Below are 55,705 nucleotides of genomic sequence, written 5' to 3' on the forward strand. Positions count from 1 at the left end.
GCCCAGCCCGGAGAAGGTGGAGCGGTCGATGACGATGCGGTGCGGCTCGTCGCTCATCCCCAATATGCCCTCCTGGCTGTCGAGGAACATCGCGTTGCGCACGGTGAGGTCGCCGATCTCCAGCCGGATGCCCGCGCCGTTGCCGTCGGCCACGCGCATGTTGCGGAAGATGATGCCGTCCACCGTCGCCCCGCCCGCGCGCACCACCAGCGCCGCCTTGCCCTCGCAGGTGACGCCGTCGAAGATCACGCTGCCCGGCGTCGCCGCTTTGTAGGTGATCCGCGCCGCCTGCTGGATCGCGCATTGCTGGTAGGTGCCCGGCGCGATGGTGATGGTCGCATCGCGCCCGCGCACCGAATTGAGCGCATCCTGGAGCGAGCCGAACCCCTGACCCGTCTCGGCGACGGTGAAGGGCGCAGCCTCCTGCTGGGCGGCGACGGGTGCGGTGAGCAGCACGGCGAGCAATGGGAGAAGCTGGCGCATGCCGCCTCTTCGGCGCGCCTGGGTGAAGGCGGAAGCGACAAACGCGGTTAACGCGGCAACCTGTCGCAGCAACGGGTTAGCGGGTTGCCGGGCCGTATCTAAGCGGGACAGCTTAGTTTCGGGTTGCAACCCGTGCCCCGCCCCCGCATGACTCATACCCGAGTCTCGAAAAGACGAGCGGAGAGGGAACGATGCAGAGCTACCTGAAGCACTATATCGACGGCGCCTGGGTGGAGAGCGAGGGCGGCAAGACCTATCAGGTCATCGACCCCTCGACGGAACAGCCCTGTACCGAGATCACGCTCGGCACCCCCGCAGACGTCGACAAGGCAGTGGATGCGGCGCGCCGCGCGTTCGAGACCTGGTCGCAGACCTCGCTGGACGAGCGCAAGGCGCTGCTCGGCCGTATCATCGCGGAATATAAGGCGCGCATCCCCGATCTCGCCAAGGCGATCAGCCAGGAGATGGGCGCACCGATGGCGCTCGCCTCCGCCGCGCAGGCGCCGACTGGACTCGCCCATTTCATGACCACGCTGAAGGCGCTGGACGAGTTCACCTTCGAGGAGACGATCGGCAAGGCCAAGGTGGTGCACGAGCCGCTGGGCGTCGTCGCGATGATCACCCCGTGGAACTGGCCGCTTAATCAGATCTGCGCCAAGGTTGCCCCCGCGCTCGCCGCCGGCGACACGATGATCCTCAAGCCCAGCGAGGAAGCGCCCGGCTGCGCGGTGATCCTTGCCGAGATCCTTGACAAGGCAGGCGTGCCCGCGGGCGTGTTCAACCTGGTCAACGGCGACGGACCGGGCGTCGGCGCGGCGCTGTCGAGCCATCGCGGCGTCGACATGGTCAGCTTCACCGGATCGACCCGCGCCGGCATCGCCATCGCCCAGGCGGCGGCGGCGACGGTGAAGCGCGTCCACCAGGAGCTGGGCGGCAAGGCACCCAATCTGGTGCTGGAGGGCGCCGACCTCGGCACGGTGCTGCCGCCGACCGTGGCTGGCGTGCTCGCCAACTCGGGCCAGAGCTGCATCGCGCCCACCCGCCTGCTCGTCCACAAGAGCCAGGTCGCTGACGCGATCCAGGTGGTGAAGTCGATGATGGAGGCGACCCCGGTCGGCGATCCGGCGGAGGTCGGCGCGCATATCGGTCCGGTGGTTAACAAGGCACAGTTCGAGAAGATCCAGGGCCTGATCCAGTCGGCGATCGACGAGGGCGCGACTTTGGTGACAGGCGGCGTCGGCCGGCCGGACGGGCGCAACGCCGGCTTCTACATCAAGCCCACTCTGTTCGCCGACGTGACCCCGGACATGCGCATCGCGCGCGAGGAGACGTTCGGGCCGGTCGCCACGATCACCGCCTATGACACCGAGGAAGAGGCGGTGCGGATCGCCAACGACACCGAATACGGCCTGTCCGCTACGGTTTCGGGCGATCCCGAGAAGGCGGCGAAGGTCGCGCCCAGGCTGCGCGCCGGGCTGGTGACGATCAACAACTGGTCGCCCGACATCGCCGCACCGTTTGGCGGCTACAAGCAGTCGGGCAACGGCCGCGAGAACGGCAAGTTCGGCCTCACCGACTTCATGGAAGTGAAGACCGTGGTGGGTCTGCCGGGCTGATACAAACCATCGCTTCTCTTCGTTCGTGCTGAGTAGAGACTGAGCGAATGCGAAGGCTCGTGTCGAAGCAGCGTCGCGCTGCTATGCCGATCCTTCGATACACCACTTCGCTGCGCTCAGTGGTTACTCAGGACGAACGGGGTAGGATAGCAAGATACAATGGGGAGGAAATCATGATCGTCACCGTTCTATATCCGAACCACGAGGGTGCCCGTTTCGACGCGCGCTATTATGCCGATCACCATGCCAAGCTGGCGTCCGAGATCTGGTCGCCTGAAAAGGTGGAACTGATCGAAGGCGTCGGCGGGGCGGCAGGCGGTGCGTCCCCCTATGCGATGGTGGCGCATTTCCACTTCGCCTCGGCAGAGGCACTAGGTGCCGCGATGGCCAATCCGCGCATGGGAGAACTGGCGGCGGACGTGCCGAACTGCACGGACATCACCCCGCAGATCATGATCGGTCGCACCCTCACTTGAGCGGCCACACCGCGATGATCAGCGGGGTGCCGAGCACCAGCACCAGCAGCGACAAGGGCGCACCGAGGCGGGTATAGTCACCGAACTTGTACCCGCCCGGACCCATCACCAAAGTGTTGCACTGGTGGCCGATGGGGGTGAGGAAGTCGCACCCCGCCCCCACCGCGGTCGCCATCAGGAACGCCTCCGGGCGATAGCCCAGGTCGTGCGCGAAGGTGGCGGCGATCGGCGCCATCACCAACACCGTGGCGGCATTGTTCAGGAACGGCGTCACCGCCATCGCCGCAGCCAGGATCAGGCCGACGGCGCCCCAGGCGGGCAGCGACTGCGCGACACCGGCCAGCCACTCCGCGATTACGGTCGACGCGCCGGTGGTGCGCAGCGAATCGCTGACCGGGATCAGCGCGGCGAGCATGATCAGGATCGGCCATTCGACATGGTCATAGGCCTCGCGCAGCGGCAGCACGCCTGAAGCGAGGATCAGCCCGGCCGCGGCAAAGAACGCCACCGCGACCGGGATCACGCCCGCCGCTGTCGCCGCCATCGCGACGCCCAGGATCAGCACAGGCAGCCACGTCCGCTGCGAACGGCCAAGCCGCAACTCGCGCTCGGCAAGCGGCAGGCAGCCCAGTTCGCGCAATTTCTCGGGCAGCACGCTCAGCCCGCCCTGAAGCACGATCACGTCGCCGGCGCGCAGCGAGGTATTGCCCAATCGGCGCGACAGCCGCTCGCCCTGGCGCGAGATCGCGATCAGGTTGACGCCGAAGCGGTTCTGGAGGTCGAGCCGCCCGGCGGTACGGCCGATCAACTGGCTGTCGCGATTCACCACCGCCTCGATCACGCCGATCTCGTCGTCGGGGCTATTCGCGTCGGTCTTGTGCTCGCGGTCCTCCCCCTCAAGCTTCAATTTGTCGCCGGCGATGGTGCGCTCGAGCGCATCGGGCTCGCCACCTAGGATCAGCAAATCGCCCTCGTGCAGAACGGTATCGGGATGCGGCGGGCTGCGCATCTCGGCGCGCAGGATCTGCGTGATCGCGACCTCGTGATCGTGTCGGTCGAGAAAGGCGTCCACCGTCTCGCCGATCGCGGGCGAGCCGTCCGGGATCTGCACCTCGGTGACATAGCCCTTGATGTCCAGCGCCTCGCCCATCGTTGGCGCCGCGCGGCGGTCGGCGGGGATCAGCCGCCACGCGAACGCAAGATAGACCAGCCCCATCGCCAGCAGCGCCGCGCCGACTGGCGTATAGTCGAACATGCCGAACGGCTCACCCGTCATCTGCTCGCGCACCCGGCTGACGATGATGTTCGGCGAGGTGCCGACCAGGGTCATCAGCCCGCCGAGCAGCGACGCGGCCGCCATCGGCATCAGGAACACCGACGGGCTCGCCTCGCTCTTCTTGGCCATCTGGAAGGCGGCGGGCATCAGCATCGCCAGCGCGCCGATGTTCTTGACGAGCGCCGAGGCGACGCCGACCGAGCCGGTGAGCACCAGCAGCTGGCTGCTGATCGACTTGGTCCGCTTGGAGACCAGCCTCAGCGCCTGTTCGATCACCCCAGACCGCTGCACCGCCGCCGAGATCACCAGCGCCGAGCCGACGATGATGACGATATCGTCCGAGAAGCCGGTGAACGCCTGCTTGGGCGTGACGATGCCCAGCGCCAGCGACGCGAGCAGCGCCAGGATCGCGGTGACGTCGTAGCGAAACTTGCCCCAGATGAAGAGCGCCATCATCCCCGTAAGGGTGGCGATGGAGAGATATTGCGGTAGCGTCATGGAGCCCCCTCGAAGGAAGCGAGAACGGGCGGCAGGTCAATCGGTTGCTGGGGCGTGAATGCAGGCGTATATACCGGATATACGGAGGTGCGGCATGGGTGTGATCGAACCCGTCGGCGGCGTCGAAACCAAGGTCTTTAAAGCCGGCAACAGCGCGGCGGTGCGTCTGCCTGCCAACCTGGCGTTCCCGGTGGGCACCGCAGTAAGGATCGAGAGGGTGGGCGATTCCCTCACGATCAAGCCGGTCATCGACAAGGAAGAGGAGAAGCGCAAGATCCGCGAATTCCTCGACCGATTGGACGAGATTTGGGACGGAAAGCCCGATCATCCAGATCGCGGCAAGCGCGATCCGATCGAGTTCCCGGACAGACCGGGCTTGTACTAGATGCACCTGCTCGACACGAACGTGGCAATCCACGTTCGCGATAGAACCTCCGGGATCAAGGGACGGATTGCGTCCTTAGGGGTCAGACCTAAGCTATCGTTACTGACGTGGGTCGAACTTGAAGGCGGCGTCCCGAAGTTCGGCGAACTCTCGCTTGATCGCAGGCGGTCCATCGACGCGCTGCTGCAATCGTTCGACTTCCTCCCCTGCGACGCGCCGGTGGTCCGCGCCTATGCCCGGATCATCGCCGCCGCCGGCTTTTCCCGCCGGCGCATCATTGATCGCCTGATCGCCGCCACCGCGATCGTCCACGACCTGGCCCTCATCACCATGAACGAGACCGATTTCGCCGATATTCCCGACCTGCGTCTGGAAGCCTGGCCTGCTCAATAATCCCGCGACACGCGCACGTTGGCGCTGGTGCGTCCCAGCGTCGAGATGCTCGACAGCACCGAGAGCCAGCGGGTGACGAGATACTCCACCCGCGTCGCGGAATAGCCCTGCCCGTCGGTGACGATCTCGGCATACAGCCGCCGCGTCACATATTTGCCCGCCGCCACCGAGGTGCCCTGCCCGGTCTGCTGGTCGGCGGGGAGGATGCGCAGACGGTCGAGCCCTGCCGCGCGGCGCACCGCGTTGATCGGGTTGAGGCCATTGCCGCCGTCCTGCAACGCCGCCACCGCCGCGGCGAGTTGGAGTGCCTCTGGCGCGGACAGGTTGGTGATCGAGGTGCCGAACAGCAGGCGAGACAGCAGCTCGTCCTGCGGCAGCGCGGGGATGCTGGAGAAGGTGATCTCCGGCTTCTGCGCCACGCCGGTCACCCGGATTGAGGCGTTGAGGCCCGGCGTGTCGGCATCCGCCTCGATGTCCAGCGACGGATTGGCGGGCACCTCGCCGTCGAAGCGGATCACGCCACGCGAGAGCTGGAACTCGCGGCCCGCGAACTCATAGTCGCCGCGGATCAGCCGGGCGACGCCGGTGATCGCCGGGTTGGTCGGCTCGCCACCGATCTGGACATTGGCGGACCATTCGCTGGTCAGGCCCAGTCCGGAGACGGCGAGCTGTCCCGGTGCGCGTGCCTTGATCGCCAGCGTCCAGGGCGCGCCGGGCGCGTCGTCCTCCTCATCGGCGCCGCGCGCGTTGACCTCCTTGATGTTCAGCCGCGGAACACCGGCCACCGTCCCGGAACGTCCGAGGCGATAGCGGCTCCGATCCAGCCGCACCTCCCCGCCGATCACTCCGCCCCGGCCGTCCGAGCGGATCGTCAGCGGCCCGGTGACGGTGGCGGCGATGTCGTCGCGATCGATCATCACGGCGTCCTCGGCATCGAGGCGCAAGTCCATGCCGACGCCGTGCGCCCCGGCGAAGTCGAAGGTGCCGGTGCCGCGGATCGTCCCGCCGCCCGCCTTGCCCGCAAAGCTGTCGATGGCGAGCCGCGAGCCGGCGAAGCGGCCGGCGGCGCGAATGCCGGTGAGGACCGTGCCGGTGGTCGCGCTCTCGATCCGGGCATTGTCGGCGCGAACGACGCCGCGGATGGCCGGCTGGGCAAGCGTACCGCCAACGTCGGCGCCGATCGCGACCGGGCCGGACAGATCGAACAGTTCCACCCCGGTCAGCCGCCACAACGTGTCCGCCGGCCCTTGGTAGCGCAACTGTGCGAGCAGCCGCGCCGCACCCGGATCGCGCAGCACATCGCCGGTGAGCTGTGCCTGCGCCCGGCCGACGGTGCGCCCGCCCGAGGCCGCAACCGCGCGCATCGCGGCGCGAGTAGGCGAGAGCAGCCCCGCAAAGCCCATGTCGATCGGCTGCGAGGTGCGCACCAGCCCCGAGCGGGTCAGCCCGCGCACGGTGAGGTTGGCACGTCCGCTCGGCCCATCCGCGCCGCTGGCATAGGCCAGAATGCCCGAGGCGCTGCCGCCGAGACCGAGGCCGGGAAAGCCGATATCGAGCACCGCCAGCGGCATCTGCGCGAGCCGCACGTCGAGTGCGCTGGTCTCGCCGAACCGGCCGGACAGCTCCGCGCTGCCGCCGGCGAAGGCAACGCGCGCCGGCGCCAGGCGCCAGCCGCTGTCATCGCGGGTGAAGACGGCAGGCGTATCGAGTGCGATCGGTCGGCGGTCGATCCGGCCTTCACCCGTCACCCGGATCGCGTCCGCGCCGATCACCGCCACCGTGTCGATGTCGAAGGCGCGCCCGCGCGATCCGGCGATCGACGCGCGCACCTCGCCCACACCGTCGCGAAGCTTGGCGGTGGCGGTCAAGCGCGCCAGCCTCAGCCCGCCCCGCCGCAATCCGAAACCGCGCACGCTGCCTTCGACGACAGTGCCGGCGGGGTCGAGCAGGATGCTGCCGTCAAGCCGCCCACGCCGCACCGACACGCCGGCGAGTTGCGCCGCGCTCGCCTGAAGGTGCGCCTCGATCCGCTGGGCGGCTCCGTCCGGCCGGAACAGCAATTCGCCCCCCAGGCCGCCCCCATCCACCGCCAACCTGCCATCGAACCCGCCGGGCACGATCGCGACCGTGCCGCTGGCGCGCGTACCCGCCACGTCCAGCCGGTCGACCGCGATCGCCGCCTGCTGCCCGCGCGGCAGCAGGATGCGCCCCTGGCCGGTGAACGCCCCCAGCCGCGATCCGCCGGCGGCGGTGAAGGCGAACCCTTCCGCGATCGGATCGAGGTGCGCGCGCACCGCGCTCAGCGCCAGCGCCGCATTGGGGCGGCCGAGCACCAGGTCGATCGTCGGCCGCTCGATCCGGCCGTCGAGGCGCAGCGTCACCGGGCCGTAGCGCGCCTGCGTCCCCGTTCCCTCGAAATGGAAGGTGCCATCGCGCCGGCGATAGCCGTTGCCGGTGAGCCGGATCGCCGGCGCGGTGAGCACCAGCCCGCGGAAGTGGAGGATGCCGTCCGGCGCGCGCTCCAGCCCCGTCTCGATCCGCGGCAGGCCGCCGGCGAGCGAAAGGAAGAAGGCGTTGTCCAGCCGCCGCATCACCGCGGTGCCGCGGCCCGCAACGCGCGTGCCACGTCCGTTCGGTCCGGGCACGACGCTGAGCGTCGAGGAAACGTCGACAATGCCGAGACCGGGGATCAGATACCGCCCCAGCGCGCCCGACAGGCCGACCTGATAGCGCCCGGTCGGCAGATTGAGCGTCAGGTCGATATCGCCCGAAAGCTTGTCCGAGCGCAGCTTGAGCCGCCGCCCCGCGATCGTCTTCGCATCCACCAGCAGGATGCCGTCGACCGACAGGTTGCGCAGGATGCCCCCCGCCACGTCGCCCACGCCGGTGACGCGCTGCGCGGTGAAGCGGACCGGCAGCCTGACCGCCGCGCGCGACAATCGCCCGCGCCCGGCGGCGCGCGCGCCCTCGAACCCGGTGTTGTCGAAGGCGAAGCGCTCCGCCGCGAGGCGATAGTCGAACCGGGCGGTGGCGAACGGCCCGTCCAGGATCGCGCGCAGCCCGATCGCACGCCCGCTCATGTTGCGGAACAGCGCCTCCGGCCGAAGCAGCCGCGCGGTGATGCGCAGGTTGCGGTACGCGCTCGCCCCGAGGTCCAGCGTCCCCGTCCCCTCCGCGGACAAAGCGGCAGACCGCAGCGACAGCGCGCCGGCCAGCCGCCGCCGCTCCAGCGTGCCCGATCCGTTAACCAGCACCCGCGGGCCGGTCAGCCGCTGCACCTTGCCCCGCGTGATCGCCGAGGGGACGAGCGTGCCGGCGAGCGTGTAGCGCCCCGAGGTCGCCGCCAGCCGCAGGTCCGCGATCCGCGTCACGCCCGCCTGCATGGTCGCATTGCCCGTCCAGCGCGCCCAGCGGCCGTCGCCGCGCACCGCCAGCGCGAACGGCCGGCGCAGGCCGCTGAGCCGGGCGAGCACCCCTTGCGCCTCGCCCCGCGCCGCGACGGCGATGTCGAACCGGTCCCGGTCGGGCTCGGCATCGATCCGCAGCCGCAGCCGGTCGCTCCCCGCCACCTCGCCCGCCAGCTCGACCAGCGCCCGCCCGGCGCGGATGTCGGCGCGGCCGCGCAGGCTGCCCTGCCGCACCACGCCGGTCACGGCGGGCGCGACGGTCAGCCGCTCGACCGCAAGGCGGCCGATGCGGATGTCGAAGTCGGGCAGGATCGGCCCCTGCCGTCCGGTCGGCAGCGTCCGCGGCACCTTGGCGAAGGTCGCGGTGGGGATATCGAGCGCGGTGATGTCGAGCCGGTTGGCGAACCAGGCCAGCGGGCTCCAGTGCAGCCGCGCCGCCGGGGCATGGAAGACCAGCCCGTCGGGATCATAGACGCGCACGTCGCGCAGCGTCGCGCGGCCGTAGAGCGATCCGTCGATCCCGCCCAGGCCGAAGCGCAGGCCATTGTCCAGCTTCACCTCGCGGATGCGCGCCGTGACGAAGCGGTGCCCCACCGGCGTGTCGACCAGGATCAGCGCCGCCGCGACGATCGCGACCAACACCGCCGCCGCGCTGCCCGCCCAGCGCAGCCAGCGCCTCAAAACGCCTGTCCCAGCGACACATAGACCGCGACGCGCGCGTCGCCCGGCTGGGGATTGATCGGGGTGCCGACGTCGACGCGGATCGGCCCGAAGTTGCTGTAGTAGCGCACGCCGACGCCGGTGCCGTAGCGGAAGCCGGAGAACTTCGGCAAAGCGCTGGTGTAGATGTTGCCGCCATCCAGGAAGGGCACGACGCCGAAGTTGCCGAACGCACGGATGCGGGCCTCCAGCGCGAACTCGGTCAGGCTGCGCCCGCCGATCGGATCATTGTCGGGATCGCGCGGACCGATCGACTGATAGCCATAGCCGCGCACTGAGGCGCCGCCGCCCGCATAGAAGCGCCGCGACGGCGCGATCGCGTCGCGCGGCGCGCCCAGGATCGTGCCCAGCCGCAGCCGTCCCGCCAGCGTCACCCGGTCCGACAGCGGCTGATAGGCACTGGCGTCCACCTGCGTGCGCGCATAGCCGAAGGCCGCGCCCTGGAGCGACAGCTCGGGGCTCAGCCGCCCGCCGAGGCGGAAACCGCGCGTCGGATTGAGCAGGTCGTCCGATCCGTCATAGGTCAGGCTCGTCGGCGCGGCGGCGATATAATAGATGCGCTGGCGCGGCTCTCCGGTGGCGGCGACCACATCGCGTTCGTCCGAGGTGACCAGCTCGGTGCCGAGCGACCAGGTCCAGGTTTTCTGGAAGAAGATGTTGGTCTGCCTCTCCAGGCTGGCGCCCAAAGTGAAGGTGTTCGCCTCATAGGCATCGCGCTGCGTGTGCGCGACCGCGACCTGCGCGGTCAGCACCCGGTCGCGCGCGCGGAAATTGTTGCGGCGGAAGACGATGCTGGCGAGCTGCTCCTGCGTGCCCAGCACGCCGCGCAGCGTCAGGCCACCTTCGGGCGGAAACAGGTTGCGGTGGGTCCAGCTCGCCTCCACGCGCGCGCCCTCGCCGGTGCCATAGCCCAGCTCCCCCGCGATCGTCCGCGGCGGCGCCGGCGCGAGCCGCACCTCGACATCGACCACGCCGGGCCCGCCGTCGACCGGCTTGACCTCCGCGACCGAGACGAGGCCAGTCTGGATCAGCGCGCGGCGCAGGTCGTCCAGCGCCGCGGCGGTGTAGGGGTCGCCAGGCTGGAAGCGCGCGATCTCCGCGACGTGATCGGCATCGAAGACGCGGTTGCGGTTGGCAGTGATCCGGCCGAAGCGCCGTTCGCCGCCGGGCGCGACCGCCAGGTCCAAAGTCGCGGTGCCGGTGGCGCGATCGACAATGATCTGCGGCTCGGCCACCTCGGCGAAGGGAAAGCCCTCCTGCCCCAGCCGGGTGCGCAGCGCGCTCTCCCCCGCCACCACCGCATCGGCGTCCACAGCGGCGCCCTGCTTCACTCCGAAGGCGTCGCGCAGGTCGTCCGCCTTGGCACCCGCCTGCTCGACACCGGCGACGGTGACCCGGTCGAAGGTGTAGCGCGCGCCGGCATCCACCGTGAGCACCACCGTCGGCCGCTCCCCGGCCTCCACCGAGGGCATCACCTCCGCATCGTAATAGCCCTGCGCGCGCAACAAGGTGACCAGCAATTCGCCATCCTCGCGCGCGCGTCGGTCCAACTGCGCGGCATTGGCCGGCTCGTCCTGCCCCTGCGCGAGCGTCGAGGACTCGGCGAAGCGCTGGCGCAGCAGATCCCCGGCGATCGCATCGATACCGTCGATCCGCCAGCGATAGCGCGTCTCGGCGGCCGCGCTCTCGATCGCCGGGTCGGTCGCGGTGGGCGGCGGCAGGTCGGGCCAGTCGAGGCCGATGTCGGGCATGTCGCTCATCGGCGAGGCGGGATCGAGCGCCGGCTCGGCCTGCGCACGCGCCTGCCCTGCGGCCAGCAGCGCAGCCGTCGCGGCGGCAAGACCCCCGATACTCCGAAACATCGCCTCCGGCTTAGCCCGCCGAACCGGGCAGCGCCATGCCTGCGGGGGGGCTACTCATTCGCTACTCAGGACGAAACGGGGGGCAAGGCATCACGAATCCTCCCCTGGAAGGGGAGGTGGCAGCGCGCAGCGCTGACGGAGGGGTAGCTCTCCACGCAAGACGCCTTCTCCTGCGGCCCGCTACCCCTCCACCAGCTCCGCTGGTCCCCCTCCCCTTCCAGGGGAGGAATAGACGGGTCTCTGCGAGCGGAAGAGCCGCCCTTCACCCAAACCGTCATCCCGGCCCCGTGCCGGGATCCACCGCGCCGGGGTGAGCTGTCAGTTCGATGCTAACCAGAAGGCATACTCGACACCCCAGATCGCCACATCAGCTGCGAAGCCGAGAAACGTTCCGACGACGATGACGGCGAGCACCCACCAGTAGAGACTTAAGGTGCCATACCTTGCCTTGAGGGAACTCCAGCGGAAAAACGTTGCGTAGAGGCAGTAGCTAATCGCCAGGATTCCGCCAACCAGCGATAGCATCAGCGCTCCTTTGACGTGCACCGTTTCATTAGCGCGCAGAGTGACAGTAAGGTTCTGTATCGACAAGTGGACGTTCGCTCTGAATCTCGGACAATTAGCCGTTCTTCGTCGAACCGGTTCATCCGATTGGCCCGTCGTAGAAACGCACCGTAGGCCTGCCGCCCCGCTTTCCTACACGGCCGGAATCAGCTATAGACCTGATCTGCTCTTTGCACCGTCAAATCACGTCGCCGCGCCTGTTCCGGTCAGGCAAGGTGCGCCCTGCGTCTGCCCCTCATCGAAGCGTCAACACCGCCAGCCAAAACGAGACGCAGAGGGTGTCAACTTAGTGTCAACTTCCGCGGGCTTGACCGCAAGCCGACACGCTCCCTCCATGCCCCTCACGCATCGATCGCCTCCTCCTCCAGCCGCGCCGCATTCTCCTGAATGAACGCGAACCGGTGCGCCGGATTGGTCCCCATCAGCCGGTCGACCAGGTCCTTCACGCCCGACCGCTCCTCATATTCCTGCGGCAGGGTGATGCGGATCAGCCCCCGCGTCTTGGGGTCCATGGTCGTCTCGCGCAGCTGGCCCGGGTTCATCTCGCCCAGCCCCTTGAACCGCGCCACCTCCACCTTCTTGCCCTTGAACGCCGTCCGCTCGATCTGCGCGCGGTGCGCATCATCGCGCGCATACAAGGACTTCGCGCCCGAGGTCAGCCGGTACAAAGGCGGCTGCGCCAGGTACAGATGCCCGCGCCGCACCAGCTCGGGCATCTCCTGGAAGAAGAAGGTCATCAGCAGGGTCGCGATATGCGCGCCATCGACGTCCGCGTCGGTCATGATCACCACGCGCTCGTAGCGCAGCGCATCCGGCCGGCAGTCCTTGCGCGTGCCGCAGCCCAGCGCCAGCACCAGATCCGCGATCTCCTGGTTCGCCAGGATCTTGGCGCTGGTCGCCGACGCCACGTTCAATATCTTGCCGCGGATCGGCAGGATCGCCTGGGTCTTCCGGTCGCGCGCCTGCTTGGCCGATCCGCCCGCCGAATCACCCTCGACGATGAACAGCTCGGTGCCTTCGTTCCCGTCGTTGGAACAGTCGGTCAGCTTGCCGGGCAGCCGCAGTTTGCGCGCGGAGGTGGCGGTCTTGCGCTTGACCTCGCGCTCCTGCTTGCGGCGCAGGCGATCGTCCATCCGCTCCAGCACATAGCCGAGCAGCGCGCGCCCCCGATCCATGTTGTGGCCCAGCCAATGGTCGAAATGGTCGCGCATCGCCTTCTCGACCAGCCCCGCCGCCTCGGGCGAGGTGAGACGATCCTTGGTCTGGGACTGGAACTGCGGATCGCGGATGAAGACGGAGAGCATCAGCTCCGCGCCGGTCATCACGTCGTCGGCGGTCAGCTCCTTGGCGCGCTTGTTGTTCACCAGCTCGCCGAACTGGCGCAGCCCGCGCACCAGCGCCTGACGCAGCCCCTGTTCGTGCGTGCCGCCGTCGGGCGTCGGGATGGTGTTGCAATACCAGGAGAAACTGCCCTCGCTCCACAAGGGCCAGGCGATCGCCCACTCCACCCGCCCCTGCTCGTCCGGGAATGCCTGGGTGCCCGCGAAGAACTCCGCGGTGGCGCATTCGCGGTCGCCCACCTGCTCGCGCAGGTGATCCGCCAGCCCGCCGGGGAACTGGAATACCGCCTCGGGCGGGGTGTCGGTACCCGCGACCAGCTCGGGCGCGCATTTCCAGCGGATCTCGACGCCGGCGAAGAGGTACGCCTTGGATCGCGCCAGCCGATACAGCCGCACCGGCTTGAACATCAGCTCGGGCCCGAAGATCTCGGTATCGGGCACGAAGCTGGTGGAGGTGCCGCGCCGGTTGGGTGCCGCGCCCACCTGCTCCAGCGACCCCAAAGTCTGGCCCCGCGAGAAGCGCTGGCGGTAAAGCTGGCGGTCGCGCGCCACCTCCACGACCGTCTCGCTCGACAGCGCATTGACCACCGAGATGCCGACGCCGTGGAGGCCGCCGCTGGTGGCATAAGCCTTGCCGGAGAACTTGCCGCCCGAGTGCAGCATGGAGAGGATCACCTCCAGCGCGCTCTTGTCCGGGAACTTCGGGTGCGGGTCGACCGGCATGCCGCGGCCGTTGTCGGTGATGGTCAGCCGGTTGCCGGTGTCCAGCGTGATCTCGATGCGGGTGGCATGGCCGGCGACCGCCTCGTCCATCGAATTGTCGAGCACCTCGGCGGCGAGGTGGTGCATCGCGCGCTCGTCGGTGCCGCCGACATACATGCCGGGCCGCCGCCGGACGGGCTCCAGCCCTTCCAGCACCTCGATCGACGAGGCGTCGTAGCTTTGTTGCGGCTTGGGGGAAGCGAAGAGATCGTCGGCCATCGTTCCCCATATGGACCAAGCCCGCGGCCGGGACCAGCCCGGCCGCGGGATCGCGTCAGAGCACCGGGTCGAGCGCCGCGCGCGGCTCCGGGTTGAAGAGGAACTGCGAGGCATCGATGTCCGCCGCCTCGACGCCGCGCAGCAGCACAATGTGGTTGCGGTCGAACGCCAGCACCGCACCCTTGGCGGTATCGGTGATGGTGAAATCGTCCATGCCATAGACCGCGTTGCGATCGCGGCTCTCATAGTCGAAGTAGATGAAATCGTTCGACTTGAAGTCGGTGATCACGTCGCGCTGGTTATCGTCGTCGAACACGAAGGTGTCCGCGCCCTTGCCGCCGGTCAGCGTATCGTTCCCGTCGTCGCCGTCGATCCGGTCGTCGCCGCTGCCGCCGATGATCCGGTCGTTGCCGTCCTCGCCCTCGATCCGGTCGTTGCCCGCCCCCGCGATCACACGGTCGTTGCCGTCCTCGGCATCGATCCGGTCGTCACCGGCCAACCCTCGGATCACGTCCGCGCCGCGCGTGCCGCGCAGCCGGTCGTTGCCCGACGTCCCATTGATCTTCTGCGCCTCGACATGCGGACCGATCAGGGCGCCCAGCGCAAAATCCTCAGTCGCAGTGGCCGCCCACCATTGAAGTGCCATGTTCCATCCCCCAATCCCGACGAACTCGGGACAACGAGAGCTTACCCCGTCGCGGGAGATCGGAATAGATCCAGCAGCACTGCCAGAGGGTCGCGCGCCGGATCAGCGCGGGCGCGGCCCGCCGAAGGGAAGCGGCGGCGCGCGGCGGTCGCGCCGTGGCAGCTGCGCCTGATAGGCGTGGCCGCAATGCTCGACGCAATAGGGGAAACCCGGGTTCACCTTCTCGCCGCAGAAGTGGAAATCCGGCTCGCCGGGATGGCCGAGCGGCCACTTGCACACCTTGTCGCTGAGATCGAGCAGGCTGGTCTTGCCGGCGATCTCGGGCGAGGGGCGCGCGGGCACCAGGCGGCGCGGCGGCGCGGGCGGGATCGGCGACTGCTGCTCGCCCGGCGCCTGGCGGACGAAACCGCCCGGACCCACCGAGCGCAGCACCGGCTGGTCGCTGCCGGTGCGCGGCGCGGGCGTCGGCGGCACGAACGGCGCGGCCTCCTGTTCGGGCGCCGCCTCTTCCGGCTCGGCAGCGGCCTCAGGCTCGGGCTCCGCCTGTACCGCCACGGGCTCGGCCGGCACGATCGGCTCCGCTGCCGCAGCCTTCACCTCGGCCTCCTTGGGCACCACCGGCGAGGGACGTGCCTGCAACCCCAGGCGATGCGCCTTGCCGATCACCGCATTGCGGCTGACCCCGCCCAGCGCCTCGGCGATCTGGCTGGCGGTCTGGCCGGCTTCCCACATCGTCTTGAGCGTATCGATCCGCTCGTCGGTCCACGACATTCGCTTGCGTCCTCGTTCACGCGCGGTTGCGGGCAAGGGGCCGAACGCCTAGGCGCCCGTGCATGTCCAGCCAGCCCCCGATCGGTCAAAATCAGGTCAGGACCGCCCCCGGCGAACCGGTGATCCGGAACGTCAACTGGGGCGGCCTGAAGACTCTCTATGTGAAGGAGGTGCGCCGCTTCTTCAAGGTGCAGCTCCAGACGATCTGGGCACCCGCGGTCACCACGCTGCTCTATCTGGTGATCTTCACCGTCGCGCTCGGTGCACGCCACTCGGTAGGCGTCGGTGGCGGCGAGGTGCCGTTCGCGGACTTCATCGCACCGGGCCTGATCGTGATGGGGATGATGACCAACGCCTTCGCCAACGCGAGCTTCTCTTTGCTGGTCGGCAAGATCCAGGGCACGATCGTCGATTATCTGATGCCGCCGCTCTCCACCGCGGAGCTGCTGGCGGCGCTGGTCGGCGGCGCGGTGACGCGCGCCTTCCTGGTCGGCTTCGCGGTGTGGGTGGTGATGCTGTTCTGGCCGGGCGTCCACGTGCTGCCGATCCATCCGCTGGCGGTGCTTTGGTTCGGCCTGCTCGGCGCGATCTTCCTTGCGCTGCTCGGCGTGCTCACCTCAATCTGGGCGGAGAAGTTCGACCATGCCGCGGCGGTGACCAACTTTGTGGTCGCGCCGCTGTCGCTCTTGTCGGGCACCTTCTATTCGGTCGACCGGCTCGCGCCCACCTTCCGCGCGATCAGTCACGCCAATCCGTTCTTCTACGTCATCTCGGGCTTTCGCTACGGCTTCCTCGGCATCGCCGATTCGCCGGTGCTGGCGGGCAGCCTGATCATCCTGGCGATCGACGTGGCGCTGGGCCTCGCCTGCTACGCCCTGCTCAAGCGCGGCTGGAAGCTCAAGAACTGACGCCCGCGATCCGCTTCGCCGCCGCATAGTCGGCCTTGGCGTTCGGTGCGCGCAACGTTTCCGCGGTGGGGACCAGCAGCTTGGGCAGCTTGTAGCCGGCGAGGCGGTGGCGCAGCGCCTCGCGCACCGCGCTCTCGTCATAGCCCGGCCCGGTGCGCACCACCGCCGCCACCGCTTGCCCCCATTTCTCGTCGGGCACGCCGAACACTAAAGCGTCCTCGACATTGGGGCAGAGCTTGAGCGCCTCCTCCACCTCCTCGGGGAAGATCTTCTCGCCCGCCGAGTTGATGCACGCCGATCCCCGGCCGAGCAGAACCAAAGTGCCGTCGGCATTCACCTGCGCGAAATCGCCCGACACGGTGTAGCGCACCCCATCGATCATCCGGAAGGTGCGCGCGGTCTTCTCCGGGTCCTTGTGATACCCCACCGGCCCCGGCGGCCCGAGCACCACCTTGCCGGTGGCGCCAGATCCGGGCGCCACGTCGCGGTCCTCGTCGTCGAGCACGCGGCAGCGCGCGCCGACCATGAACTTCGCGGTCTCCACGATGCCGTCCCGGGTAGTGAGCGAGGCACCCATGCCGATCGCCTCGGAGCTGCTGAAATTATCCTGGCACACCGCCTCGGGCATATGCCGCAGCAGCGCCGCCTTCACCCCCTGGCTCCACATCACCCCCGACGATACGATCAGCCGCACCGAGGAAACGTCCCACCGGCCCGGCTCCGCATCCAGCGCCTCGACCAACGGCCGCGCGAAGGCATCGCCGACCACGATCACCCGGTTCGCCCGCCAGCGGTCGATCGCGTCCAGCGCCTCCTCCGCCCTGAAGCTGCGGCTCGGCAGCGTCGCGACCATGCCGCCGGCGAGCAGCGCGCCATAGCCGGAGAGCAGCCCGGTGCCGTGCATCAGCGGCGGCGCGCAGACGGTGCGCGGATAATCCGGATTGGCCGCCGCGAACACCGCCGCCTCGCCCACGGTGGTCGGGACGGGCAGCCCCTGGCTCGCGGCAATCGCAAGACCGATCGCGTTCAGATCGGCATGGGTCCATTCCACGCCCTTGGGCATGCCGGTGGTGCCGCCGGTGTAGATGAAAAAGCGGTCCTGCGGATCGCGCGCCAGCCCAAGCCGTGTGGGATCGCCGCCCGCCAGCGCCTCGAACGGCGTGACGAAGCCGGAACGCTCGCCCTCGCCGCCGATCTCCACCCAGCTGCGCACCAGCGGCGCGCGATCGACCACCTCGGCGACGCAGTCATGCAGCCGCGCGTCGTAAACCAGCACAGTCGCGTCGCTGTCATCGAGGATATAGGCCAGTTCCTCGGCAACATAGCGATAGTTGATGTTGACGTGCGTACCGCGCGCCTTCCAGCACGCCATCAGCGCGACGAGGTAATCGGCGGAATTATAGGCATAGAAGCCGACCCGCTCGCCCGGCTGGAGCCCCGCCGCGATCAGCCCGCGCGCCAGCGCGTTGGAGCGCGCGGCGAGCGTGCCCCAGTCGATCACCTGCTCGCCATGCGCCAGCGCCACGCGGTCGGCGGGCACCGCCGCCTCCACCGCCTCGATCATGTCGCCGAAGTTGAAGCTCACGCGCGTTCTCCCGGTCAGGCAGCTTCCGGCTTCTTCCAATATTCGTCGCGCAACAGCCTCTTGTAGAGCTTGCCCGTCTCGTGTCGCGGCAGCTCCTCGCGGAAATCGATCCGCCGCGGCGCCTTGACGTGGCTGAGGTGCGCTCGGGCATATTGCGAGAGTTCGGCCGCCAGCGCCTCGCGATCCTCCAGCGGGTCCTTCGGCTGGACGATCGCCACCACCTCCTCGCCCATCTCCTCGTGCGGCGCGCCGATCACCGCCACGTCCGCCACCTTGGGATGGGTGACCAGCAGGTTCTCGATCTCGGCCGGATAGATGTTCACCCCGCCCGAGATGATCATGAAGCTCTTGCGGTCGGTAAGATAGAGATAGCCCTCCTCGTCCATCCAGCCGACATCGCCCAAAGTCGTCCATCCGTGCGCGTTGGTGCTGTCCTTGGTCTTCTCGGGATCGTTGTGATAGCTGAACGGCGCCGAGCCGGTCGGGTTGGACTCGGTCTTGGGCGATTCAAAATAGATCGTCCCCTCGCTACGCGGCGGCAGCGGATGGCCCTCCTCGTCGCAGATGTGCGTCACACTGGTCAGGTTCCGCCCCACCGATCCCTTGTGCTCCAGCCACTCTGGCGCGAGGATGTTGTGGAAGCCGTTGCCCTCGGTGCCGGCGTAATATTCGCCGACGATCGGGCCCCACCAGTCGATCATCGCCTGCTTGACCGGGATCGGACACGGCGCCGCCGCGTGCCACACGGCCTTCAGCGAGGAGACGTCGTAGCGGGCACGTACCTCCTCGGGCAGCTTGAGCATGCGGATGAAGTGCGTCGGCACCCATTGCGCATGGGTGACCTTGTAGCGCTCGATATACTCAAGCGCCTTCTCGGGATCGAACCGCTCCATCACGATCACGGTGCCGCCCAGCTGCTGCACCGCCATCGACCAGCGCAAAGGCGCGGCATGGTAGAGCGGCGCCGGCGACAGATAGACCATCTCGGGAGTGAAGCCGTAGAGCCCCATGCCCAGCATGACGAGCGGGCTGACGTTCTCGCCATAGGGCTCGTCCGGCAGGCGGAAGCGCACGCCCTTGGGCTTGCCTGTGGTGCCCGAGGAATAGAGCATGATCTGCCCGGGCGACGCGTCTTCGAGCGCGGTCTCCGGCTGGGCGTCGCGCGCGACTTCCCAGCTCTCGTAGCCCTCGGCAATGCCGTCGACCATGAAGCGGGCGAGGTCGCCAACCAGTGGCAGCAGCGCCGTGGCGCATTGCTCCGTGCCCTTGGACATCACCAGCACCCGGCAGTCGCCATCGCGGATGATATAGTCCGCCTCGGCCGCGGTCAGCTTGGACGAGATGCAGGTGGTATAGACGCCGGTCCGCTCCGCCGCCCACATGATCTCCAGGTAGCGCGGCGAATTGTCCATCATCACCGCGATCGCATCGCCGCGCTTCAGCCCCAGCGCGCGCAACAGCCGCCCGCCCTGGTTGGCGCGCCGCTCCAGCTCGGCGAAGGTGACGGTCTCGCCGGTGCCGGCCATGATATAGGCGGGCTTGTCGGGAGTCGCGGCGGCGTGTTTGTAGGGGTGCATAATCCTCTCCCCCGACGGCCGCCTCTCAAGGGGCGGCTCGCCGGTACTGCTCGATGGTTACGCCGCCAGCCGCTCCACGATGATCGCCGGCGCCATCCCGCCCGCGGCGCACATGGTGACCAGGCCGTAGCGCTTGTCCTGCCGTTCCAGCTCGTCGACGATCGTGCCGATCAGGATCGCGCCGGTGGCGCCGATCGGGTGACCGAGCGCGATCGAGCCGCCGTTGACGTTCACCTTATCGCGCGGCAGCTCCAGGTCGCGGATGAACTTCTCGGAGACGACGGCGAACGCCTCGTTGATCTCCCACAGGTCGATGTCGTCCTTGCTCAGCCCCGCCTTGGCCAGCACCTTCTTCGCCGCGGGCACCGGCGCGTTGAGCATCAGCGTGGGATCGTCGCCGACATTGGCGGTGGCGACGATCCGCGCGCGCGGTGTCCAGCCCTTCTTCTCGGCATAGTCCTTGGAGCACAGCAGCAAGGCCGCCGCTCCGTCGACTACGCCCGACGAATTGCCGGCATGGTGGAAATGTTCGATCTTGAGGTCGGGATATTTGGCGTTGATCTGCTTGCGGAAGGTGGAGCCCTTCTCGTCATAGGGCCAGTCCGCCATCGCCGCGAACGCGGGCTTGAGCCCGGCGAGGCCCTCCGCAGTGGTCTCCGGCCGAGGATATTCGTCGCGGTCGAGCACGACGTTGCCGTCATCGTCGGTGACGGGCACGATCGACTTGGCGAACCGCCCTTCGGCGATCGCCACCGCCGCCTTGCGCTGGCTCTCCAGCCCGGCATTGTCGAGCTGCTCGCGCGTGATCCCCTCCATGCTGGCGATCGCGTCGCCGCAGATGCCCTGGTGCGACTGGGGGTGGGAAAGGTTCAGCCGCTCGTTGCCCGATCCCATCAGGCCCGGCGCCTTGCCCGCGGCCTGGTCCTCGGCGCTCATCGCGGCGGTCAGGCTCATCATCTCGGTGCCGCCGGCGATGACGAGGTCCTCCATGCCGCTCATGATCTGCGCGGCGGCGAAGTTCACCGCGCTGATCCCGCCGCCGCAGAAGCGGTCCAGCGTCGTGCCGCTCGCCTTCACGTCATAGCCCGCGTCCAGCGCCGCCATCCGTCCCAGGTCACCGCCCTGCTTGCCGCGCTGGGTGGAGGTGGACCAGATGATGTCGTCCACCTCCGCTGTGTCCAGATTGTTGCGCTCCTTCAGGGCCTTGAGCACCGTGGCAGCGAGATGCTGGGGGTGCATGTGCGCCAGTGCGCCCTTCCCCTGCTTGCCGATCCCGCGGGGTGTGCGCACCGCATCGATGATATAAGCGTCCGCCAAGGTCCCTCTCCGATGGTTCGGGCGAACGGCACCTTTACCGCCGCCGATTTTCCGGCATAACCTTCGTTATGGTGACCCCGATGTCAAGCGTCCAAGCCGTTCCCTCGCCGGTGCGCAGCCCCGATCTCACGCCGCGCGACTGGCTGGAGGCGGGCCAGTCGCTGCTTCGTCGCGGCGGCCTGCGCGCATTGAAGCTGCGCCCGCTGGCGGACGAGCTGCGCGTCTCCACCGGCAGTTTCTACCACCATTTCCCGGACTTCGACGCCTATCAGGGCAAGCTCGCGGAATTCTACGCCGAAACCCAGGTCCACGACCTGGTCGATTCGATCAACCGCGCCGCCGCCGACCCGATCGACCGCATCCGCCTGCTCGGCCATACTGTGCGTCGCCGCGGCGGCAGCCGCCTCGCCATCGCCATGCGCGCCTGGGCCGAGAGCGACGGGCGTGCGCGCGATGCGGTGGAGCGGCACGACGACATCCTGATGGCGTTCCTGCGCGACTGCCTGATGGCGACCGGCTTCGCCGAGCATCAGGCCAATGTGCGCGCTTACGCACTGATGGCGCTGGGGCTGGGCAAGGTGCACGCCCCCTATCTGGAGATGGAGAGCCTGTTCGAGGAGCAGATCGCCATCCTCTGCGCGCCTGCGAGATGAGGTCCCTCGTCGTCTCCTCGCTGTCGCCGGACCTGTCCGGCACCGCTCTGGCCGAGGTGCCGGAGCCTGAGGCGCGAGACGGCGAGGTGCTGGTTCGCGTGCGCGCGGCGGCGCTCAACTACCCCGACCTGCTGATGACCCGCGGCGAATATCAGCTCAAGCCGCCCCTTCCCTTCACCCCCGGCATGGAGGTGGCGGGCGAGGTGATCGCCGGCGAGGGCTTCGCGCCCGGCGAGGCGGTGGTCGCCGGCACGCGGCTGGGCGGCTTTGCGGAAATGGTCGCCGTCCCCGCCGCCGCGGTCCGCCGCAAGCCCGCGCACCTGTTCTTCGCCGAGGCCGCGTCGATCGGCGCCGCCTATCTCACCGCTTATGTGGGGCTGGTCCGGCTCGGCGCGGCGCAGCCGGGCGAATGGGTGCTGGTCCATGGCGCCACCGGCGGCGTCGGCCTCGCTGCGGTCGATCTCGCGCACGCGCTCGGCTGCCGCGTGATCGCCACCTCGCGCTCGCTGGAGAAGCTGCGCACGGTCAGCGAACTCTACCATCCCGAGGCGATCGTGCCGGTGCCCGGGTTCCGCGATGCCGTGAAGGACCTCACCGGCGGCGGCGCGGAGGTGATCTACGATCCGGTCGGCGGCGACGTGTTCGATGAATCGACCCGCTGCATCGCCTTCGGCGGCCGGCTGCTGGTGGTCGGCTTCACCTCGGGCCGGATCGCCACCCTTTCCACCAACATCCCGCTGATCAAGGGCTTCTCGGTCGTGGGCGTCCGCGCGGGCGAATACGGCCGCCGCTTTCCGGAGCGTGGACGCGAAAACAACGACGCGATCTGGCGGCTGGCGGAAGAGCGGAAGATCAGCCCGCACGTCCATGCCGAACTGCCTCTCGATCGCTGGCAGGAGGCGTTCGGGAGGATGCGGGACAGCAATATGGTGGGGAAGCTCGTGCTCACGCCATGACCATATACACCCTCCGTTCGCCCTGAGCGAAGTCGAAGCCTGTCCTGAGCGATTGCCTTGACAGGCAGTCGAAGGGGGCATGCGCAGCACTCGCCAAGGTGCTTCGACTGCGCTCAGCACGAACGGACGGGAGAACTGACAAGCACGCAAAGTGCGGGGAGAGGAACGATGGCAGGATACGATTACGTCATCATCGGCGGCGGATCGGCGGGGTGCACGCTCGCCGCGCGGCTTTCGGAGGACCCGTCCGCCAGCGTCTGCCTGCTGGAGGCGGGCGGGCCCAATCTGGAGATGCTGGTCCGCATGCCCGCGGGCGTCGGCTCGCTGATCAAGAAGAAGTCGAAGCATAACTGGGGCTTCTGGACCGAGGCGGAGCCGCATCTCGACAACCGGCGCCTGTGGTGGCCGCGCGGTCGCGGGCTCGGCGGCTCCTCCTCGATCAACGGCATGGTCTACACTCGTGGCCATCCGCGCGATTATGACGAGTGGCGGCAGATGGGGCTCGCCGGCTGGGCATGGGACGACGTGCTGCCCTATTTCCGCAAGCTGGAAGGTCATCATCGTGCCGACGAGCATCATGGCGCCACCGGGCCCTTGCGCGTCTCCGCGGGCGAGAGCGACAGCCCCTTTCATGACGCGCTGATCGAGGCGGGACGGCAGGCCGGCTATCCGATCACCCCGGACTTCAACGGTGCCGAGCAGGAAGGCTTCGGCCGCTACGACCTCACCATCAACGACGGCAAGCGCTGGTCCACCGCCGCCGCCTACCTGCGGCCCGCGCTGGAGCGCGCCAACCTCACGGTGGTCACCAACGCGCGCACCACCGGCGTGATCGTCGAACGCGGGCGGGTCACGGCGGTGGAATATGCCGTCGGCAAGGCGCGCCACCGCGCCGATGTGGCGGGCGAGGCCCTGCTCTGCGCCGGCGCGGTGCAATCGCCGCAAATCCTCCAGCTCTCCGGCATCGGCGATCCGGCGCGGCTGCGCCATGTCGGGATCACCCCGGTGCACGACCTGCCCGGCGTCGGCGAGAACCTGCAGGATCATCTCGACATCATCATGAGCTGGCAGTGCCGCGGTCTGCTCACTGCCTTTTCGGCAACGCGCGGACTGAAGCAGATCGGCGTCGGCCTGCAATATCTGTTCAAGGGCACCGGCATGGGCCGGCAGCAGTTTCTCGAATCTGGCGCCTTCGTCCGTTCGCGCGAGGGGCTCTCCCGTCCCGACGTACAAGTTCACGGTGTGCTCGCGATCATGAAGGATCACGGCAAGGAGCGGGTGAAGAAGGACGGCTTCTCCTTCCACCTTTGCCAGCTCCGCCCGGAAAGCCGCGGCCGCATCGAGGTCGCCTCCGCCGATCCCTTCACCGACCCCCGCATCTTCGCCAATTATCTCGCCAGCGAGGTCGACCGGCGTACCTTGCGGGAGTGCGTAAGGATCGGCCGCGACATCGCCGCCCAGTCCGCCTTCGACGCCTATCGCGACAGCGAATACGCGCCAGGTGCCTCGGTGCAGAGCGACGCGGAGATCGACGCCTGGGTGCGCGCCACCGCCGAGACGATCTACCACCCGGTCGGCACCTGCAAGATGGGCGCGGCCGGGGACAGGATGGCGGTGGTCGACGAGCGGCTGCGCGTCTGCGGGCTGGAGGGTCTGCGCGTGGTGGACGCCTCGGTGATGCCGACCCTGGTGGGATCGAACACCAACGCGCCGACGATCATGATCGCGGAGAAAGCGGCGGACCTGATCCGGGAAAGGGCACCGGCGCTGGCGGCGTGAGGCACGCCGAATTCTCTCCGTTCGTGCTGAGCGAAGTCGAAGCACTTGGCGGGTGTTGCGCTTGCCCCCTTCGACTGCCTGTCAAGGCAGGCGCTCAGGACAGGCTTCGACTTCGCTCAGGGTGAACGGCGGTTCGGACTAACGCCCCATCGCACACGCACGGATCGCCGCCGGCTCCGGCCGCGACCCTGACGGCTGGAACGTCGCGAGATAACCGCCCGCCGACGGCATCTCCTCCCATCCCACCTGCGTGTAGCCCACCGCCGCGAACTCGCAGCGCAGCAGTAGAGGGGGCGTGCCGTGGTTCTGGGTCGAACGGTTCGCGTCCACCACCACCACCAGCCCGCCCGGCTTCAGTGCCGGCCGCAGCCTCCACAGGAATTCGTAGGGCTGCGCGATCTCATGGTACATGTGCACCATGAACACCCGGTCGAAGCTGTTCTCGGGCAGCTTCGGATCGGCGGGCGTGCCCAGCTTGACGCTGACATTCTCGAGCCGCTGGCGCGACACGCGCTCGGCGAGTGCATCGCGCACCTCCGGTACGATGTCCTGTGCGAGCACGCGGCCGTCCTTGCCCACCTTCTGCGCGAGGCGGATGGTGTAATAGCCCTCGCCCGCACCGATGTCGGCGACCGTCATCCCCTTGTCGATGCGCGCCTTGCGCATCACCTCGCCGGCCTCGTTCAGCCGGTCGCGCGCTTCCTCGTTGGACCAGCGATCGGAAATGATGGTGGCGACCGGGCGGTCGGCCTGCGGGAACGGGCCGGGCTCCTCCACCTTGGGCTTGATCAGCGGCTTGGAGCCGTCGCACGAAGCCGTGAGCAGGAACGCGAGCAAGCACATCGCGCTCACCCTTCGGCGCTTCGCGCCTCTTCCCTCTCCAGACGGGAGAGGGAGGGAGCCGACGAAGTCGGCGGAAGGGTGAGGGTGAGGACCCACCTTACTCCACGTCCTCCACCTCGACCGCCTCGCCCGTCACCCGCTGCGACAAGGCCGCCGCCATGAAGTCGTCGAGGTCGCCGTCGAGCACGTCGCTCGGCGCGGTGGAGGTGACGCCGGTACGCAGATCCTTGACCAGCTGATATGGCTGGAGGACGTAGCTGCGGATCTGGTGCCCCCAGCCGATATCGGTCTTGGTGGCGTTCTGCGCATTCGCCGCCGCCTCGCGCTCGGCCAGCTCACGCTCGTACAGGCGCGCGCGCAACTGGTTGTACGCCTCCGCCTTGTTCTTGTGCTGCGATCGCTGGTTCTGGCACTGCACCACGATGCCGGTCGGCAAATGGGTGATGCGCACCGCGGAATCGGTGGTGTTGATGTGCTGCCCGCCCGCGCCCGACGCGCGATAGGTGTCGATGCGCAGTTCGCTCTCGTTGATCTCGACGTCGATGTTTTCGTCGATCACCGGATAGACCCAGACGCTGCTGAACGACGTGTGCCGCCGCGCCGAGGAGTCGTAGGGGCTGATGCGGACGAGGCGATGGACGCCGCTCTCCACCTTGGCATAGCCATAGGCGTTCTCGCCCTTGACCAGCAGCGTGGCGGACTTGATCCCCGCCTGCTCGCCGGCGTGGTAGTCGATCAGTTCCACCTTGTAGCCGTGGCGCTCGGCCCAGCGCGTGTACATGCGCTGGAGCATCTCGGCCCAGTCCTGGCTTTCGGTGCCGCCGGCGCCGGCGTTGATCTCCAGATAGGTGTCGTTGGCGTCCGCCTCGCCGGCGAGCAGCGCCTTCACCTTGTCGCCCTGCGCACGCACCGCGAGCTGGGCGAGCGCGGCAGCGCCTTCGGACGCCATCTCCTCGTCGCCCTCTGCCTCGGCCATCTCGATCAGCTCGACCGTGTCGGCGAGCTCGCGCTCGATCGCACGGGTGGCGCTGATCGCCTCGTCCAGCCGGCGCCGCTCGCGCATCACGTCCTGCGCCTCCTTGGGCTTCTCCCACAAGGTCGGGTCCTCGACGCGGGCGTTCAGCTCGTCGAGGCGGCGGAGCGCGCGATCCCAGTCGAGGAAGCGGCGCAGCAGCGCCAGCGCCTCGTTGATCGTGTCGACATGGGCTTGCGCCTCGGCGCGCATGGGTATTCTCCAGGAAACATCCACGGCGCGCAGGGGCGTCGCGGCAAAAGCAAGAGGCGGGACTTAGTAAATCCCCCCCTCCCTCTGCAAGAAATCGCTGTCCGCCGGTGCGGCGCGCTTGGCTGCGGCAGTGGCCGACGGGGCCGGCGCGGGCCCGGTCCGGCGCGGCGCACGGCGGCCTTCGCTCTGCGGCTTGAACGCTTCCCAGATCACCGCCGGCTTGGCCTCCTCGAAGCCTGGCCAGGTGCCATAGACCGGCCGCCCGCTGCCGCGATCGATGCGCACCATGCGGATGCCGGCCGGTGCGCGGAACGGCAGCACCTCCACGCCCTCGAACGCCTTTTTGGCAAAGGCCTTCCAGATCGGCGCCGCCAGCGTGCCGCCCTGGGCATAGCCGCCCAGGTTCCGCGGCGTGTCATAGCCCATGTACAGCCCCGCCACCATCTGCGGGGTGCCGCCGATGAACCACACGTCGGTGGGCCCGTTGTTGGTGCCGGTCTTGCCGAAAATCGGGCGCTTCAGGTCGCGCAGCACGGTGGCGGTGCCGCGCTGGATCACGCCTTCGGTGATGTGCACCATCTGGAACGCGGTCATCGCATCCACCACCTGCTTGCCGCGCAAGGGCGGGCGCGGCATCGCCTTGCGGTTCCATTCGGGCATGTTGCAGCCATCGCAGGCGCGCCAGTTCTCCGGCCAGATCACCTTGCCGTGGCGGTCCTGCACGAAGTCGATCAGGCTCGGCGCATGCCAGCGGCCGTGGTTGGCGAGCACCGAATAGGCGTTGACCATGCGGCTGACGGTGGTCTCGCCCGCGCCCAATGCGAAGGACAGGTACGGCGAATAGTCGCCGATCTGCATGTCCTTCATCAGCTTGACGACATTGGACATGCCGGTGGTCGCCGCCGCGCGCACCGTCATCAGGTTGCGCGACTGCTCGATGCCCCAGCGCATCGTGTGCGGGCCCGATCCCCCGCCCGAGAAGTTGCGGAAGCACTTCTGCCCCAGCCGCGCGCCCTGATAGACGCAGAACGGCCCGTCGACGATGATCGACGCGGGCGTCATCCCGCGCTCCAGCGCCGCCGAATAGACGATCGGCTTGATGGTCGATCCCGGCTGCCGCATCGCCTGCGTCGCCCGGTTGAACGACTGCACGGTGGAGTCGAATCCGCCCTGCATCGCCAGCACCCGGCCCGTCGCCGGCTCCTCCACCACGAACGCGCCCGACACGCGCGGCACGGAGCGGAGCGCATATTGCCCGCCGGACGGCGCCACCGCGATGATGTCGCCCGGCTCGATCGCGCCAAAGGCGGGCGTCGCGGTGCCCCGCTGCGGCATCAGAGCATTGCCGCGCGGCAGGGTGCCGGTCTCGCCATCGGCGAAGCCGATCTGCCAGGCATCGCCCTCCCGCGCGATGGCGATGGCGGCGCGCCAGTCCGCATGGTCGAGCGCGATGTTGGTATTGAGCAGCGCACTCTGCCAGGCGTCGCCGTCGATCTCGACCTGCTTCAGCGGCCCGGACCAGCCGCGCGCGCCGTCATAGCGCAACAGCCCCGCCCGCAGCGCCTCCTGCGCATATTCCTGAAGCTTGGGGTCGAGCGAAGTGCGCACCCACAGCCCGCCCGAATAGACCGAGAACGGCCCGTCGCGCGCGCTCTCGCCGAACTTGTCGATCAGCTGGCGGCGCACCTCCTCGACGAAATAGCCGCCGATCCGCTCGAACTTGGGCGTGCGCCGGGTGATCGCGCCGATCGGCTGCGCCACCGCCTCGCGCTGCTGGCTGGCGGTGATGAAGCCGTTGCGCAGCATCTCGCCCAGCACCCAATTGCGCCGCTCCAGCGCGCGATCGGTATTGCGAAACGGATCGTAATTCGCCGGGCCCTTGGGCAGGATCGCCAGATACGCCATCTGGGCGAGGCTGAGCTCGTCCAGTTCCTTGTCGAAATAGGCATGGCCCGCCGCCTCGACGCCATAAGCGTTGCGGCCCAGGAAGATCTGGTTGAGGTACAGCTCCAGGATCTGGGGCTTGCTCAGCGTATCCTCGATCCGCCAGGCGAGGATCGCCTCCTTCAGCTTGCGGGTCGGCGAATAGGCGTTGCCGATCAGCAGGTTCTTGGCGACCTGCTGGGTGATGGTGGAGCCGCCCTTGGCGCGCCGCCCGGTGCCGATCTTGCTGGCATAATCCACCACCGCGCCGGCAAGGCCCGGATAATCGACGCCGTGATGCTCGAAGAAGGTCTTGTCCTCCGCCGCCAGGAACGCGCGCACCAGCAGCGGCGGATATTCGGCATAGGACAGTTCCACCCGCCGCTCGCGCGCATAGGAATAGATCGGCGTTCCGTCGGTGCTGCGCACGTTGGTGGGCAGCGGCGGCTCATAGGTACGCAATTGGTCGACGGACGGCAGGTCGCGGATCACCAGCAGCCACAGCACGCCATATGCGGCAACGGCGAGCAAAGCGAGCACGGCCAGTGCCTTAACCCACCAGCGCCGCCACAGGCCGGAGAAGCGGAAGCGCCGCGGGGACGGGATCGGATCGGGAGAGGACGCCATACCTAGGCGCCCGCGTTTAGCAGGTTGGGCGCGCGGGGGAAGCGGGAGCGCTCACGTCATGGGGGGATGCAGGCGAGGTCGGCCTATGCTATGGCCTATCACAGGAGGCACGCATGTATCCCGAGCGAATCGTTAAGCTCTTTCGCAACGGGCGCAGCCAAGCTGTCCGCATCCCGCGCGAGTTCGCGCTGCCCGGCACCGAGGCACGCATCCGCAAGGAGGGCGATCGGCTGATCATCGAGCCGGCGAAACCTGCCTCGTTGCTGGAACTGCTCGCTACCCTTGATCCGATCGAAGAGGAGTTCGGGCAGATCGAGGATCTGCCTCTCGACGACGTGCATCTATGATCTACCTGCTGGACACGAACGTCGTGTCCGATCTGGTCCGCAACCCTCAAGGTGTCGTCGCTTCAGCCATCTCGGCGGCTGGCGAGGACCGGATCGTGACCAGCATCATCGTCTCAGCGGAACTCTGGTTCGGCGCGGAACGCTCCGGATCACGACGCATCGCACGGCAACTGGAAGTTGTGCTGGCGCGTATACCGATCCTGCCGTTTTCAGATGATGCGGACCGACACTACGCCTCCGTCCGCGCGGCGCTTCAGCGCCAGGGCACTCCGATCAGCGGCAATGACGTGTTGATCGCCGCACACGCCTTGGCCATCAATGCAACGCTGGTAACCGGCAACCTGCGCGAGTTCGAGCGCGTCGGCGGTTTGCGCCTCGTCAACTGGCTGCACTCTACCTGATCACCGCGCCGCCATCTGCCCGCCGCCCAGCCGGCGTGCGAAGAACACCTCCACCGCGCGTGCCACGCTTTCCGCCACGCGGTCGCGGCCGTCGCGGCTGTCGAGGAAGGCGGCGTCGCCGGGGTTGGAGATATAGCCGGTCTCGAACAGCACGCTGGGCATGTCGGGCGCTTTCAGCACCATCAGGCTGGCCATGCGATGGAAGTTCGTCTTGGTCGGCATCAGTTCGGGCGCCTCGCGGCCGAGCAGGCGGGCGAAGCCGGCGGACTGGTTCATCGTCTCACGCTGGGTGAGGTCGATCAGGATCGAGGACACGTCCGCCGCCTCGTCCAGGTTGACCCCCGCGATCACGTCCGCCTTGTTCTCGCGCGCCGCCAACCGCGCGGCTTCCTTGTCGGAAGCGACCTCCGACAGCGTATAGACCGAGGCGCCGGTCGCATCGGCATGCGCGCTGTCGCAGTGGATCGAGATGAACAGGTCGCCGCGCAGCCGCCGGGCGATGCCGAACCGCTCGCGCAGCACCAGATAGCGATCGTCCTCGCGGGTCAGCGCGACGCGCACCTTGCCGGTGTCGAGCAGCGCCTTGCGGATCGCGTGCGCGATTTTGAGCGTCACGTCCTTCTCGCGCAGCCCCGTCTCCGGGTTGATCGCGCCGGGATCGACCCCGCCGTGCCCGGCATCGATCACCACCAAAGGCCGGCTGTCGTCGCCGCGCACCTCGGGCAGTTGCAGCTTCTTGGCGGGCGGCACCGGAATGGAGAGCTTGTACTTGGGCCGGGCCGGTCCGAAGCCGAGGAAGGCGAGCGGCCGCGCCAGGCTGGCGGCGCGAAAGCCGTCCTCGTCCACCTTCCTGAGGGTCAGCGCCAGCGTGCGGCCGTCATCCTCCAGCCGTCCGCCCGCCACCACCATCGGCCGGGCAAGGTCGAGCACGACGCGCGCGCCGTCCCTGCCCCGCCAGCCCTGGCGCACCCGCGTCACCACGCCGTCGCCATCGGTGGGCCGGCCGGGCTGCGCGCCGTCCACGTCCACCGTGATCCGCTGCGGCGCATCCAGCACGAACGCCGAGGCGCGGGTCACCGCTTCGTCGAAGCGGACCAGCACCCGATTGCCCGAGACTTCCACATCCTGCACCGTCGCCGCCCATCCGGGCGTACCCAGCAGCATCGCGAACAGGGCCAGCAGCACCGACACGCGCCGCCCCTGCCGCGCCGACGCTATCCGCGTCCAGCGCAAAAACCGCGTCCGCACGCTTGCGGCCGAAGTGAACACCATGGTGAAACGCAACCCTTTACCCCTGGTCCGGCCTGCCTAGCCGGCGGGGGTCAAGTCACGGTTGGCGGACAGGGTTAATCTCCCGTTCGGCATGTTTCTGCCGGCCATGGCGGCGGAACTCTGCCAGTTGCTGTGGCCGCGACGCGATGCTATCTCCTTGTGGAACCGGAACGATGCGATTGGTCGCGCTTACCGGTCCACCGCCCCGCCGGCGTCCGCCGGTGCGGCCTTCAGGTTGACGTTCATGCCGCATTTCTCCCGCTCGCTGACCCGCACGGCCCAGGCCGGCGGCAGCGCGGCTGCGGGATCAGCGCACGGCTGCGCGCCGTCGCGTGCGACACGGACGAAGGCATTTCCATCCTCTCGCGCGGCACCGATGCCGCGCCCCTATGATCACGCGCGGCCGACGCACATCGGCGCGCCGCGCGTCCGGAGATACATCAATGACCATGCGCATGCTGATCGACGCACGCCACCGGGAAGAAACCCGCGTGGCGGTCGTCAAGGGTAACCGCATCGAAGAGTTCGATTTCGAGTCCGCCGAACGCAAGCAGCTCAAGGGCAACATCTACCTCGCCAAGGTGACGCGCGTCGAACCGTCGCTGCAGGCGGCGTTCGTGGACTATGGCGGGAACCGCCACGGCTTCCTGGCCTTCAGCGAAATCCACCCTGATTACTACCAGATCCCGCGCGAGGACCGCGAGGCGCTGCTGCGCGAGGAGGCCGAGCACGCTGCCGAGGAAGCCGCGCTGCGCGCCGCGCAGGACGAGGATGACGACGAGTCGGAGGACCATTCCGACGAGGACGCCGTCGAACGCTTCGAGAATGAGGGTGGCGAGAATCCCGAGGTCGAGCTTGCCCGCGAAGGCCGCGAGGACGAGATTGGGGATGAAGCGGGGGACGCGCCGCGCGCCACCACCGTCAACGACGACCAGGTGGAGGCGCTGCGTCAGCGCCGCATGAATCTGCGCCGCCGCTACAAGATCCAGGACGTGATCCGCCGCCGCCAGGTGCTGCTGGTCCAGGTGGTCAAGGAAGAGCGCGGCAACAAAGGCGCGGCGCTCACCACCTATCTGTCGCTCGCCGGCCGGTATTGCGTGCTGATGCCCAACACCTCGCACGGCGGGGGCATCAGCCGGAAGATCAGCAACGCGGGCGACCGCAAGCGGCTGAAGTCAATCATGGCGGAGCTGCAGCTGCCGGCGTCGATGGGCTGCATCGTCCGCACGGCCGGGCTCCAGCGCACCAAGACCGAGATCAAGCGCGACTTCGACTATCTCGCGCGGCTGTGGGACGGCATTCGCGAGAAGACCCTGTCCTCCTCCGCGCCGGCGCTGATCTATGGCGACAGCGACCTGATCAAGCGCGCGATCCGCGACATCTACAACAAGGACATCGACGAGGTCATCGTCGAGGGCGACGACGGCTATCGCCAGGCCAAGGAGTTCATGAAGCTCCTGATGCCCAGCCACGCCAAGAAGGTGAAGCATTACTCGGACGCGGTGCCGCTCTACCAGCGCGCGCATGTCGAGGACCAGCTCGCCGCCATGTACCATCCGGTGGTGCAGCTGAAATCGGGCGGCTATCTGGTCATCAACCCGACCGAGGCGCTCGTCTCGATCGACATCAACTCGGGCCGTTCGACGCGCGAGCACAACATCGAGCAGACCGCCACCGCCACGAACCTGGAGGCGGCGCAGGAGATCGCGCGCCAGCTGCGCCTGCGCGACATGGCGGGCCTGGTGGTCATCGACTTCATCGACATGGACAATGGCTCCAACGTCCGGAAGGTCGAGAAGGCGATGAAGGAGGCGCTCAAGAACGATCGCGCCCGCATCCAGGTCGGCCGCATCTCCTCCTTCGGCCTGATGGAGATGAGCCGCCAGCGGCTGCGCACCGGCGTGCTCGAAGCGTCCACCCGCGCCTGCCCCCATTGCGAGGGCACCGGCCTAGTCCGCACCGCCTCCTCCGCCGGCCTCTCGGCGCTGCGCATGATCGAGGACGAGGCGGCGCGCGGCCGCGGTTCGCTGCTGACGCTCCGGTGCAGCCAGGAAGCCGCGATCTACGTGCTCAACCGCAAGCGCGCCGACATCGCCGAGATCGAGGATCGCTACGGCGTCAAGGTCGAGATCATCCCGGACGGCGAGCAGGAAGGCGCGCGGATGAGCGTCGAGGCCTCCGGCCCGCCGCCCGCTTATGCGCCGAAGTTCGAGCCGATCGTCGAGCCGGACGAGCCCGATCTGGAGATTGAGGACGAGATCGACGAGGAGGAGGAAGACGAGATCGAGGAGGCTGCCGAGGCCGAGGCGCGTCCCGCTCCTGCCGAGGGTGAGGGAAGCGGATCGAGCCGCAAGCGCCGCCGCCGCCGCGGCCGTCGCGGTCGCTCGCGCACCGACGAGCAGAACGGCGAGGCGCAGGACGCCGATGCCGAGGGCGGGGAGGCTTCGGACGAGCCTGTCGCCGAGATGGTCGGCGAACAGCCGGTCGCCGACCTGCCCGAGCCGATGGCCGGGGACGAGGCGCCCGCCGCCGAAGCGTCGGAGAGCAGCAGCAGCAGCCGTCGTCGTCGCAGCCGCCGCAGTCGCGGTGGTCGTAGCTCGGGCGAAGCAGCGGCGGTCGCCGGCGACAGCGTGGAAGTCCAGGAAGCACCCGTTGCCGACGAGACACCGGTAAGCGAGCCGGCGCCGGTCGCGGAGGAAGCGCCCGTCGCCGAGGCGGCGCCGGAGGCTCCGATTGAGGAGCCGGTCGCGCCCAAGCGCTCGCGCTCGCGCCGTCGTCCCGCCGCCACGGTCGAGGAGGCACCCGCCGAAGTGGCTCCGGCCGGCAACGCCGACCTCGCGGTCGCCGATGCGCCCGCCGAGGTCGTTGAGGCGCCCAAGCCCAAGCGCACCCGCCGCAAGACCCCTGCCGCCGAGCCGGTCAAGGTGGTTGCCGAGCCGGCGCCCGTCGAGCCGACCGAAGCCGTCGAGGCGCCCAAGCCCAAGCGCACCCGCCGCAAGGCCACTCCGCCGGTCGCCCCCGAGACGGCAGCGGAGGCCCCGGCCGAGCCGATCGCGCCGATCTTCAGCGACGCGCCCGAGCCCGCGGCCGCTGACACCACCGAGGAGCCCGCCGAGGGTACCGAGGCGCCGCGCCGCGGCTGGTGGCAGCGCACCTTCGGCAACTAAGGCGAGGTTCAGGCACGCTGCCGCACATGCGCGAGGATGGGGAAGTTTCGACCATGATCCGCGCGTCCCTGCGGCAGCTGCTCGCCGCCTTCGTGCTGGCGCTGCTCGTCGCCGCGCAGCCCGCCCGTGCGCAATCGATCCTGCGCGATGCCGAGACGGAGGCGCTGCTCGCCGACATGAGCGCGCCGCTGATCAAGGCGGCCGGGCTCAACCCGCGCGACGTGAAGGTGGTGCTGATCAACAACGGCGAGATCAACGCCTTCGTCGCCGGTGGCCAGGTCGTCTATCTCCACTCGGGCACCATCCAGGACGCCAAGCCCGCCAACGAGGTGCAGGGCGTCATCGCGCACGAGCTGGGCCATATCGCCGGCGGCCATGTCGTGCTCGGGTCGCGCGGCTATCAGGAAGCGATGGGAGTGACGCTGATCTCGCTGGTGCTCGGCCTCGCCGCGGTGGCGGCGGGTGCGGGCGAGGCGGGCGCGGGCATCATGGCGGCAGGCCAGCAGGCCGGCATGGGCAAGTACCTCGCCTTCTCGCGCCAGCAGGAAGCGTCCACCGATGCGGCCGGCGCGAAATATCTCAACGCCGCCGGGATCAGCGGCAAAGGCTATCTCAACTTCTTCAAGACGCTCCAGGCGATGGAATATCGCTATGGCATCGGCCGCAAGATGGAGTTCATGCTCGATCACCCGGTCTCGGCCGAGCGCATCGCCAACCTGACCGAGACGATGGAGAAGTCCCCCGCCTGGGCCAAGCCGCTCAACCAGGATTGGGAGGAGCGGTTCAAGCGCGTCCAGGCCAAGCTGGACGGCTATCTGATGGACCCGGCGCAGGCGCTCCAGAAATATCCCGCGACCAACCAGACGCTCTATGCGCATTACGCGCGCGCCTATGCCTATCACCGTGCCGGCTATCCCGACAAAGCCGATGCCGAGGCGGCAGCGCTGGTACAGGCGAAACCCAAAGACCCGTACTTCCTCGAGATCCAGGGCCAGATCCTGCTGGAGGCGGGCCGGCCGAAAGACGCGGTGGTTCCGCTGCGCACTGCCCTGCGTGAATCGCGCAACAACCCGCTGATCGCCACCACTTTGGGTCATGCGCTGATCCAAACCGACGAAACCGCAAACTTCGATGAAGCCAAGGGTGTGCTGCGCACCGCGGTGGCGCGTGACGACGACAATCCCTTCGCCTGGCTCCAGCTCGGCACTGTCTATGAGCGCACCGGCGACGAGCCGCGCGCCGCGCTCGCCACTGCCGAGCGTGCGAGCATGATGGGCGACACCCGCACCGCGCTCCAGAGCGCGCGCTTCGCGCTGGGCGGCATTCCGCAGAACACGCCGGACTGGATCCGCGCACAGGATATCGCCATGGCCGCGCAGAACGAGATGGAAGACAATCCCAAGAAGTTCAAACGGTGAGCCGCCTCATGCTGCTCGGCCTCGTCCTCCTCGGCGCGCTGTTCGGCGCGGGCGGCACCTGGCTGGCTGAGCGCGCCGCCCCCGGCGAGCTGGGCCCGGTCGACAAGGCGCGGATCGGCGCGGAGGTGCGCGCCTATCTGCTAGCGAATCCTGACGTGATTCCGCAGGCGATGCAGCGGCTGCGCGACCGCGAAACCGGCAGGATCGTCGCCGGCAGCCGCCGCGCGATCGAGACGCCGGTGGGCAGCGCCTGGGCCGGCAATCCCAAGGGCGACGTCACCGTGGTCGAATATTACGACTATAATTGCGGCTATTGCCGCGCGGTGCTGCCGATCATCGACCAGCTGATCAAGTCCGATCCCAACGTGCGCGTCGTCTATCGCGAGCTGCCGGTGCTGGCACCGTCGAGCCGCGACGCCGCCCGCGCCTCGATCCAGGCTGCCGAGCAGGGCAAGTTCGCGCGCTTCCACCAGGCGCTCTACGCCGGCGGCCGCGTCACCACCGCCAGCATCGCCGCCGCCGCGCGCACCGCGGGCGTCGACCTGTCGAAGCCCAGCGCGCGCGCGGATCGCGAGCTGGCGCAGAACCTGGAGACGGCGCAACGGCTCGGCATGTCCGGCACGCCCAGCTGGGTGATCGGCGACCGGGTGGTCAGCGGCGCGCTGCCGCTCGACCAGCTCAAGGAAGCGGTTGCGGCGGCGCGGGCACGCTGAAGGCGGGCTTCGCCGCCCCCAACCCAGATCATGCTTGCCCTGCCCCGCGCCCGCTGTAACGGCCGCATCCGCATGACCGACCCGATCCTCTCCATCGCCGGCGTCTCCAAGACCTACAAGGACGGCACGGTCGCCCTGAAGCCGGTCGACCTGGACATCCGCCGCGGCGAAATCTTCGCGCTGCTCGGGCCCAATGGCGCGGGCAAGACGACGCTGATCAGCATCGTCTGCGGCATCGTCACGCCCTCCGCCGGCACGATCACCGTCGCCGGTCACGACGCACTCGCGGACTACAAGTCCGCCCGCCGCGCGATCGGTCTCGTTCCACAGGAGCTCGCCACCGACGCCTTTGAGAGCGTGCTCGCCACCGTGAAGTTCTCGCGCCGCCTGTTCGGGCGATCGGGCCACAGCGACTATATCGAGCAGGTGCTGCGCGACCTGTCGCTGTGGGACAAGCGCGACACGCCGATCAAGGACCTGTCGGGCGGGATGAAGCGCCGCGTGCTGATCGCCAAGGCGCTGGCGCACGAGCCCGATATCCTGTTCCTCGACGAGCCCACCGCGGGCGTCGACGTCAACCTCAGGCGCGACATGTGGAAGCTGGTCCACCGCCTGCGCGAGAATGGCGCCACCATCATCCTCACCACGCACTATATCGAGGAGGCCGAGGAGATGGCCGACCGGATCGGCGTGATCCGCGGCGGCGAGCTTCTCCTGGTGGAGGACAAAGCCGCGCTGATGAAGAAGCTCGGCAAGCGCGAGATGAAGCTGACCCTGATCGAGCCGCTCGCGGCCGTACCTGATACGCTGTCGGACTGGGATCTGACGTTGGAGGACGAGGGCCGCACGCTTCGCTACGTGTTCGACGCGCAGGCGGAGGACACCGGCATCCCCGCCCTGCTCCGGCGGCTGGAGGCGGAGAACATCCAGTTTCGCGACCTCGAATCCTCGCGCTCCACGCTCGAAGACATCTTCGTCGACCTGGTCGGGGAAAAGGCATGAACCTGAACGGCATCCGCGCGATCTACTGGTTCGAGATGGCGCGCTTCATGCGCACGATCTGGACCAGCCTGGCGACGCCGGTGATCACCACCTCGCTTTATTTCGTCGTGTTCGGCTCCGCGATCGGGCGGCAGATGGGCGAGATCGACGGCGTGCCCTATGGCGCGTTCATCGTGCCCGGGCTGATGCTGCTCACCATCTTCTCGGAAAGCATCCTCAACTCCAGCCTGGGCATTTACATGCCCAAGTTCACCGGCACGATCTACGAACTGCTGTCCGCGCCGATCTCGCCGCTGGAGACGGTGCTCGGCTATGTCGGCGCCGCGACCACCAAGTCGCTGGTGATCGCGCTGATCATCTTTGCCACCGCCCATCTGTTCGTTGACCTGCCGGTCGCGCATCCGCTGCTGATGCTCGGCTATCTGGTGCTGGTCGCGGTCGCCTTCTGCCTGTTCGGCTTCGTGATCGGCATCCTCGCCAACGGATTCGAGCAGTTGCAGGTCATCCCCCTGCTGGTCGTCACCCCCCTGACTTTCCTCGGCGGCGCCTTCTACTCGATCAGCATGCTGCCCGAGCCGTGGCGCACCGTCACCCTGTTCAACCCGGTCGCCTATCTGATCGACGGCTTCCGCTGGACCTTCTTCGGCACCAGCGACGTGGCGGTGGCGGTCAGCCTGGCGGTGACGCTGGCCTTCCTGCTCGCCTGCCTGGTGGCGGTGGTGGTGATCTTCCGCACCGGCTGGCGCCTCAAGAGCTGACGCCTCAGGCGGGGCGGCGGATCAGCAGCTTGACTGCGCCGATCACCGCCAGTTCGGCAAGCGGCACGCGCACCGGCGGAAAGGTGGCATTGTCGCTGACCAGCCGCAGCGCCGCGCCGTCCCGCTCCAGCCGCTTGACGCTGAGCGCCTCGTCGCGCCGGACGACGTAGATCGCACCATCGCGGACGCCCCGGTCGCTGCGATCGACCAGCAGCCGGTCGCCGGACAGGATCGTCGGCTCCATCGAGTCTCCCTCGGCAGCGATCATCGACGCGTCTGCCGGCGCAATCCCTGCTTCGCGCAACAGGCTCCGCGCGAACGGCTCGGTGCGGATCAGCGCCTCGCCCTCCGCCGCAAGCCCCCGCCCTGCCGAGGCGCGGACCGACAGATAGGGCACTGCAACCAGATCGGCGGCGGCAGCGCCGCCCAGCAGCGACGGCTCGACCCCGAAATGATCGGCGAGCGTCGCAATGTCGTCATCGGCGAGCCGACGCGGCGAGCCCCGCTGGACGAACTGCTGGAGATAGGCGGGATTGCGGCGGAGCAGACGGGAGAGAGCCGCGAGGCTCTCCCCGCGCGCGCCGGCAAGCCGGGCCAGCATGTCGCGCACCTCCGTCATGCCGCCGCAGTAGCGTAGGAAAAAATCCTAGACAAGTTGGAAAGCGAACAGAACAAGAACGTCGTTCCGCCCACGGAGTCGCTGATGTCCTATTCGCCCCTGCTGATCCGCATCGATCGCTACCTGCGTCACACCGGCACGCCGCGCACGCGCTTCGGTCGCGAGGTGGCGCGCGATCCCCGCCTGATCGACGACCTGCGCGGCGGCCGCGCCCTTCGCGCCGACCTTGCCGGCAAGGTGGACAATTTCCTGTCCGCGCGGGGCTGGTGATGCGCCGCACCGATCCCAGCCGCCGACTGGTGCGCGCGCTCGAACGCGCCGGCTTGGCCGCGAGCGTGAAGATCGCCTGGACACTGACGGCGTCGGTCCCTTGGGCAAGTGCGCTGTTCGTGGGCGAGCGGCACGTGCTGCTGGGCGCCGCTGAAGCCACCCCTGCACTCGACGCCTTCTTGGCGGCCTTGCCGGAGATGGACCTCCCGCTCCCCGACGGCTGTGTCGCCGATCTGGTGGTCGAAGGAAGACGGGCGATGACGCTCCGCGCCCTTGTAATCGACGCCTGCTGAGAGAGGTCCAGCCTTACCGACTTCCACCTCCCCGGCATGCGCCGGGGCCCAGTTGCGAGCGGTCCGATGCTAAGCCCCGTCCCCGCCGAGACGTCAGTTAGGCCGAACGCGGCATGCGCCTCAGCGCACCGCCAGCGTGCGCAGCGCCCCCAGCCCCTCGGCGCTGGGCTGCGGCCGGCTCCCGTTGGCTGCGCCGCGCTCCAGCCGCTCGATCAGGCCGGCGACGGTCGAAGGCATCGGCTCGCGCTCCCGCACCTTGGTTGCGCGCCGGATCGGCACCAGTTCGAACGCGTCCTCGGCCATCTTCGCCGGCCGGGCGAGCGGCGCGACCGGGCGGACCGGTTCCTGCGGCGCGGCGAGGATTGCGCCCGGATCCATCGCCGCGAGCGGCGTATCGAGATCAGCGGGCAAGGTACGCTCGGCATCATCGGATCCCGGCTTCAGGATCGCACGCGTTCGCATCGGCAGCGGATCGCCAAGGTCCTCCATCGCGCGGATCGGGCGCCGTGCGGGCGCATCGGGATGCGCGTCGGCGCGGCGCAGCACCGGGACGCCATCCTCGCGGGCCGTGGGCACGCGCCGCAGCGCCATCCGCAGCGCCACGAACGCCCCGCCGCCCGCCAGCGCGCCGATCGCGAGAGCCAGCAGCATCCGCGCGGTCATGCCGAGGGGGGGCCGCGCGGCGGAGAGGATCGAGGGCAGCCCCAGCCCCTCCACCAGCGCGACCAGCCGCCATTCGGGCAGGATCGCGACCAGCAGCGCCGCCAATGTACCGGCGGCGGCGATCACAGGCAGTTGGCGGGGCAGACGAAGCATCATGATCGGGCACTCGCACGCGCGGCGACCAGCCGCTGATAGACTGGTTGGTAGCGCAAGACGTTTGACGACCAGTTACGCTCGCGCTCGACGAACGCGCGCCCGCGGTCGCGACGTGCCTCCCAGCCGGCGTGATCGGCGAACAGGTCCGCCAGCGCTCGTGCAATCGCCGCCGGATCGTCCGCTGCGAACAATGTGCCCGTCTCCCCATCGCGGATCAGCTCGCGATGCCCACCGACGTCGGAGGCGGCGACCAGCCTGCGCTGCGCCATCGCTTCCAGCGGCTTCAGCGGCGTGACCAGGTCGGTCAGCCGCATCTTCTTGCGCGGATAGGCCAGCACGTCGACCAGGCTGTAATAGCGTTCCACCGCGCCGTGCGGCACGCGCCCGGTGAAGACGATCCGCTCGGCGACGGGCGAGGCCGCCGCCTGCGCGCGCAGCGCGGCGTCCATCGGCCCGCCGCCGACCAGCAGCAACCGCGCCTCCGGCCGCGCCGCCACCAGCATCGGCATCGCCGCGATCAGGTCGTCCAGCCCCTCGTAATCGTAGAAGCTGCCGATGAAGCCGACCACGTTGCCGGTCAGCCCCAGCTCCGCCGCCAGCGCCTCGTCACGCGGCGCGGGTGTGCCGAACAGGTGCATGTCGACGCCGTTGGGCGACACCAGGATCTTGTCCGCCGCGATCCCGCGCGCGACCAGGTCGCCGCGCAGCCCTTCGCAGATCACCGCCACCGCATCGGCGCGGCGCACTGCCCAGGTTTCCAGCGCCCGCGTCGCCCGGTAGCGGGCCGAGCCCTCGCGCCCGGTGCCGTTGCCGACGGCAGCATCCTCCCAGAACGCGCGAATCTCATACACCAGAGGCAGCCCGCGCCGCCGCGCCACCCGCAGCGCGGCTAGCGCGTCGAGCACCGGCGAATGCGCATGGAGCAGGTCGGGCCGGAACGCGTCCACCACCCCATCGATCCGCCGTGCGAACGCCGCGATCTCGGTGACCTCCAGCAAAGGCGAGCGGCGCGGCGTTACCGGCGCGGTGCGATGGAAGGCGATATCGTCCACCACCTCGCTGGCGGGCGCGTGCCCGTGCCGCGGCCCGGTCACCGCCGCCACCGTCCAGCCCAGCGCCTCCTGCGCCTTCAGGATCGCGCGGGTGCGAAAGGTGTAGCCGCTCTGGAGCGGCAGGCCGTGATCGAGGACATGGAGGATCCGCATCGGCCGCGCCCCTGCCACGCCAGCATTTAACGCCGCGATAACTGCGCCGCGGCTACGCCCGCCGCCGTGACGCGCGAGGCCCGGCCATGATCGACAACTTCTCGCTCGCGCTCACCCACGGTCTGATGCTGCTCGCCGCCTGGCGTCTGCTGTTCCGCCCCGACTTGGATCGGGAAGACCGCCCCGAGAACCACGATGCGTGACCTCGCCTTCCTCGGCTTCCTCGCCGCTTTGTTCGGCATGGGGTTCCGCCGCCCGTTCCTGCTCGTCCTCGCCTATGTCTATATCGACATCGTCTCGCCGCAGCGGCTGACCTATTACCTGCTCAACGCAGTCCCGATCTCGCTGATCGCGGTCGGCCTCGCGGTCGGCGCCTGGGCGATGGTGGACAAGAAGCACGACACCCGCGTCGCCCCGCGCCAGGGATTGATCCTGCTGCTGCTGGTCTATTGCTGGTTCACCACCGGCACCGCCGATTTCAAGCTGGAGGCGGCGGAGAAATGGGACTGGGTGTGGAAGACGCTCGCCTTCGCCGCCTTCCTGCCGCTCACCCTGCGCACGCGGCTCAGGATCGAGGCATTGCTGCTGTTCATGATCCTCTCGGCGGGCTCGATCATCATCGTCGGCGGGATCAAGACGCTCGCATCCGGCGGCGGCTATGGCGCGCTCAACCTGATGGTGTCGAACAATTCGGGGCTGTACGAGGGGAGCATCATCTCCGCGGTGGCGATCTGCATCGTGCCGCTGATCCTGTGGTTCGCTAGGCACGGCACGATCTTCCCGCCCGACTGGCGCGTGCGCACCTTCTGCTACGCGCTCGTCTTCGCCTGCCTGCTGATGCCGGTCGGCACCTCGGCGCGCACCGGGCTGGTCTGCGTCGCGCTGCTCGCGGTGCTGATGCTGCGCGAGGTGAAGCGCAAGGGCCTCTATATCGGCCTGTGCGCGCTCGCCGGCATGGCCGCGCTGCCGCTGCTGCCGAGCGCATTCAGCGAGCGGATGAACACGATCAAGACGTACGAAGCGGACGAAAGCGCCTCCACGCGGCTGGCGGTCTGGGGCTGGACCTGGAACTACGTCAAGCAGCACCCGTTCGGCGGCGGCTTCGAGGCGTATCGGCAGAACAATATCCGCTACGAGACGGTGAAGACCGTTCCCACCGCCACCGGCACGACGATCGAGCGCAGCCTGACCGTGGACAAGGCGCGCGCCTATCATTCCAGCTATTTCGAGATGCTGGGCGAACAGGGCTGGCCGGGGCTGATCCTGTGGCTGGCGATCAGCCTGATCGGCATCGTCCGCATGGAGGTGATCCGCCGCCGCTACCGCAGCGCGGAGGGCGAGCAGGCCTGGATCGCCCCGCTCGCCGCTGCGCTCCAGTCGGCGCACCTCATCTACCTGCTCGGCGGCGCCTTCGTCGGCATCGCCTTTCAGTCGTTCATCTACATGCCGGTCGGCGCGCAGATCGGGCTGGACACCTATCTGACGCGCAAGCGGCAGGAGGCGGACTGGCGCCCGATGGGCCGGCGCGCGCAAGTGGCGGTGGCCTGAGCCCCTCCCGCACAGGGAGGGGCCTGCCGGATCACGCTTCCGCCATCTCCGCTTCCAGCGCCTTCACCAGCGCCGCGCTGAACGCGGGGATGTCGCCCGGCTTGCGGCTGGTGATCAGGTTGCCGTCGACCACCACCTCCTCGTCCACCACATCGGCGCCCGCATTCTCCAGATCGGTGCGCACCGAGGGCCAGCTGGTCACGCGGCGGCCATCGACCACGTCGGCCTCCACCAGCAGCCACGGCGCATGGCAGATCGCCGCCACCGGCTTGTCGTCCTCGAAGAACTCCTCGACGATCGCCACCGCGCGCTCCTCCATCCGCAGCTTGTCGGGATTGGCGACGCCGCCGGGCAGCAGCAGCGCGTCAAACGCCTCGGTGTCGACCTGGTCGAGCGTCAGGTCCGGGGTGATCGTGCGGGTCGGCTCGCTGTCGTGCTTCACGCCCTGGATGGGATCGGTCTTGATGGAAGCGAGCGTCACCTGCGCGCCCGCATCGAGCAGCGCCTGGCGGGGGTCGAACAGCTCGGAATCCTCGAAGCCGTCGGTGGCGAGGATCAGGACGCGCGCTTCGGAAAGGTCGGCCATGGGAAGTCTCCTGAGGTAGATCGCCCCAACCGTCCGCGGCCCTGCCCGTTCCGGAACCGGCAAGCGGCCCGGCGCATTGGGCGCACACCCTGGAGGACATCAAGGCGTGGCCGCACGACTGGTTTACAGCGACGACAGCAAGCCCGGCATCACCCGCAAGAAGGTGCGCAACGGCTGGGGCTATTGGGACGCCAGGGGCGAGCGGATCACCGACCGCGACGAGATCGACCGGCTCAACGCCATCGGCCTGCCCCCCGCCTATCGCGATGCCTGGTTCAATCCGAAGCCGAACGGCCATATCCAGGCGGTCGGCTGGGACGAGAAGGGCCGCAAGCAATATCGCTACCACCCCGATTTCCGTGAGGCGCAGGAAGCCGCCAAGTACGAGCGCTGTGCCGAATTCGGCCGCATCCTGCCCAAGCTGCGCAAGCAGGTCGCAGCGGACCTCGCCAGGCGGAAGCTCAGCAAGGAGCGCGCGGTTGCCGCGGTGATCCGCCTGCTGGACGGCGGCCACATTCGCGTCGGCAACGAGGCCTATGCCGAGGCGAACGAGAGCTTCGGCGCCACCACCTTGCGCAAGCGCCACGGCAAGGTGAAGGGCCAGACCCTCAAGCTGCGCTACAAGGGCAAGTCCGGCAAGGAACGCGACCTGAAGATCACCGATCGCTCGCTCGCGCGCTTCGTGCGCAACTGCCAGGACCTCGACGAGCAGCACCTGTTCGCCTGGGTGGACGAGGACGGTGAGGCGCATCCGGTCACCTCCACCGACGTGAACGAGTACATCAAGGACGCGACCGGCAGCGACTTCACCGCCAAGAATTTCCGCACCTGGGCTGCCTCGGTCGCCGCCTTCGAGACGCTGGCGCGCGCCGAGAAGGACCTCAGCCTCAAGCGGCTGCTGGAGCCGGTGGTCGAGCGGCTCGGCAACACGCCGGCGATCGCGCGCAAGTCCTACGTTCATCCCAGGCTCATCGAGCTCGTGAAAGATGGGCAGGATGCCTTCCGGCACGGCTTGCGTCTGCCCCGGTCGGCCAAGCACCTGAGCCGCGAGGAACGCGGCCTGATTGCATTCCTTGAGCAGGAAACGGGAGAGGCGGCGAAGGTGGTCGAGGCAGCAAAGGCCGCCTGAACACTCCACCTCATCACCCCGGCCTTGTGCCGGGGTCCACGGTGCCGCGCATCAGGACCTGTCGGCTCTTGCCGAACGGTGGATGCCGGGACAGGCCCGGCATGACGAGCCATGCTTGGCGAGCCGCGAACAGACAAACAGCCGAGATCCAGTCATGTCCAATACATCCGTGACCAAACTCCCGGCGATCCGCGCCGAGCAGGTCCACGAGCAGGCACGCTCCTTCCTCCAGACCAGCGTGTCGTGGATCCAGTCGAACTGGCTCCAGGTGCTGATCGCGGTGGGCATCGCCACCGTCATCGTCGTCGGCCTGACCGCCGCGCGCGGGCTGGGCGCGCGCCTCGCCGCACGCAGCAAATCGGGCAAGGGCTGGGCGGCGATCTTCGGCCGCGCAATCCAGAAGACCAATCAGTTCTTCATCTTCATGCTCGCCGCGCGACTGGTGGTCACCTATGCGGAGGCGCCCTCCCCGGTCGCCAGAACGGTGCAGTTCCTGTTCACCGTTGCGGCGGTGTTCCAGGCGGCGATCTGGGCACGCGAGCTGATCCTGGGTGCGATCGAGCATCGCACCCGTTCGGAAAGTTACAATGGCGAGGCGCTGATGAGCGCGCTGGGGCTGATCCGCCTGCTGGTCAGTTTCGCGGTGTTCGCGATCGCGCTGGTGGTGGTGCTCGACAACCTGGGCGTGAACGTCACCGGGCTGGTCGCCGGTCTCGGCGTCGGCGGCATCGCCATCGGCCTGGCCGCCCAGGGCATCTTCGCGGACCTGTTCGCCGCGCTGGCGATCATCTTCGACCGGCCGTTCCGCCGCGGCGACAACATCATCTACGATCAGACTAGCGGCACGATTGAGGCGATCGGGCTCAAATCCACCCGCATCCGCGCGTTCACCGGCGAGCTGCGCATCATCGCCAACCGCCAGTTGCTCGACAAGGAGATCCAGAACATCTCCGATCGCGACCACATCCGCGTCGGCTACACGATCGGCGTCGCTTATGAGACGCCGCCCGAGACGCTGGCGAAGCTGCCCGCGATCCTGACCGAACTGGTCGAGGCGGAAGGCGGCAAGGTGGCCCGCGCGGGTTTCGAGAGCTTCGGCGCGTCGAGCCTCGACTTCTCCCTGCTCGTCGACACGCCCGGCGGCGACTGGTCGGTCGCGCACGGCACCCGCGATCGCCTGCTCGTGCGCATCATGCAGCGCTTCGCCGAGGAAGGGATCAGCATCCCCTATCCTACCCAGACCACCTACACCGCGGCGCCCGACGGAACCCTGGTCATGCCCTATCCCGAACCGCAGACGGTGAAGGTGGCACCGGAGCAGGGCTGACCGGGCGGTTGAGGCAACGAAAAGCGCAAGGGACTGCCACTAAACCCTCTCCCCTCTGGGGAGAGGGAGAGCCGCGAAGCGGCAAGGGAGAGGGGAAGTGCGATTCAGCAGCGTTTCGCACTGCCCCTCTCCCGGCCTCGCTTTGCTCGGCTACCCTCTTCCCAGAGGCGAGAGGGCAGGATGCTCTGTCTCACGCCGCCAGCCGGGCGCTGTCCAGCATCGCCCGCCAGTTCGGCACGGTCATGGTCCGCAGGTAGTCGGCCTGCATGTCGGTGGTGAGCACCTCGATCATGCGCGTGCCCTCGACATAGACTTCGATGACGTCGAACAAGCCACCCCGGTTGCACACCATCGCCGGCCAGCCCTCGCGCGCCGCGATCGCCAGCACCTCGGTTTCCTTCAGCGCGGTCGCCATCGCAAAGTGCGTTGCCGACCGATCATTGTTGGTCCCGATCATGCCGATGACCCCGCCTGCGCTCTCATGCAGTTCGGCACCACGCGGGTAGATCTCCACCATGGTGGCCCGGTCGTCGTTTGCGAACGCCGCCCAGCTGCCGGTCAGCACCGGCGGGAAAGGCATGGCGGCACCTTGCCACAGTTCGGCGAGCACTTCGGCAACATGCTGCGGACGGTCGGCGTCGATGGACAGGTGGAACAGCATTGGTGAACCCTTTCGTTGATGCGGGGTTCGCTGCACCGCCGCGAGTCGCGCCGCCATGCCGCCGCGACGGGGAGACGAGCATGCGACGGGGCCAGCGTCCTGTCCTACACGCGCGCTTTCGGCTATCTTGCGCGCATGATCGGCCCTGAGCTTTTGAAAGACGGCGACACTGCTGCGCCAGTGCCTCAACCGCCTCAATTCGTCCGATTGGCTCGCTGGGCGCCAGCGCCTAAACCGCCTCAATTCGTGGCCACGTCGCGGCGCAGCGGGACGGCCGATTCGACCCGCTTCGAAAAGTGGGTTCGCTTCCGGACACGGCGAAGCACACCGCTGACGCTACGGAAGACGAGTTATTCCAGCTTCGGGTGTCTCCGGACTTGCGGGGTGCGGTGCAGCAGGCTTAGAGAAGCACGCCGCCAAGGGAGGGTGCAGTGACCGCAGACGAAATGAAGGCGGCGATCGGCCGCGAAAGCGTGTCCGAGTGGGTGGAGGTCACCCAGGAGATGATCAACAAGTTCGCCGACGCCACCGGCGACCACCAGTTCATCCATGTCGATCCGGAGCGCGCCAAGCTGACCCCGTTCGGCACCACCATCGCGCATGGCTTCCTGACGCTGTCGCTCCTGCCGCTGCTCTCGGCCAAGAACCCGGACATGCCGCGCCTCGAAGGCGTAAAGATGGGCGTGAACTACGGCGGCAACAAAGTCCGCTTCCTCGCCCCGGTGCCATCGGGCTCGAAGGTCCGCGGCCGCTCGAAGCTGATCGAGTTCGAGGAAAAGCGGCCGGGTCAGTTCCAGTTCACCACCGAGACGACCGTCGAAATCGAAGGGTCCGAAAAGCCCGCGATGATCGCCGAATGGATCACCCAGGTGTTCGCTTAAGCTGCATTAAAGGATATCATCATGCGCTCCGCCGTCATCGTTTCCACCGCCCGCACCCCGATCGGCCGTGCTTATCGCGGCGCGTTCAACAACCTCCCCTCTCCCACGCTCGCGTCGCACGCGATCAAGGCCGCCGTTGAGCGCGCGGGCATCGACGGCGCCGAGGTGCAGGATGTGGTGCTCGGCGCCGCCCTCCAGCAGGGCGCTCAGGCGACCAACATCGCGCGAACTTCGCTGCTGCGCGCCGGCCTGCCGACCTCCGTGTCCGGCATGTCGCTCGATCGCCAGTGCGCCTCTGGCCTTATGGCGATCGCCACCGCCGCCAAGCAGGTGGTGGTCGACAAGATGGACGTGGCGATCGGCGGAGGCGTGGAGAGCATCAGCATCGTCCAGACCCCGCAAATGCGCGTGCAGCCCGATCCCGAACTCGTGGCGATGCACAAGGACATCTACATGCCGATGCTGCAGACTGCGGAAGTGGTCGCCAAGCGCTACGGCATCAGCCGCGACGCCCAGGACGAATACGGCTTCCAGTCGCAGATGCGCACCGCCGCCGCTCAGGCTGCGGGTAAGTTCGACGACGAGATCGTACCCGTTACCGCGACGATGGCGGTGACGAACAAGGAGACCAAGGAGGTCACCTACAAGGAGGTCACGCTCTCCAAGGACGAGGGCAACCGCGCCGATACCACGCTGGAGGGTTTGAAGGCGCTGAAGCCGGTGCTCGGGCCGGACCTCAACATCACCGCCGGCAATGCCTCGCAGCTGTCGGACGGCGCCTCGGCGAGCGTGCTGATGGAGGAGAAGCTCGCCGAGCAGCGCGGCCTCACGCCGCTCGGCCGCTATGTCGGCATGGCGGTGGCGGGCACCGATCCGGACGAGATGGGCATCGGCCCGGTCTTCGCCATCCCCAAGCTGCTGGAGCGCAACGGCCTGAAGATGGACGACATCGGCCTGTGGGAACTCAATGAGGCGTTCGCGGTGCAGGTGCTCTACTGCCGCGACAAGCTCGGCATCCCCGACGAGCTGCTCAACGTCAATGGCGGCGCGATCTCGATCGGCCACCCTTATGGCATGAGCGGCGCGCGCATGACCGGCCATGCGCTGATCGAGGGCAAGCGCCGCGGGGCGAAGTACGTCGTGGTGACGATGTGCGTCGGCGGCGGCATGGGCGCTGCGGGGTTGTTCGAGGTGCTGTGATCAAGCGCCGGGTGGGCGGGCCGAAGTGATCGGTTCGCCCACGCAACCAACCTCATCGCCTCTCGTTTCTCCGCCAAAGCAAAGGAGAACGCCCGATGGCCGACCACGACAGCCCGCAGGAAATCGCCGCCACCTTCCTGGCCAAGGTGAAGGACAGCCCATTCGTGATGATCGGGTTGATGGACGGCGAGCATTCGGAGCCGATGAACGTCAAGATCGACGAGGATCAGCCCAATGCGCTGTTCATCTTCTCCGGCCACGACAATCGCATCGCCAAGGGCGGCAAGGCGATGGCGCAGTTCGTCGGCACGGGGCACGATTTCTTTGCGTGCCTCGCCGGCACGGTCAGTCAGGAGACCAATCAGGCGACCTTTGACAATCTCTGGGACAATCGCGTCGAGGCCTGGTTCCCGAACGGCAAGGCGGATGCGCGGCTCAACCGCTTCGACATCACCTCGGCGGAACTGTGGGAGACCGACGTGTCGGTCAGCGGCCGGCTGAAGATGCTGTTCGGCGGCACCATCGATCAGTCCGAATCGTCCAGCCACGCGGTGGTCGGCAGCGTCGCCTGACCTTCTCGGGTCTTCTCGCCGCCCAGCGAGAAGACCCGGGCTGTCCTACAGCTGGTAACCTGTGTCATGCCCACTTCATGGGCACGGCTGATCCGACGACTTGGCAGCACCGGAGACCGGTCAGTGCTGCCAAGTCGTGCGCCTCAGATGTGCAGCGCGCGCCCGTAGGCGCCCAGCACGCTCTCGTGCATCGCTTCGCTGATCGTCGGGTGCGGGAACACCGTTTCCATCAGCTCCGCCTCGGTCAGCTCGCCGGTCTTGCCGATGGTATAGCCCTGGATCATCTCGGTGACCTCCGCGCCCACCATGTGTGCGCCGAGCAGCTCGCCGCTCTTGGCGTCGAACACCGTCTTCACGAAGCCTTCCGCCTCGCCCAGCGCGATCGCCTTGCCGTTGCCGATGAACGGGAAGGTGCCGACCTTCACCTCATGCCCGGCCTCTTTCGCCTTTGCTTCAGTGAGACCAACGCTGGCGACCTGCGGGTGGCAATAGGTGCAGCCGGGAATGTTGCGCGGGTCCATCGCATGCGGGTGCTTGCCCGCGATCGCCTCTGCGGCAATCACGCCCTCGTGGCTGGCCTTGTGCGCGAGCCAGGGCGGCGCGGTGATGTCGCCGATCGCCCACAGCCCCTCGACATTGGTGCGGCACATCGCATCGGTCTTGAGGAAGCCGCGGTCGTCAACAGCGACACCCATTTCCTTGAGTCCGATGTCGGCGGTGTTGGGAACGATGCCGATCGCGACGATGACGTGGCTGTACTCGCCGGCGATCGCCTTGCCGTCCTTGCCGGTGATCGTCGCCTTTACGCCATTTGCGTCGGCGGTGATCTTCTCGATCTTCGCGCCAGTGAGAATTTTCATGCCCTGCTTGGTGAGCTGCTTCTCGAGGAAGGCGGAGACGTCGGCGTCCTCCACGGGCACGATCCGGTCGAGCATCTCGACGACGGTCACCTCGGCACCCATGTCATTGTAGAAGCTGGCGAATTCCACGCCGATTGCGCCCGAGCCGATCACCAGCAGCTTGCCCGGCAGCTCGGGCGGGGTCATCGCGTGGCGATAGGTCCACACCCGCTTGCCGTCCGCCGGCAGATCGGGAAGATCGCGCGCGCGCGCGCCGGTGGCGAGGATGATGTTCTTGGCCGAAAGCTCGGTCGCCTTGCCGTCCTTGTCGGTGACGGTGAGCTTGCCTTTGCCGGTCAACTTGCCGGTGCCCATGTGGACGGCGATCTTGTTCTTCTTCATCAGGTGGGTGACGCCCTGGTTGAGCTGCTTGGCCACCCCGCGCGAGCGCTTCACCACCGCCTCGATGTCGGCGGAAATGCCCTCCGCCTTGAGCCCATAGTCCTTCGCATGCTGCATGTAGTGGAAGATCTCGGCCGAGCGCAGCAGCGCCTTGGTGGGGATGCAGCCCCAGTTGAGGCAGATGCCGCCGAGCAGCTCGCGCTCGACGATCGCGGTCTTGAGCCCGAGCTGCGCCGCACGGATCGCGGCGACATAGCCGCCGGGCCCCGAGCCGAGGACGATGAGGTCGTAGGTGTCAGCCATGAGGGTAGAAGTCCTCTGATATGTTCTCAGGATATGGGGCGCGGCCGGCGCGCGTCATCGATCGCGACAAAGACGAACTTCGCCTGGGTCACGCGGCATTGCTCCTCGACATGGCGGCCGCGCCGCCAGGCCTCAACCTCGATCGTCATGGAGGTGCGGCCCACCGCGACGAGATCGGCATAGACCGACACCTCGTCGCCGATCGCGACGGGCGCATGGAACTTCATGCCTTCCACCGCGATCGTCACCGCCCGCCCCTTGGCATGCCGTGCCGCGACCAGCCCGGCGGCCATGTCCATTTGGCTCATCAGCCAACCACCGAAGATATCGCCGTAAGGATTAGCGTCCGCGGGCATGGTGGTCACGCGGATCGCCGGCTGACGGTCAGGCGGCAAATCAGCCATGATGGCTTCCCCGGTCGGCGCGCCAGGCGCGCAGCAATTGCGGAGCGACCATTGCCGCGATCGCGATCATGGTGACCGCGCCGATGATCCAGATCGTGCGCCGCCCGGGCGGATAGGCCCAGGCGGCGCCGGAAAAGGCCGCGGCGGTCGCCACCACTGCGGTCAGCGCGTGCAGCGCCTCCACGAAGGTGCGGCTGTACCGCCACATGTCACGCCAGCATGCCCAGCGGGTTCTCGACCAGCCGCTTGAAGGCCTGCATCAGCGCAGCGCCGTCGGCGCCATCGATCGCGCGATGGTCGAAGCTGCCGGTCGCGCTCATGATGGTAGCGACGCCGAGCGAGCCGTCTTCCATCACCCAGGGCCGCTTCTCGCCCGCGCCGATCGCCAGGATCATGCCCTGAGGCGGATTGATCACCGCCTCGAATTGCTTGATCCCGAACATGCCCATGTTGCTGATCGAGGCGGTGCCGCCGGAGAATTCCTCGGGCTTCAGCTTCTTGTCGCGGGCGCGGGCGGCGAGGTCTTTCATCCGGGTGGAGATGGAGGAGAGCGACGCGGTGTCCGCCTCGGTGATCACTGGCGTGATCAGCCCTTCCGGCGTCGACACCGCGACCGAGATGTCGGCCCGCTTGAAGCTGATCAGCTGGGTGGGCGTGTACATGACGTTGCACTTGGGCACTTCGATCAGCGCGACTGCGAGCGCCTTAATCAGCAGGTCGTTGACCGACAGCTTGACGCTGCGCGCCTCCAGCCCCGCGTTGAGGTCGGTGCGCAGCGCCAGTAGCTTGTCGAGCTGCACGTCCACGGTGAGGTAGATGTGCGGCACCTGCTGCTTGGACTCGGTGAGCCGGCGCGCGATCGTCCGCCGCATGCTGGACAGCTTGGTCGCTTCGTGCGGAATGTCAGGGATCTGGGCAGGTGCGGGCGCAGCCGCGGCGGTGGCCGGCGCAGCCGTGGGAGCCTGCTCGGCCCGACCCGCTTCCGCTGCGGCCGGCGCATTACCGGGCTGCGCGCCTTCAACGTCGGCCTTGACGATGCGACCGTTGGGCCCGGAGCCGGAGAGCGCAGCGATGTCGACGCCCTTCTCGGCAGCGATACGGCGGGCGAGCGGGCTCGCCTTGACCCGGTCACCCCCTGCTGCAGCGACGGGCTGGGCCGCCGGCTTGCTCTCCGCCTTCTCCTGCTTCGCCTCTGGCGCCGGCCACTCCGATTTGATGGCGGCGCTCTCGTCAGCGGCGGGCGCCTTCTCCTGAGTCGCCGGCTTCTCCGCCTTTGCCGGAGCGGCGTCCTGCTTCGCCGGTGCTGCAGCGGCACTGACATCCTCGCCCTCGCCCGCCAGCTGCATGATCACGGTGCCGACCTTCACGCCATCGGTGCCCTCGGCGACCAGCAGCTTGGCGACGGTGCCCTCGTCGACCGCCTCGAACTCCATGGTCGCCTTGTCGGTCTCGATCTCGGCCATGATGTCGCCGGACTTCACCGTGTCGCCTTCCTTGACGAGCCACTTGGCCAGCGTGCCCTCCTCCATGGTGGGCGAAAGCGCGGGCATCTTGATCTCGATCGGCATGGAAGCTCCTGGGGATGGGAGGGGGCCTCTCTTGCGCCGCGATGCCCTAGGGTCAACCCCGGCTCGCGCCGCGGTGCCATGGGTGGTCCCGCTTGCGCCGCGCCGAGTGCCGCGCCATGCCGGCGGCGGAGAGGCTATTATCCATGCGTATCTACCTGACCGTGATCGACGACACGCCCGAGGCGGCGATCGCCTTGCGTTTCGCAGCGCGGCGCGCGGTCAAGACCGGAGGCGGCGTCGAGATCCTGACGCTGATCCCGCCTCAGGAATTCATCGCCTTTGGCGGCGTTCAGGCGACGATTGAGGAGGAAGCCCGCCAGCAGGCCGAGGGGCTGGTCGCTCGTGCCGCGGGCACGCTGATCGAGGAGGCGGGCCTGCGTCCATCGATCACCGTGCGTGAAGGAGCGGGCCCAAAGGTGATCCGCGAGATTATCGCCGCCAACCCCGATATTGCCGCGCTGGTGCTGGGTGCCGCGGCGACGGGCGCGCCAGGACCACTGGTGACCCACTTCGCAGGTCCGGACGCGGGCGCGCTGCCGGTGCCGGTGATGATCATTCCCGGCAGCCTGGATCGCGAGGCGATCGATCGCCTGAGCTGACGCCGGCCGCTTGAGCCGCACCAAGTAAACGGACACAAGTGGCGTATGCGCCTACTCCTCCCACTCGCCCTGATCTTCCCGTCCGCCGCGCTGGCGCTCCAGGCGCCCTCCCCGTCCCGGCTGCGTGCCGATGTGGAGGCGATGGTGGCGTTCGGCACGCGCCATTCGCTTTCCTCCGCAACCGATCCCAAGCGCGGCATCGGTGCCGCGCGCGTGTGGGCGGCGGATCGTTTCGCCGCGATCTCGAAGGACTGCGGCGGCTGCATCAGCGTCGAGCGGCTGTCCCGCCGGTTCACCGGCCCACGCGCGCCCGGTGGCGTGGTGATCGAGAACGTGCTGGGCATCCAGAAGGGCAGTGACCCGAACCGCTACGTGATCGTCGGCGCGCATATCGACAGCCGGATCACGGATGTGATGAATGCCACCGGCGATGCTCCAGGCGCGAACGACAATGCCTCGGGCGTCGCGCTGGTGCTGGAAGCGGCACGCCTTCTGTCTCAGGCGAAGCAGAAATACGCCGCTACCATCATCTATGCGGTTTTCTCCGGCGAGGAACAGGGGCTGTGGGGCGCGCAACTGCTGGCGGAAACCGCGACGGCGCGCGGCTGGCAGGTGGACGCGATGCTCAACAACGACATCGTCGGCAACTCGCTGGGGCAAGGCGGCGTGCAGGTGGCGGACCGGGTGCGGGTCTTCTCCGAAGGCATCCGCGCCGGCGAGTCGCTGGTGCAGGCGCAGGAGCGGCACGGACTGGGCGGCGAGGATGACGGCCCGAGCCGGGCGCTCGCCAAGGCGATCGATGGCCTGGCGGCGCGCATCCCCGGCGGGCTGGACGTGTTCGTCGACCGCCGGCCCGACCGGTTCGGCCGCGGCGGCGACCATGAGCCGTTCCTGCGCCAGGGCTATCCCGCGGTCCGCTTCAGCGTCGGCGCGGAGAATTGGGATCGGCAGCACCAGGATCTGCGGACCGAGAACGGCATCGTCTATGGCGACACGGTCGAGGGCATGGACTTCGACTATCTCGCCAAGGTGACCGCGATCAACGTCGCGGCGCTGGCGCGGCTGGCGACGGCGCCGGCGGCACCCGCGGGCGTCACCGTTTCGGGCGATCTGTCTCGCGACACGATGGTGGCGTGGCAAGCCGTGCCCGGCGCGAGCGGGTATCGGGTGCACTGGCGGCGCACCGACCGGCAGGAGTGGACCGACCACGTCGACGTCGTCGGGACGAGTTACCTGGCGAAGCAGGTGCCGGTCGATGACACGTGGTTCGGCGTTTCCGCACTGGGTACGGATGGGCGCGAGAGCTTGGTCGCCTTCGCGGGCAAGGCGCCGCGGAAATAGGCTCGACTACCCAATAGTATAGCGCCTCCCCGGCAGAAGGCGGGGCCCAGTTGCGAGCGTTCCGATACTGGGGCCCGGCCTTCGCCGGGGAAGTGCGTCTCCGTCGATCAGTCTGAGATAGGCTAAGCCCGCTCCGCCTTTCTCACCCGCAGACGCACTTGGCCTTGGGCTTGGGATGCCACTTGCGCACCGCCTTGCGCACCACCGGCTTGGTGTACGTCACACTATCTTCGAACACTTCGGTGGTGGTGGTCACCACCGGCGCGGACGTGACGGTGACCGTGGTGACGGTGGCCCCGGGATAATAATAGCCGTTGGCATAATAGCCGCCCGACTGCACCACCATGGGCGCGGGTGCCACATCGGCCGGGGCGGCGTAAACGGGCGCGGGTGCGCGCGTGGCATAGGCCGGCATCGGCGGCGGCGGTGCATAGCCGGCGCCGGGCGCAGTGTAGCGACCCCGGTCCTCGGCCTTGTCGATCGCATAGCCGGCGGCGGCACCGACGCCCGCGCCGATCAGCGTGCCACCCAGGCGATTGCCGCGGCCGGCGATGGCGTTGCCGGCGACCCCGCCGACCACTGCGCCGATCGCAGCCCCACCGACGCCATTGTCCGGCCGCTCGTAATAGACCTCCGGCCGGGCATAGGGTGCGCCAGGAGCGGCATAGGCGCCGCCATCGTAATAGCCTTGGTCGTCGTAGCCCTGGTCATAGGCGCCGGTGTCGTCGCCATAGGCGTAGCCCTCGCCATAGCCGCCGTTCCAATCGACGCCGCTGACCGAGTCATAGACCGAACCGCGGCCGTCGATCAGCACCGCATCGTCATAATAGCGCGACCAGGTGTAGCCCGCGGGCGGGGTGGCAAGGCCGTAGCTCGCCCAATCGTTGATGTACCAGCTGGGCGAGATCCAGAAGCTGGGCAGCACCCAGCCGCGGACCGGGCGGCGATACGCGCCCCAGCCGCCCGGCGCGCGCCAGCCCGCCCACCAGCGGCCCTGTACGCGATTGCCCCAGCGCGGCGGACGGACGCCATGCCCGCCCCAGCCGGGACGGACCGGGTTCGGGCGGCTCCAACCACCGTTGTGGCCGCCCTGCCAGCCATGACCGGGGCGCTGCCAGCCGCCGGGCGCGGGCTTGGGCGGCTTGGGCGTGGGATGACCGTAGTGACCGCCGCCGGCGGGACGACCCATGACGTGCGGCCCCGGACGCGCCATCGGTGCCGGACGGGCCATCGGCCGCGCCATCGCCGGG

Annotated in this window: 49 protein-coding genes and 1 pseudogene (1 of these 50 cut by a window edge); 25 read left to right on the top strand and 25 right to left on the bottom strand. The window is 68.3% G+C overall.

From position 1 onward, the window contains the following. A pseudogene (locus ACFDTH_RS02425) lies at positions 1–483 on the bottom strand (right-handed parallel beta-helix repeat-containing protein); the annotation flags it as partial. Positions 484–674: 191 nt separating this feature from the next. Between ACFDTH_RS02425 and ACFDTH_RS02430 the strand changes: the two are divergent. Beyond that, positions 675–2,099, top strand: coding sequence for an aldehyde dehydrogenase family protein (locus ACFDTH_RS02430; RefSeq protein WP_375285913.1), 1,425 nt, complete (start codon positions 675–677; stop codon positions 2,097–2,099). Positions 2,100–2,272: 173 nt separating this feature from the next. Further along, positions 2,273–2,575, top strand: a complete 303-nt coding sequence (locus tag ACFDTH_RS02435; RefSeq protein WP_375285914.1) for an EthD family reductase — start codon at positions 2,273–2,275, stop codon at positions 2,573–2,575. On the opposite strand, the gene ACFDTH_RS02440 is transcribed toward ACFDTH_RS02435, so the two are convergent. Then, positions 2,568–4,349 carry an SLC13 family permease gene (locus ACFDTH_RS02440; protein ID WP_375285915.1) on the bottom strand — a complete coding sequence of 594 codons (1,782 nt, stop codon included), beginning with the start codon at positions 4,347–4,349 and terminating at the stop codon, positions 2,568–2,570. The genes ACFDTH_RS02435 and ACFDTH_RS02440 overlap by 8 nt on opposite strands. A gap of 94 nt (positions 4,350–4,443) precedes the next feature. On the opposite strand from ACFDTH_RS02440, the gene ACFDTH_RS02445 reads away from it, so the two are divergent. Next, positions 4,444–4,734 carry an antitoxin gene (locus ACFDTH_RS02445; protein ID WP_375285916.1) on the top strand — a complete coding sequence of 97 codons (291 nt, stop codon included), beginning with the start codon at positions 4,444–4,446 and terminating at the stop codon, positions 4,732–4,734. Further along, complete coding sequence (locus ACFDTH_RS02450; RefSeq protein WP_375285917.1) at positions 4,735–5,127, top strand: PIN domain-containing protein; 393 nt, start codon at positions 4,735–4,737, stop codon at positions 5,125–5,127. On the opposite strand, the gene ACFDTH_RS02455 is transcribed toward ACFDTH_RS02450, so the two are convergent. From ACFDTH_RS02455 to ACFDTH_RS02480, 6 genes are all read right to left on the bottom strand, one after another. Beyond that, positions 5,121–9,215, bottom strand: coding sequence for a translocation/assembly module TamB domain-containing protein (locus ACFDTH_RS02455; RefSeq protein WP_375285918.1), 4,095 nt, complete (start codon positions 9,213–9,215; stop codon positions 5,121–5,123). The two genes, ACFDTH_RS02450 and ACFDTH_RS02455, sit on opposite strands and share 7 nt — an antisense overlap. Next, positions 9,212–11,116 carry an autotransporter assembly complex family protein gene (locus ACFDTH_RS02460; protein ID WP_375285919.1) on the bottom strand — a complete coding sequence of 635 codons (1,905 nt, stop codon included), beginning with the start codon at positions 11,114–11,116 and terminating at the stop codon, positions 9,212–9,214. The genes ACFDTH_RS02455 and ACFDTH_RS02460 overlap by 4 nt, the downstream gene beginning before the upstream one ends. Before the next feature lie 318 nt (positions 11,117–11,434). After that, a complete protein-coding gene (locus tag ACFDTH_RS02465; protein WP_375285920.1) occupies positions 11,435–11,641 on the bottom strand; it encodes a hypothetical protein in 207 nt (68 codons plus the stop codon). A gap of 380 nt (positions 11,642–12,021) precedes the next feature. Next, positions 12,022–14,001, bottom strand: a complete 1,980-nt coding sequence (parE, locus tag ACFDTH_RS02470) for a DNA topoisomerase IV subunit B (RefSeq protein ID WP_375285921.1) — start codon at positions 13,999–14,001, stop codon at positions 12,022–12,024. Positions 14,002–14,056: 55 nt separating this feature from the next. Beyond that, complete coding sequence (locus ACFDTH_RS02475; protein WP_375285922.1) at positions 14,057–14,647, bottom strand: calcium-binding protein; 591 nt, start codon at positions 14,645–14,647, stop codon at positions 14,057–14,059. 102 nt (positions 14,648–14,749) lie between these two features. Next, positions 14,750–15,418: a GcrA family cell cycle regulator gene (locus tag ACFDTH_RS02480; RefSeq protein WP_375285923.1), complete on the bottom strand. Its 669-nt coding sequence runs from the start codon at positions 15,416–15,418 to the stop codon at positions 14,750–14,752. A gap of 62 nt (positions 15,419–15,480) precedes the next feature. On the opposite strand from ACFDTH_RS02480, the gene ACFDTH_RS02485 reads away from it, so the two are divergent. Beyond that, entirely contained in the window at positions 15,481–16,326 is an 846-nt protein-coding gene (locus tag ACFDTH_RS02485; protein WP_375285924.1) for an ABC transporter permease, read from the top strand. Here the strand turns inward: ACFDTH_RS02485 and ACFDTH_RS02490 are convergent. From ACFDTH_RS02490 to ACFDTH_RS02500, 3 genes are read right to left on the bottom strand one after another with little or no spacing between them, the layout of a single operon-like run. After that, entirely contained in the window at positions 16,316–17,911 is a 1,596-nt protein-coding gene (locus tag ACFDTH_RS02490) for an AMP-binding protein (protein ID WP_375285925.1), read from the bottom strand. The two genes, ACFDTH_RS02485 and ACFDTH_RS02490, sit on opposite strands and share 11 nt — an antisense overlap. Before the next feature lie 14 nt (positions 17,912–17,925). Beyond that, entirely contained in the window at positions 17,926–19,488 is a 1,563-nt protein-coding gene (locus ACFDTH_RS02495; RefSeq protein WP_375285926.1) for an acyl-CoA synthetase, read from the bottom strand. Positions 19,489–19,545: 57 nt separating this feature from the next. Next, complete coding sequence (locus ACFDTH_RS02500; protein WP_375285927.1) at positions 19,546–20,805, bottom strand: acetyl-CoA C-acetyltransferase; 1,260 nt, start codon at positions 20,803–20,805, stop codon at positions 19,546–19,548. Positions 20,806–20,885: 80 nt separating this feature from the next. On the opposite strand from ACFDTH_RS02500, the gene ACFDTH_RS02505 reads away from it, so the two are divergent. From ACFDTH_RS02505 to ACFDTH_RS02515, 3 genes are all read left to right on the top strand, one after another. Continuing rightward, on the top strand, positions 20,886–21,458 hold the full coding sequence (locus ACFDTH_RS02505; RefSeq protein WP_375285928.1) for a TetR/AcrR family transcriptional regulator: 573 nt from the start codon (positions 20,886–20,888) through the stop codon (positions 21,456–21,458). Continuing rightward, a complete protein-coding gene (locus tag ACFDTH_RS02510; RefSeq protein ID WP_375285929.1) occupies positions 21,455–22,414 on the top strand; it encodes an NADPH:quinone oxidoreductase family protein in 960 nt (319 codons plus the stop codon). Before ACFDTH_RS02505 ends, ACFDTH_RS02510 begins: the two co-directional genes overlap by 4 nt. Before the next feature lie 168 nt (positions 22,415–22,582). Beyond that, on the top strand, positions 22,583–24,193 hold the full coding sequence (locus ACFDTH_RS02515) for a choline dehydrogenase (protein WP_375285930.1): 1,611 nt from the start codon (positions 22,583–22,585) through the stop codon (positions 24,191–24,193). A gap of 138 nt (positions 24,194–24,331) precedes the next feature. Here the strand turns inward: ACFDTH_RS02515 and ACFDTH_RS02520 are convergent, their stop codons facing one another. The 3 genes from ACFDTH_RS02520 to ACFDTH_RS02530 form a co-directional block, all read right to left on the bottom strand. Further along, on the bottom strand, positions 24,332–25,036 hold the full coding sequence (locus ACFDTH_RS02520) for a class I SAM-dependent methyltransferase (RefSeq protein ID WP_375285931.1): 705 nt from the start codon (positions 25,034–25,036) through the stop codon (positions 24,332–24,334). 97 nt (positions 25,037–25,133) lie between these two features. Further along, positions 25,134–26,261 (bottom strand): peptide chain release factor 2, encoded by a 1,128-nt coding sequence (gene prfB, locus ACFDTH_RS02525; protein ID WP_375285932.1) that lies wholly within the window; start codon positions 26,259–26,261, stop codon positions 25,134–25,136. A 63-nt stretch (positions 26,262–26,324) separates the two neighbouring features. After that, positions 26,325–28,811, bottom strand: a complete 2,487-nt coding sequence (locus ACFDTH_RS02530; protein ID WP_375285933.1) for a penicillin-binding protein 1A — start codon at positions 28,809–28,811, stop codon at positions 26,325–26,327. A gap of 113 nt (positions 28,812–28,924) precedes the next feature. Between ACFDTH_RS02530 and ACFDTH_RS02535 the strand changes: the two genes are divergently transcribed. Together ACFDTH_RS02535 and ACFDTH_RS02540 are read left to right on the top strand one after the other, a co-directional pair. Next, a complete protein-coding gene (locus tag ACFDTH_RS02535; protein WP_375285934.1) occupies positions 28,925–29,158 on the top strand; it encodes an antitoxin in 234 nt (77 codons plus the stop codon). Then, entirely contained in the window at positions 29,155–29,559 is a 405-nt protein-coding gene (locus ACFDTH_RS02540) for a type II toxin-antitoxin system VapC family toxin (protein WP_375285935.1), read from the top strand. The genes ACFDTH_RS02535 and ACFDTH_RS02540 overlap by 4 nt, the downstream gene beginning before the upstream one ends. On the opposite strand, the gene ACFDTH_RS02545 is transcribed toward ACFDTH_RS02540, so the two are convergent. Next, positions 29,560–30,750, bottom strand: a complete 1,191-nt coding sequence (locus tag ACFDTH_RS02545; protein WP_375285977.1) for an N-acetylmuramoyl-L-alanine amidase — start codon at positions 30,748–30,750, stop codon at positions 29,560–29,562. A gap of 524 nt (positions 30,751–31,274) precedes the next feature. On the opposite strand from ACFDTH_RS02545, the gene ACFDTH_RS02550 reads away from it, so the two are divergent. The 5 genes from ACFDTH_RS02550 to ACFDTH_RS02570 all read left to right on the top strand — a co-directional run bounded on the left by ACFDTH_RS02550 (position 31,275) and on the right by ACFDTH_RS02570 (position 37,889). Next, positions 31,275–33,998 (top strand): Rne/Rng family ribonuclease, encoded by a 2,724-nt coding sequence (locus ACFDTH_RS02550; protein WP_375285936.1) that lies wholly within the window; start codon positions 31,275–31,277, stop codon positions 33,996–33,998. A 53-nt stretch (positions 33,999–34,051) separates the two neighbouring features. Further along, the gene (locus tag ACFDTH_RS02555; RefSeq protein ID WP_375285937.1) at positions 34,052–35,416 is read left to right on the top strand and encodes a M48 family metalloprotease; all 1,365 of its coding nucleotides are present in this window, start codon (positions 34,052–34,054) and stop codon (positions 35,414–35,416) included. Further along, positions 35,413–36,129 carry a DsbA family protein gene (locus ACFDTH_RS02560; protein ID WP_375285938.1) on the top strand — a complete coding sequence of 239 codons (717 nt, stop codon included), beginning with the start codon at positions 35,413–35,415 and terminating at the stop codon, positions 36,127–36,129. The genes ACFDTH_RS02555 and ACFDTH_RS02560 overlap by 4 nt, the downstream gene beginning before the upstream one ends. 72 nt (positions 36,130–36,201) lie before the next feature. Next, positions 36,202–37,131, top strand: a complete 930-nt coding sequence (locus ACFDTH_RS02565) for an ABC transporter ATP-binding protein (RefSeq protein ID WP_375285939.1) — start codon at positions 36,202–36,204, stop codon at positions 37,129–37,131. After that, entirely contained in the window at positions 37,128–37,889 is a 762-nt protein-coding gene (locus tag ACFDTH_RS02570) for an ABC transporter permease (RefSeq protein ID WP_375285940.1), read from the top strand. Before ACFDTH_RS02565 ends, ACFDTH_RS02570 begins: the two co-directional genes overlap by 4 nt. 4 nt (positions 37,890–37,893) lie before the next feature. Here ACFDTH_RS02570 and ACFDTH_RS02575 read toward each other — a convergent pair whose 3' ends face one another. Next, complete coding sequence (locus ACFDTH_RS02575; RefSeq protein WP_375285941.1) at positions 37,894–38,508, bottom strand: helix-turn-helix transcriptional regulator; 615 nt, start codon at positions 38,506–38,508, stop codon at positions 37,894–37,896. Positions 38,509–38,592: 84 nt separating this feature from the next. On the opposite strand from ACFDTH_RS02575, the gene ACFDTH_RS02580 reads away from it, so the two are divergent. Both ACFDTH_RS02580 and ACFDTH_RS02585 read left to right on the top strand, forming a co-directional pair. Further along, positions 38,593–38,778, top strand: coding sequence for a hypothetical protein (locus ACFDTH_RS02580; protein WP_375285942.1), 186 nt, complete (start codon positions 38,593–38,595; stop codon positions 38,776–38,778). Then, positions 38,778–39,071, top strand: a complete 294-nt coding sequence (locus tag ACFDTH_RS02585; RefSeq protein WP_375285943.1) for a hypothetical protein — start codon at positions 38,778–38,780, stop codon at positions 39,069–39,071. The genes ACFDTH_RS02580 and ACFDTH_RS02585 overlap by 1 nt, the downstream gene beginning before the upstream one ends. Positions 39,072–39,191: 120 nt before the next feature. Here ACFDTH_RS02585 and ACFDTH_RS02590 read toward each other — a convergent pair whose 3' ends face one another. Continuing rightward, positions 39,192–39,887, bottom strand: a complete 696-nt coding sequence (locus ACFDTH_RS02590) for a hypothetical protein (protein WP_375285944.1) — start codon at positions 39,885–39,887, stop codon at positions 39,192–39,194. Beyond that, on the bottom strand, positions 39,887–41,095 hold the full coding sequence (locus ACFDTH_RS02595) for a TIGR04063 family PEP-CTERM/XrtA system glycosyltransferase (protein ID WP_375285945.1): 1,209 nt from the start codon (positions 41,093–41,095) through the stop codon (positions 39,887–39,889). Before ACFDTH_RS02595 ends, ACFDTH_RS02590 begins: the two co-directional genes overlap by 1 nt. 195 nt (positions 41,096–41,290) lie before the next feature. On the opposite strand from ACFDTH_RS02595, the gene ACFDTH_RS02600 reads away from it, so the two are divergent. After that, positions 41,291–42,643, top strand: a complete 1,353-nt coding sequence (locus ACFDTH_RS02600; protein WP_375285946.1) for a putative O-glycosylation ligase, exosortase A system-associated — start codon at positions 41,291–41,293, stop codon at positions 42,641–42,643. A 31-nt stretch (positions 42,644–42,674) separates the two neighbouring features. On the opposite strand, the gene ACFDTH_RS02605 is transcribed toward ACFDTH_RS02600, so the two are convergent. Beyond that, the gene (locus ACFDTH_RS02605) at positions 42,675–43,229 is read right to left on the bottom strand and encodes a type 1 glutamine amidotransferase domain-containing protein (RefSeq protein ID WP_375285947.1); all 555 of its coding nucleotides are present in this window, start codon (positions 43,227–43,229) and stop codon (positions 42,675–42,677) included. Positions 43,230–43,335: 106 nt separating this feature from the next. On the opposite strand from ACFDTH_RS02605, the gene ACFDTH_RS02610 reads away from it, so the two are divergent. Further along, positions 43,336–44,358, top strand: coding sequence for a DNA topoisomerase IB (locus tag ACFDTH_RS02610; RefSeq protein ID WP_375285948.1), 1,023 nt, complete (start codon positions 43,336–43,338; stop codon positions 44,356–44,358). A 154-nt stretch (positions 44,359–44,512) separates the two neighbouring features. Continuing rightward, positions 44,513–45,685, top strand: coding sequence for a mechanosensitive ion channel family protein (locus ACFDTH_RS02615; protein WP_375285949.1), 1,173 nt, complete (start codon positions 44,513–44,515; stop codon positions 45,683–45,685). A gap of 190 nt (positions 45,686–45,875) precedes the next feature. On the opposite strand, the gene ACFDTH_RS02620 is transcribed toward ACFDTH_RS02615, so the two are convergent. After that, positions 45,876–46,535, bottom strand: coding sequence for a hypothetical protein (locus tag ACFDTH_RS02620; protein ID WP_375285950.1), 660 nt, complete (start codon positions 46,533–46,535; stop codon positions 45,876–45,878). A 257-nt stretch (positions 46,536–46,792) separates the two neighbouring features. Here ACFDTH_RS02620 and ACFDTH_RS02625 point away from each other — a divergent pair, with 257 nt between their 5' ends. The 3 genes from ACFDTH_RS02625 (at position 46,793) to ACFDTH_RS02635 (ending at position 48,999) form a co-directional block, all read left to right on the top strand. Then, positions 46,793–47,227, top strand: a complete 435-nt coding sequence (locus ACFDTH_RS02625) for a MaoC family dehydratase (protein ID WP_375285978.1) — start codon at positions 46,793–46,795, stop codon at positions 47,225–47,227. 21 nt (positions 47,228–47,248) lie between these two features. Further along, positions 47,249–48,427, top strand: a complete 1,179-nt coding sequence (locus ACFDTH_RS02630; protein WP_375285951.1) for an acetyl-CoA C-acyltransferase — start codon at positions 47,249–47,251, stop codon at positions 48,425–48,427. Between the two features lie 95 nt (positions 48,428–48,522). Continuing rightward, the gene (locus tag ACFDTH_RS02635) at positions 48,523–48,999 is read left to right on the top strand and encodes a pyridoxamine 5'-phosphate oxidase family protein (RefSeq protein WP_375285952.1); all 477 of its coding nucleotides are present in this window, start codon (positions 48,523–48,525) and stop codon (positions 48,997–48,999) included. A gap of 143 nt (positions 49,000–49,142) precedes the next feature. Here ACFDTH_RS02635 and lpdA read toward each other — a convergent pair whose 3' ends face one another. The 4 genes from lpdA to ACFDTH_RS02655 are packed head-to-tail and all read right to left on the bottom strand — an operon-like array spanning position 49,143 to position 52,515. Continuing rightward, positions 49,143–50,543 (bottom strand): dihydrolipoyl dehydrogenase, encoded by a 1,401-nt coding sequence (lpdA, locus tag ACFDTH_RS02640; protein WP_375285953.1) that lies wholly within the window; start codon positions 50,541–50,543, stop codon positions 49,143–49,145. 26 nt (positions 50,544–50,569) lie between these two features. Continuing rightward, a complete protein-coding gene (locus ACFDTH_RS02645) occupies positions 50,570–50,947 on the bottom strand; it encodes an acyl-CoA thioesterase (RefSeq protein WP_375285954.1) in 378 nt (125 codons plus the stop codon). Further along, a complete protein-coding gene (locus ACFDTH_RS02650; RefSeq protein WP_375285955.1) occupies positions 50,940–51,155 on the bottom strand; it encodes a hypothetical protein in 216 nt (71 codons plus the stop codon). The genes ACFDTH_RS02645 and ACFDTH_RS02650 overlap by 8 nt, the downstream gene beginning before the upstream one ends. Before the next feature lies 1 nt (position 51,156). Continuing rightward, a complete protein-coding gene (locus ACFDTH_RS02655) occupies positions 51,157–52,515 on the bottom strand; it encodes a pyruvate dehydrogenase complex dihydrolipoamide acetyltransferase (protein WP_375285956.1) in 1,359 nt (452 codons plus the stop codon). Positions 52,516–52,658: 143 nt separating this feature from the next. Between ACFDTH_RS02655 and ACFDTH_RS02660 the strand changes: the two genes are divergently transcribed. Both ACFDTH_RS02660 and ACFDTH_RS02665 read left to right on the top strand, forming a co-directional pair. Then, positions 52,659–53,114 carry a universal stress protein gene (locus tag ACFDTH_RS02660; protein WP_375285979.1) on the top strand — a complete coding sequence of 152 codons (456 nt, stop codon included), beginning with the start codon at positions 52,659–52,661 and terminating at the stop codon, positions 53,112–53,114. Between the two features lie 45 nt (positions 53,115–53,159). Next, positions 53,160–54,455, top strand: a complete 1,296-nt coding sequence (locus tag ACFDTH_RS02665; protein WP_375285957.1) for a M20/M25/M40 family metallo-hydrolase — start codon at positions 53,160–53,162, stop codon at positions 54,453–54,455. A gap of 142 nt (positions 54,456–54,597) precedes the next feature. On the opposite strand, the gene ACFDTH_RS02670 is transcribed toward ACFDTH_RS02665, so the two are convergent. Beyond that, a protein-coding gene (locus ACFDTH_RS02670) for an RcnB family protein (RefSeq protein WP_375285958.1) crosses the window boundary here: on the bottom strand, positions 54,598–55,705 show its 3' portion. It continues 77 nt past the right edge of the window; the window shows 1,108 of its 1,185 coding nt (coding positions 78–1,185); the start codon falls outside the window, past its right edge — the gene reads right to left on this strand; the stop codon is at positions 54,598–54,600.

It is taken from the genome of Sphingomonas sp. (genome assembly GCF_042096255.1).
GTDB lineage: Bacteria > Pseudomonadota > Alphaproteobacteria > Sphingomonadales > Sphingomonadaceae > Sphingomonas.

Coding starts and splice junctions, on each gene's coding strand:
- ACFDTH_RS02430 (WP_375285913.1), top strand. CDS start 675: ATGCAGAGCTACCTGAAGCACTATATCGACGGCGCCTGGGTGGAGAGC.
- ACFDTH_RS02435 (WP_375285914.1), top strand. CDS start 2,273: ATGATCGTCACCGTTCTATATCCGAACCACGAGGGTGCCCGTTTCGAC.
- ACFDTH_RS02440 (WP_375285915.1), bottom strand. CDS start 4,349: ATGACGCTACCGCAATATCTCTCCATCGCCACCCTTACGGGGATGATG.
- ACFDTH_RS02445 (WP_375285916.1), top strand. CDS start 4,444: ATGGGTGTGATCGAACCCGTCGGCGGCGTCGAAACCAAGGTCTTTAAA.
- ACFDTH_RS02450 (WP_375285917.1), top strand. CDS start 4,735: ATGCACCTGCTCGACACGAACGTGGCAATCCACGTTCGCGATAGAACC.
- ACFDTH_RS02460 (WP_375285919.1), bottom strand. CDS start 11,116: ATGTTTCGGAGTATCGGGGGTCTTGCCGCCGCGACGGCTGCGCTGCTG.
- ACFDTH_RS02465 (WP_375285920.1), bottom strand. CDS start 11,641: ATGCTATCGCTGGTTGGCGGAATCCTGGCGATTAGCTACTGCCTCTAC.
- parE (WP_375285921.1), bottom strand. CDS start 14,001: ATGGCCGACGATCTCTTCGCTTCCCCCAAGCCGCAACAAAGCTACGAC.
- ACFDTH_RS02475 (WP_375285922.1), bottom strand. CDS start 14,647: ATGGCACTTCAATGGTGGGCGGCCACTGCGACTGAGGATTTTGCGCTG.
- ACFDTH_RS02480 (WP_375285923.1), bottom strand. CDS start 15,418: ATGTCGTGGACCGACGAGCGGATCGATACGCTCAAGACGATGTGGGAA.
- ACFDTH_RS02485 (WP_375285924.1), top strand. CDS start 15,481: ATGTCCAGCCAGCCCCCGATCGGTCAAAATCAGGTCAGGACCGCCCCC.
- ACFDTH_RS02495 (WP_375285926.1), bottom strand. CDS start 19,488: ATGCACCCCTACAAACACGCCGCCGCGACTCCCGACAAGCCCGCCTAT.
- ACFDTH_RS02505 (WP_375285928.1), top strand. CDS start 20,886: ATGTCAAGCGTCCAAGCCGTTCCCTCGCCGGTGCGCAGCCCCGATCTC.
- ACFDTH_RS02510 (WP_375285929.1), top strand. CDS start 21,455: ATGAGGTCCCTCGTCGTCTCCTCGCTGTCGCCGGACCTGTCCGGCACC.
- ACFDTH_RS02515 (WP_375285930.1), top strand. CDS start 22,583: ATGGCAGGATACGATTACGTCATCATCGGCGGCGGATCGGCGGGGTGC.
- ACFDTH_RS02520 (WP_375285931.1), bottom strand. CDS start 25,036: ATGTGCTTGCTCGCGTTCCTGCTCACGGCTTCGTGCGACGGCTCCAAG.
- prfB (WP_375285932.1), bottom strand. CDS start 26,261: ATGCGCGCCGAGGCGCAAGCCCATGTCGACACGATCAACGAGGCGCTG.
- ACFDTH_RS02530 (WP_375285933.1), bottom strand. CDS start 28,811: ATGGCGTCCTCTCCCGATCCGATCCCGTCCCCGCGGCGCTTCCGCTTC.
- ACFDTH_RS02535 (WP_375285934.1), top strand. CDS start 28,925: ATGTATCCCGAGCGAATCGTTAAGCTCTTTCGCAACGGGCGCAGCCAA.
- ACFDTH_RS02540 (WP_375285935.1), top strand. CDS start 29,155: ATGATCTACCTGCTGGACACGAACGTCGTGTCCGATCTGGTCCGCAAC.
- ACFDTH_RS02550 (WP_375285936.1), top strand. CDS start 31,275: ATGACCATGCGCATGCTGATCGACGCACGCCACCGGGAAGAAACCCGC.
- ACFDTH_RS02555 (WP_375285937.1), top strand. CDS start 34,052: ATGATCCGCGCGTCCCTGCGGCAGCTGCTCGCCGCCTTCGTGCTGGCG.
- ACFDTH_RS02565 (WP_375285939.1), top strand. CDS start 36,202: ATGACCGACCCGATCCTCTCCATCGCCGGCGTCTCCAAGACCTACAAG.
- ACFDTH_RS02570 (WP_375285940.1), top strand. CDS start 37,128: ATGAACCTGAACGGCATCCGCGCGATCTACTGGTTCGAGATGGCGCGC.
- ACFDTH_RS02575 (WP_375285941.1), bottom strand. CDS start 38,508: ATGACGGAGGTGCGCGACATGCTGGCCCGGCTTGCCGGCGCGCGCGGG.
- ACFDTH_RS02580 (WP_375285942.1), top strand. CDS start 38,593: ATGTCCTATTCGCCCCTGCTGATCCGCATCGATCGCTACCTGCGTCAC.
- ACFDTH_RS02585 (WP_375285943.1), top strand. CDS start 38,778: ATGCGCCGCACCGATCCCAGCCGCCGACTGGTGCGCGCGCTCGAACGC.
- ACFDTH_RS02590 (WP_375285944.1), bottom strand. CDS start 39,887: ATGCTTCGTCTGCCCCGCCAACTGCCTGTGATCGCCGCCGCCGGTACA.
- ACFDTH_RS02595 (WP_375285945.1), bottom strand. CDS start 41,095: ATGCGGATCCTCCATGTCCTCGATCACGGCCTGCCGCTCCAGAGCGGC.
- ACFDTH_RS02600 (WP_375285946.1), top strand. CDS start 41,291: ATGCGTGACCTCGCCTTCCTCGGCTTCCTCGCCGCTTTGTTCGGCATG.
- ACFDTH_RS02605 (WP_375285947.1), bottom strand. CDS start 43,229: ATGGCCGACCTTTCCGAAGCGCGCGTCCTGATCCTCGCCACCGACGGC.
- ACFDTH_RS02615 (WP_375285949.1), top strand. CDS start 44,513: ATGTCCAATACATCCGTGACCAAACTCCCGGCGATCCGCGCCGAGCAG.
- ACFDTH_RS02625 (WP_375285978.1), top strand. CDS start 46,793: ATGAAGGCGGCGATCGGCCGCGAAAGCGTGTCCGAGTGGGTGGAGGTC.
- ACFDTH_RS02630 (WP_375285951.1), top strand. CDS start 47,249: ATGCGCTCCGCCGTCATCGTTTCCACCGCCCGCACCCCGATCGGCCGT.
- ACFDTH_RS02635 (WP_375285952.1), top strand. CDS start 48,523: ATGGCCGACCACGACAGCCCGCAGGAAATCGCCGCCACCTTCCTGGCC.
- lpdA (WP_375285953.1), bottom strand. CDS start 50,543: ATGGCTGACACCTACGACCTCATCGTCCTCGGCTCGGGGCCCGGCGGC.
- ACFDTH_RS02645 (WP_375285954.1), bottom strand. CDS start 50,947: ATGGCTGATTTGCCGCCTGACCGTCAGCCGGCGATCCGCGTGACCACC.
- ACFDTH_RS02650 (WP_375285955.1), bottom strand. CDS start 51,155: ATGTGGCGGTACAGCCGCACCTTCGTGGAGGCGCTGCACGCGCTGACC.
- ACFDTH_RS02655 (WP_375285956.1), bottom strand. CDS start 52,515: ATGCCGATCGAGATCAAGATGCCCGCGCTTTCGCCCACCATGGAGGAG.
- ACFDTH_RS02660 (WP_375285979.1), top strand. CDS start 52,659: ATGCGTATCTACCTGACCGTGATCGACGACACGCCCGAGGCGGCGATC.
- ACFDTH_RS02665 (WP_375285957.1), top strand. CDS start 53,160: ATGCGCCTACTCCTCCCACTCGCCCTGATCTTCCCGTCCGCCGCGCTG.